Origin of the sequence: Chryseobacterium sp. FH2, from assembly GCF_001045455.1 — a bacterium.
In the GTDB taxonomy this organism is placed as follows: Bacteria; Bacteroidota; Bacteroidia; order Flavobacteriales; family Weeksellaceae; genus Chryseobacterium.
Window position 1 is genome coordinate 1 of the sequence record NZ_LFNE01000012.1, and the last position, 57671, is coordinate 57671.

At 32.5% G+C, this 57671-nt stretch carries 48 protein-coding genes and 3 pseudogenes (1 of these 51 running past the window's edge); 20 read left to right on the plus strand and 31 right to left on the minus strand.

Going from position 1 to position 57671, the window contains the following annotated elements; all coding sequences use genetic code 11:
- Positions 1-1325 (plus strand): type IIL restriction-modification enzyme MmeI (locus ACM39_RS16330; protein WP_228377131.1); only part of this gene is annotated, 1325 nt, incomplete at its 5' end.
- Here ACM39_RS16330 and ACM39_RS16335 read toward each other — a convergent pair.
- The 6 genes from ACM39_RS16335 to ACM39_RS16365 all read right to left on the minus strand — a co-directional run bounded on the left by ACM39_RS16335 (position 1322) and on the right by ACM39_RS16365 (position 15814).
- The gene (locus tag ACM39_RS16335) at positions 1322-5026 is read right to left on the minus strand and encodes an Eco57I restriction-modification methylase domain-containing protein (protein WP_228377132.1); all 3705 of its coding nucleotides are present in this window, start codon (positions 5024-5026) and stop codon (positions 1322-1324) included. The genes ACM39_RS16330 and ACM39_RS16335 overlap by 4 nt on opposite strands.
- 2 nt (positions 5027-5028) lie before the next feature.
- Positions 5029-7866: a helicase-related protein gene (locus ACM39_RS16340; RefSeq protein WP_048512121.1), complete on the minus strand. Its 2838-nt coding sequence runs from the start codon at positions 7864-7866 to the stop codon at positions 5029-5031.
- Between the two features lie 28 nt (positions 7867-7894).
- Positions 7895-13123, minus strand: a complete 5229-nt coding sequence (locus tag ACM39_RS16345) for a DEAD/DEAH box helicase (RefSeq protein ID WP_048512122.1) — start codon at positions 13121-13123, stop codon at positions 7895-7897.
- Between the two features lie 531 nt (positions 13124-13654).
- Positions 13655-14638 carry a DNA-processing protein DprA gene (locus tag ACM39_RS16355; RefSeq protein ID WP_048512124.1) on the minus strand — a complete coding sequence of 328 codons (984 nt, stop codon included), beginning with the start codon at positions 14636-14638 and terminating at the stop codon, positions 13655-13657.
- 11 nt (positions 14639-14649) lie between these two features.
- On the minus strand, positions 14650-15252 hold the full coding sequence (locus tag ACM39_RS16360; protein WP_048512125.1) for a hypothetical protein: 603 nt from the start codon (positions 15250-15252) through the stop codon (positions 14650-14652).
- 1 nt (position 15253) lies between these two features.
- Positions 15254-15814, minus strand: a complete 561-nt coding sequence (locus ACM39_RS16365; RefSeq protein ID WP_048512126.1) for an HAD family hydrolase — start codon at positions 15812-15814, stop codon at positions 15254-15256.
- A gap of 265 nt (positions 15815-16079) precedes the next feature.
- Between ACM39_RS16365 and ACM39_RS19650 the strand changes: the two are divergent.
- The 4 genes and pseudogenes from ACM39_RS19650 to ACM39_RS16385 all read left to right on the plus strand — a co-directional run.
- Positions 16080-16568: pseudogene (locus tag ACM39_RS19650) on the plus strand (site-specific integrase); the annotation flags it as partial.
- Positions 16569-16764: 196 nt separating this feature from the next.
- Positions 16765-18069, plus strand: coding sequence for a patatin-like phospholipase family protein (locus tag ACM39_RS16375; protein ID WP_048512127.1), 1305 nt, complete (start codon positions 16765-16767; stop codon positions 18067-18069).
- Positions 18059-19030, plus strand: coding sequence for a ComEC/Rec2 family competence protein (locus tag ACM39_RS16380; RefSeq protein WP_048512128.1), 972 nt, complete (start codon positions 18059-18061; stop codon positions 19028-19030). Before ACM39_RS16375 ends, ACM39_RS16380 begins: the two co-directional genes overlap by 11 nt.
- A complete protein-coding gene (locus tag ACM39_RS16385; RefSeq protein ID WP_048512129.1) occupies positions 19031-19849 on the plus strand; it encodes a DUF3800 domain-containing protein in 819 nt (272 codons plus the stop codon).
- A 4-nt stretch (positions 19850-19853) separates the two neighbouring features.
- Here ACM39_RS16385 and ACM39_RS16390 read toward each other — a convergent pair whose 3' ends face one another.
- The 7 genes and pseudogenes from ACM39_RS16390 to ACM39_RS19280 form a co-directional block, all read right to left on the minus strand.
- Positions 19854-20870 carry a hypothetical protein gene (locus tag ACM39_RS16390; protein WP_048512130.1) on the minus strand — a complete coding sequence of 339 codons (1017 nt, stop codon included), beginning with the start codon at positions 20868-20870 and terminating at the stop codon, positions 19854-19856.
- Positions 20871-21008: 138 nt separating this feature from the next.
- Positions 21009-22478, minus strand: coding sequence for a DNA polymerase (locus ACM39_RS16395; protein WP_048512131.1), 1470 nt, complete (start codon positions 22476-22478; stop codon positions 21009-21011).
- Positions 22475-24937: an RNA-directed DNA polymerase gene (locus ACM39_RS16400; protein ID WP_048512132.1), complete on the minus strand. Its 2463-nt coding sequence runs from the start codon at positions 24935-24937 to the stop codon at positions 22475-22477. The genes ACM39_RS16395 and ACM39_RS16400 overlap by 4 nt, the downstream gene beginning before the upstream one ends.
- Positions 24921-25928 (minus strand): ComEC/Rec2 family competence protein, encoded by a 1008-nt coding sequence (locus ACM39_RS16405; protein WP_048512133.1) that lies wholly within the window; start codon positions 25926-25928, stop codon positions 24921-24923. The genes ACM39_RS16400 and ACM39_RS16405 overlap by 17 nt, the downstream gene beginning before the upstream one ends.
- A gap of 418 nt (positions 25929-26346) precedes the next feature.
- Positions 26347-26433: pseudogene (locus ACM39_RS19655) on the minus strand (DUF3606 domain-containing protein); the annotation flags it as partial.
- Positions 26434-26728: 295 nt separating this feature from the next.
- The gene (locus tag ACM39_RS16410; RefSeq protein ID WP_048512134.1) at positions 26729-27103 is read right to left on the minus strand and encodes a hypothetical protein; all 375 of its coding nucleotides are present in this window, start codon (positions 27101-27103) and stop codon (positions 26729-26731) included.
- A 67-nt stretch (positions 27104-27170) separates the two neighbouring features.
- A complete protein-coding gene (locus tag ACM39_RS19280) occupies positions 27171-27311 on the minus strand; it encodes a hypothetical protein (RefSeq protein WP_165585125.1) in 141 nt (46 codons plus the stop codon).
- A gap of 229 nt (positions 27312-27540) precedes the next feature.
- Here ACM39_RS19280 and ACM39_RS16415 point away from each other — a divergent pair, with 229 nt between their 5' ends.
- From ACM39_RS16415 to ACM39_RS16430, 4 genes are all read left to right on the plus strand, one after another.
- A complete protein-coding gene (locus tag ACM39_RS16415) occupies positions 27541-28071 on the plus strand; it encodes a hypothetical protein (RefSeq protein ID WP_131701472.1) in 531 nt (176 codons plus the stop codon).
- Positions 28072-28216: 145 nt separating this feature from the next.
- Positions 28217-29518, plus strand: coding sequence for a TlpA family protein disulfide reductase (locus ACM39_RS16420; RefSeq protein ID WP_082140631.1), 1302 nt, complete (start codon positions 28217-28219; stop codon positions 29516-29518).
- 56 nt (positions 29519-29574) lie between these two features.
- Positions 29575-32754 (plus strand): SusC/RagA family TonB-linked outer membrane protein, encoded by a 3180-nt coding sequence (locus tag ACM39_RS16425; RefSeq protein ID WP_082140632.1) that lies wholly within the window; start codon positions 29575-29577, stop codon positions 32752-32754.
- 11 nt (positions 32755-32765) lie between these two features.
- A complete protein-coding gene (locus ACM39_RS16430) occupies positions 32766-34115 on the plus strand; it encodes a RagB/SusD family nutrient uptake outer membrane protein (RefSeq protein WP_165585126.1) in 1350 nt (449 codons plus the stop codon).
- Positions 34116-34167: 52 nt separating this feature from the next.
- On the opposite strand, the gene ACM39_RS16435 is transcribed toward ACM39_RS16430, so the two are convergent.
- Both ACM39_RS16435 and ACM39_RS16440 read right to left on the minus strand, forming a co-directional pair.
- Positions 34168-34398, minus strand: coding sequence for a hypothetical protein (locus tag ACM39_RS16435; RefSeq protein WP_131701473.1), 231 nt, complete (start codon positions 34396-34398; stop codon positions 34168-34170).
- A gap of 365 nt (positions 34399-34763) precedes the next feature.
- Complete coding sequence (locus tag ACM39_RS16440; protein ID WP_048512140.1) at positions 34764-35192, minus strand: MauE/DoxX family redox-associated membrane protein; 429 nt, start codon at positions 35190-35192, stop codon at positions 34764-34766.
- 397 nt (positions 35193-35589) lie between these two features.
- On the opposite strand from ACM39_RS16440, the gene ACM39_RS16445 reads away from it, so the two are divergent.
- The 4 genes from ACM39_RS16445 to ACM39_RS16460 all read left to right on the plus strand — a co-directional run bounded on the left by ACM39_RS16445 (position 35590) and on the right by ACM39_RS16460 (position 39078).
- Positions 35590-37254: a helix-turn-helix domain-containing protein gene (locus tag ACM39_RS16445; RefSeq protein ID WP_048512141.1), complete on the plus strand. Its 1665-nt coding sequence runs from the start codon at positions 35590-35592 to the stop codon at positions 37252-37254.
- A 175-nt stretch (positions 37255-37429) separates the two neighbouring features.
- Positions 37430-37969, plus strand: coding sequence for a Crp/Fnr family transcriptional regulator (locus ACM39_RS16450; RefSeq protein WP_048512142.1), 540 nt, complete (start codon positions 37430-37432; stop codon positions 37967-37969).
- A gap of 51 nt (positions 37970-38020) precedes the next feature.
- A complete protein-coding gene (locus ACM39_RS16455; RefSeq protein WP_048512143.1) occupies positions 38021-38374 on the plus strand; it encodes a bleomycin resistance protein in 354 nt (117 codons plus the stop codon).
- Between the two features lie 161 nt (positions 38375-38535).
- A complete protein-coding gene (locus ACM39_RS16460) occupies positions 38536-39078 on the plus strand; it encodes a DUF421 domain-containing protein (RefSeq protein WP_048512144.1) in 543 nt (180 codons plus the stop codon).
- Positions 39079-39134: 56 nt separating this feature from the next.
- Here the strand turns inward: ACM39_RS16460 and ACM39_RS16465 are convergent, their stop codons facing one another.
- Together ACM39_RS16465 and ACM39_RS16470 are read right to left on the minus strand one after the other, a co-directional pair.
- The gene (locus tag ACM39_RS16465; RefSeq protein ID WP_048512145.1) at positions 39135-39617 is read right to left on the minus strand and encodes a DUF6265 family protein; all 483 of its coding nucleotides are present in this window, start codon (positions 39615-39617) and stop codon (positions 39135-39137) included.
- Positions 39618-39697: 80 nt separating this feature from the next.
- Positions 39698-40513 carry a helix-turn-helix transcriptional regulator gene (locus ACM39_RS16470; protein WP_048512146.1) on the minus strand — a complete coding sequence of 272 codons (816 nt, stop codon included), beginning with the start codon at positions 40511-40513 and terminating at the stop codon, positions 39698-39700.
- A gap of 668 nt (positions 40514-41181) precedes the next feature.
- Between ACM39_RS16470 and ACM39_RS16475 the strand changes: the two genes are divergently transcribed.
- Together ACM39_RS16475 and ACM39_RS16480 are read left to right on the plus strand one after the other, a co-directional pair.
- Entirely contained in the window at positions 41182-41442 is a 261-nt protein-coding gene (locus ACM39_RS16475) for a helix-turn-helix domain-containing protein (RefSeq protein WP_048512147.1), read from the plus strand.
- Between the two features lie 25 nt (positions 41443-41467).
- The gene (locus ACM39_RS16480; RefSeq protein WP_228377133.1) at positions 41468-41788 is read left to right on the plus strand and encodes a hypothetical protein; all 321 of its coding nucleotides are present in this window, start codon (positions 41468-41470) and stop codon (positions 41786-41788) included.
- Positions 41789-41869: 81 nt separating this feature from the next.
- Here ACM39_RS16480 and ACM39_RS16485 read toward each other — a convergent pair whose 3' ends face one another.
- Positions 41870-44422 (minus strand): P-loop NTPase fold protein, encoded by a 2553-nt coding sequence (locus tag ACM39_RS16485; RefSeq protein ID WP_048512148.1) that lies wholly within the window; start codon positions 44420-44422, stop codon positions 41870-41872.
- A gap of 104 nt (positions 44423-44526) precedes the next feature.
- Between ACM39_RS16485 and ACM39_RS16490 the strand changes: the two genes are divergently transcribed.
- Positions 44527-45429 carry a hypothetical protein gene (locus tag ACM39_RS16490; protein WP_048512149.1) on the plus strand — a complete coding sequence of 301 codons (903 nt, stop codon included), beginning with the start codon at positions 44527-44529 and terminating at the stop codon, positions 45427-45429.
- Positions 45430-46299: 870 nt separating this feature from the next.
- Here the strand turns inward: ACM39_RS16490 and ACM39_RS16500 are convergent.
- A complete protein-coding gene (locus ACM39_RS16500) occupies positions 46300-46521 on the minus strand; it encodes a hypothetical protein (protein WP_048512151.1) in 222 nt (73 codons plus the stop codon).
- 559 nt (positions 46522-47080) lie between these two features.
- Positions 47081-47341: a hypothetical protein gene (locus ACM39_RS16505; RefSeq protein WP_048512152.1), complete on the minus strand. Its 261-nt coding sequence runs from the start codon at positions 47339-47341 to the stop codon at positions 47081-47083.
- 427 nt (positions 47342-47768) lie between these two features.
- On the opposite strand from ACM39_RS16505, the gene ACM39_RS16510 reads away from it, so the two are divergent.
- From ACM39_RS16510 to gwsS, 4 genes are all read left to right on the plus strand, one after another.
- Complete coding sequence (locus ACM39_RS16510; RefSeq protein WP_048512153.1) at positions 47769-48587, plus strand: GLPGLI family protein; 819 nt, start codon at positions 47769-47771, stop codon at positions 48585-48587.
- A 52-nt stretch (positions 48588-48639) separates the two neighbouring features.
- Entirely contained in the window at positions 48640-48861 is a 222-nt protein-coding gene (locus ACM39_RS16515; protein ID WP_048512154.1) for a hypothetical protein, read from the plus strand.
- 92 nt (positions 48862-48953) lie between these two features.
- On the plus strand, positions 48954-49892 hold the full coding sequence (gene gwsG / locus ACM39_RS16520) for a grasp-with-spasm system ATP-grasp peptide maturase (protein ID WP_048512155.1): 939 nt from the start codon (positions 48954-48956) through the stop codon (positions 49890-49892).
- Between the two features lie 162 nt (positions 49893-50054).
- Positions 50055-51152 (plus strand): grasp-with-spasm system SPASM domain peptide maturase, encoded by a 1098-nt coding sequence (gene gwsS / locus ACM39_RS16530; RefSeq protein WP_048512157.1) that lies wholly within the window; start codon positions 50055-50057, stop codon positions 51150-51152.
- A 200-nt stretch (positions 51153-51352) separates the two neighbouring features.
- Here the strand turns inward: gwsS and ACM39_RS19660 are convergent.
- The 11 genes and pseudogenes from ACM39_RS19660 to ACM39_RS16575 all read right to left on the minus strand — a co-directional run.
- Positions 51353-51514: pseudogene (locus ACM39_RS19660) on the minus strand (IS3 family transposase); the annotation flags it as partial.
- A gap of 41 nt (positions 51515-51555) precedes the next feature.
- Positions 51556-51876 (minus strand): DDE-type integrase/transposase/recombinase, encoded by a 321-nt coding sequence (locus tag ACM39_RS19285; protein WP_165585127.1) that lies wholly within the window; start codon positions 51874-51876, stop codon positions 51556-51558.
- Between the two features lie 38 nt (positions 51877-51914).
- Positions 51915-52151 carry an IS3 family transposase gene (locus tag ACM39_RS18940; RefSeq protein ID WP_165585128.1) on the minus strand — a complete coding sequence of 79 codons (237 nt, stop codon included), beginning with the start codon at positions 52149-52151 and terminating at the stop codon, positions 51915-51917.
- Positions 52152-52261: 110 nt separating this feature from the next.
- Positions 52262-52552, minus strand: coding sequence for a transposase (locus ACM39_RS16540; protein WP_048512158.1), 291 nt, complete (start codon positions 52550-52552; stop codon positions 52262-52264).
- A 134-nt stretch (positions 52553-52686) separates the two neighbouring features.
- The gene (locus ACM39_RS16545; RefSeq protein ID WP_048512159.1) at positions 52687-53607 is read right to left on the minus strand and encodes a helix-turn-helix domain-containing protein; all 921 of its coding nucleotides are present in this window, start codon (positions 53605-53607) and stop codon (positions 52687-52689) included.
- 14 nt (positions 53608-53621) lie between these two features.
- The gene (locus ACM39_RS16550; protein WP_048512160.1) at positions 53622-53975 is read right to left on the minus strand and encodes a DoxX family protein; all 354 of its coding nucleotides are present in this window, start codon (positions 53973-53975) and stop codon (positions 53622-53624) included.
- Positions 53972-54169, minus strand: coding sequence for a hypothetical protein (locus ACM39_RS16555; protein WP_048512161.1), 198 nt, complete (start codon positions 54167-54169; stop codon positions 53972-53974). The genes ACM39_RS16550 and ACM39_RS16555 overlap by 4 nt, the downstream gene beginning before the upstream one ends.
- Positions 54156-54947 carry an SDR family oxidoreductase gene (locus ACM39_RS16560; RefSeq protein ID WP_048512162.1) on the minus strand — a complete coding sequence of 264 codons (792 nt, stop codon included), beginning with the start codon at positions 54945-54947 and terminating at the stop codon, positions 54156-54158. The genes ACM39_RS16555 and ACM39_RS16560 overlap by 14 nt, the downstream gene beginning before the upstream one ends.
- 426 nt (positions 54948-55373) lie before the next feature.
- Positions 55374-56183, minus strand: a complete 810-nt coding sequence (locus ACM39_RS16565; RefSeq protein WP_048512163.1) for a helix-turn-helix domain-containing protein — start codon at positions 56181-56183, stop codon at positions 55374-55376.
- 272 nt (positions 56184-56455) lie between these two features.
- The gene (locus ACM39_RS16570) at positions 56456-57193 is read right to left on the minus strand and encodes an SDR family oxidoreductase (RefSeq protein ID WP_048512164.1); all 738 of its coding nucleotides are present in this window, start codon (positions 57191-57193) and stop codon (positions 56456-56458) included.
- 79 nt (positions 57194-57272) lie between these two features.
- Positions 57273-57671 carry the 3' portion of a Crp/Fnr family transcriptional regulator gene (locus tag ACM39_RS16575; RefSeq protein ID WP_048512165.1) on the minus strand. 168 nt of this gene lie beyond the right edge of the window, so 399 of the gene's 567 nt are visible here — the last part of the coding sequence; its start codon lies beyond the right edge, outside the window; the stop codon is at positions 57273-57275.

The following is a 57671-nucleotide window of genomic DNA, read 5'->3' on the forward strand; positions in this document are numbered from 1 at the left end:
TTAATCATGCGATTCGTTCTATGAAATGGCCAGGTCAAGCTGCCGTTGAGGTTTCTTTGATTACTATCCATAAAGGCGAATGGAAAAATCAATTTATTTTAGATAATAAATCGGTAGATAGAATTACATCTTATTTGGATGATTCCGAAGTTATGGGAAAACCTATGCCGTTGTTGTCTAATAAAGGAAAGAGCTTTCAAGGTAGTATAGTGTTGGGAAAGGGGTTTGTTCTATCCACTGAAAAAGCTAAAGAATTAATAAAAAAAGATCCAAGAAATAAGGATGTCCTTTTCCCATATTTAAACGGTGATGACCTAAATAATGATCCAGAACAAAAACCTTCAAGATGGGTTATAAATTTCTTTGACTGGGATGAAGAAAAAGCGAAAACCTATCCCGATTGTTATGAGATTATAGAAAAATTAGTTAAGCCTGAAAGACAACGCTGGAAAAAAGACAATGAAGATAATGAGATTGTTGGGACGTATGCCTTGAGAAAACCATTACCTCAAAAGTGGTGGATATATGGTGAAAAAAGACCTGCTCTGTATAATGCCATATCTGAGTTAGACCAGGTAATGGTTATTGCACAAGTTTCTAAAACTACCGCATTTGCTTTTACAAAACCAAATAAAGTTTTAGATGCTAAATTAAATGTATTCGCAAATAATTCGTTTACAATGTTTGCCTTTTTACAATCAAATTTTCACATATATTGGGCGTGGAAATATTCTAGCACAATGAAAGCTGATTTAAGTTATGCTCCAACACAGGTTTTTGAAACATTTCCTTTTCCAGAAGAAATTAAACAAGATATTAGAAATGAGATTGAAGATTTAGGAAGGAACTATTACAATGTTAGAAAGTCAATAATGCTTAAATATAAAATTGGCTTGACTCGATTTTATAATATGTATCACTCTAAAGGAATACAAAATGAGATAGATTTACAAGATAAGCACTTAAGTTTCCTAATAAAATATTTGTCAAGAGTACAAATTAATATTGAAACTAATGAAATTGTTAGTGACTTTAGTGAGTTTAGGAAAATTGCTATAAAACTGGATCAATTAATTATAAAATCATATAGATGGAGTGAGATAGATTTAAGCCATGATTTTTATGAGCTTGAATATCTGCCAGAAAATGATAGGATACGTTTTTCTGTTCATCCAGATGCCCGTAGGGAAGTATTAAAACGTTTATTGATGCTTAATCATCAACGTTACAAAGCCGAAACATCTGAAGGTCCAAAAAGTATTAAACCTATAAATAAAAAGACAGGTAATAAAATAAAAGAAAATAATTTCCCGAAGTTATTTTAATCTTCGGGAAACAAAGTATTTAAAGATTTTGAAACAATTTTTGATCTTTTGGTAACAATTTTATATAAAGTATCAGACTTTGATTGCGCTAGATTTAATAATAGCAATCGATTTAAGATTTCTTTTCTAGCAGTTGGATGTATTGTAAATCTTACGCGGTCATTTTCGGGCAGATAATCCATTTCATAAAAATCATGGTTAAGATTTAAATCATCCCAACCATAAACTTTTAAAATCTGGTTGTCTAACTTAATCATAGTAGAACGCAGTTTTACTATATCAATTTCAAATTCTGTTACTGAAATTGTACTTACTTCAGAGGTATTTTTATGCATAAAATTGTATAGTTTAGTTAAGCCTATCGCGTATTTTGTCATTACATTTTTTCTTTGAAAATTTAATTCTTTTCCTATGTTTTCGGTACTTTCAATTAATGAATTAAGAATGTTTTTTGGTAAAGGGAAAGTCTCAAAAACATCAGTGGGAGTATATCTCATATCCGCCTTCATCCTAGATGCATATTTCCAAGCCCATTCGTTATGAAAATTTGATGAAACAACAGAGAACAAAAAATGTGAAGTATCGGTAATCACTGCCAAAGCATTAGAAAAAACACTTTTTGAAGGGACAATTTGAAATGCAACGTATTTGCATGCTTGGTTAGGTATCACCATTACCTGGTCTAACTCAGATATGGTAGCATAGAGTTCTTTTCTTGGTCTTAAAAACTGCCACCATTTTTCTTTACCGCCCTTATCCTTTTGAATAAGACGCTCTGGTTTGACGAGCCGTTCCACTATATCAAAGCAGTCTGGATAGCTTCGAGCCTTCTCTTCTGACCAATCAAAAAAGTTAATTACCCAACGAGACGGTTCTTGAGTAGGACTGTTATTGAGATCATCTCCATTCAAATAAGGAAATAATATTTCTTTGTTTCTTGAATCCTTTTTAATTAAGGCTAAAGCTTCTGCCGGTGTCAAAATAAATCCTTTTCCAAGAACAATGCTACCCTGAAAACTTTTACCTGAATTACTTTTTAGCGGCATAGGTTTTCCCATAACTTCGGAATCATCCAAATAAGATGTAATTCTATCTACCGATTTATTATCTAAAATAAATTGATTTTTCCATTCGCCTTTATGGATAGTAATCAAAGAAACCTCAACGGCAGCTTGACCTGGCCATTTCATAGAACGAATCGCATGATTAATAACTCCATTGCTTGAAGATATCACATCTAACCCGCCTTCACGCGCAGAACCTTGAGCTATAGTGTTCGTAGAAATTAAAGACTGAAATCCATTTGTTTTGATTACATCAAAAATTCTTCTGAAAAAATAAGTAACTAAATCTACTGCTCCAATCGGTTTATAGGTATGTTTTAAATACTCAAGGAAGTTTGTTCCATAATTTCCAGTAAGCTTTTGTCCTCCTAAGAAAGGCGGATTACCTAAAATACAATCAAAACCACCTTGTTGGAAAACTTCTGGAAACTCTAGGAACCAATGAAAAAACTTTTTTTGCTCCGCTATTGCCATACTTGCTCCTCGATCTAAAATCTGAGTACCAGAATTCAAATAGGTTTTGTATTTACTATGTGTGGTGAGTTTTTCCTTATTTTCTGTTATTTTGGGAATAAAGAACTGTGCAACTTGTAAGTTAGCCAGTTGTTTAAGTCTAAACCATTTTTTGCCATTGGTTAAGTCTTCATAAGCTTTGGCTTTTTTTTCAATCTGCTCGGAAGTGGTTTCAGGCATTTGGTTAAACTGATTTATAGATTTTTGTACGTCTACAAAATCTTCATTAACAGTATTTAAATCAAAAAGTTCGCTCATCTGCGATTTACGCTCATCATCATTACGTTTTTTAAAAGCGGAAGCTATTGTTTTTTCATCATCTGGAAGAGCCTTAAAAGCTTCACTAGCAATACCACTTTGAAGTTCTTCATAATGCGCTAATCCTAAAATAGCATTACCATTTTTAATATGATGGTCTAAAAAATTCAAAGGCTCTCCTGGATCATGGGCTTCTAACCATAAAGCTACTTTACATAATTCTACCGCTAAAGGATTTAAGTCGACACCATAAATACAGTTTTTGATTACATCACGAATTGCTATACGTAAAACAGACGGCGTAGGTTGATCTTCATTGCTTCTTATCCTTGCCAGCTCAAATCCAATTCTCCTTGCAGCGGAAAGTAAGATGTGCCCACTTCCACAGGCTACATCACATACCGTAATACTCAATAGTGATTTTTCAGGATCAGCTTCTTTTAATTTCTCGGCAATAATGTAATCCAGAGAATGTGTGATTAATGGCTTTACTAATTCTTCAGGAGTATAGTGCGATCCTGATGAAGATCTTGCGTCACCTTGTTTAAATCGAAATACGTCATTTTCTACTACCGGCTCAAATTCTAAAAGTCCTTCATATACTGAACCAAATTCTTCTACATCTAAGTCAGCATAATTTACTCTAATTATCTGTCTGTTTTCATTTTCAAATGTGACTAGGGACTTAAAGACATTAAGAACATCCTTATTGTTTAAAGTAGTTGATTCGATACTCTTGATAGCATTTTGACTAAAGATCCCGGAACTTAGTGCATCAATTCCCAATTCTTTACCATAACTTCTATCTTCAAAAAGTCTGAATGTTGTCATTAGTGATTGCCATAAGTCCGTTTTCTTTGGATCAATATAAATGGCTTTATTAACTAAAAATGTAAGACGCTGAATGCTGTAATATTGATAATAGACATCTTTTAGCTTCTTTTCATCTTCGGTTAAGTTCTCTTTGTAGATCAGATTTCGCTCTTCAATAACTAATAGGAATAATATCCGATAAACAGATCTTAAAATGTGCAGATAATAATCTTTTGCTGAAAGTTTCCCTATTTCAAAAGCATTTCTTAATTCCGTGTTTTCTTGTTGTGAAAGTAAACCGTTAGCCAAAGTGACTATTGAATTTTCTACAGCCATACTTAGCCGCTCACGGATGCGTGAACCTGATGCTAAAGCCTCATTATGATAATATTCAAGCGTAGCATCTTTCCCATCTTCTTTTTTATCATTAATGCGCGAAGCGTGCAACAAACGGTAGAAAATAGCAAATTCAGCGTAATGCCCTTCCTCCATCATCTGTTCCAAATTGAACTCCAGATAACTTAATCTCGAAAGTCGAGTAGCATCACGCAATACACGAAAGTAATTTCCATTGGTTACAAAGCCATAAATGTATTCCGTAGAATTAATATATTCTTGTACCAATGAGTGAGGCGATAATCTCGGCCCATTCTCGGCTTTTTTATCCATTGACTGTTCACTGCCTACAATATGCATAGGAAAACCATCTTTATTGGAAGCTCTGTGAGATATAGCGTAGGATTTTCCATTGATAATTTCCGCATTGGAAAGTGCAACCTCATAGCCTAAAAGATTGAGAAGCGGAATAATCCAATATTTACGGGTTTCAGAAACTCCTTTATCTATTTCAGAAAATGAGCTTCTTTTTTGTTTAAAGATTTGCCAATGTGTATTGAGCAGGCTCCAAGCGTTATTTATTTCATCACGGACTAATTCACTGGGTTTTAATCCAAAATCTTGGGGTTTCTGAAAACTGATATCATCCTGACGAATTTTTTCAAGAATTTCGCTGGTGAAAATGTTCCCCTGTATATTTATGGTTGTTAATTTCATAGTTAAAAAAGAGATTTAGGTTTTGGCAAGAGGATATAGACGCCCATAACATCGGGTGGAAGTACCGGAGTAGATTTTTCGTAACTACGTCCGCCAATCAAAGTTTTAAATCTTCCGTGCGCTTCTACCAATCTATCTGCACGTTGCGTGGCAATTTCTATAAATGCATCTTTCTTATTTTCAAAAGAATTTAGCTCTAATGTTAAAATTTGCTGTTGTTGTTCAATAGACATATTACTTAAAGGAATGGATTCATTCAGCAACTTGTTAGATGTTTCAAAATCAATATCCTGTAAAATATTCCCATTTTCTCTGTATCCCCAAAGATACATTTCTTCTGCTACGGATTCATTTTTGGAACGGACTTCTTTGACTACATTTCTAACCCTAAACATAACTAAAGTCGTTTTACTTTGGACGCTTTCGGTTTGTATCACACTAGTTCTTGCTAAACCATAAGAATTACCTTTTTCCTCAAATGCGTTACTTACTATATAATGACAGAGTTGCTCGACAAAACGATGATTTCGTCCAATATATTGATAGCCTTTTGGAGTGGGAGAATTAAAAGCAATCTTAACTTCTGTTTTTCCTTTTAATTTTTCTGTTTTAGAAAGTAACGAAATTTGAAGATGCTTTGGAAGGTTTGTTGTCTGTACCTTATACCCATCAAAATCCGATATCACAGATGCTCCTAATGATTGTAAGGCAAATACAGTAAAATTTTCCACAACTTTTGGATCACCAATAGCTTCATCTACTTCTTGCAGGTCTTTTTTTATTGCTTCAGCATCTACAGATTCCTGAGCAAAAATAGAGCGTAAGTTTTCTCCTTTTTTACGGGCCATCTCCAACTCGTTATCAATTCTTATTTTATCTTCAGCAAAAAGGATCAACTGTTCTGTTTCTGAAGCAGTCTTCAAAATTTTCTGTGTCAGTTCTGTCATCAGCGACTTATTGTTTTCACCAATAGGAATGGTAACTCCAATACTTTTTTGAATTTCGCGCACTTTACGAATTAATACTTCCAGAATAAACTTATCCATTGGATTATTTTCTCCATAAAGCATATAGGTTTTAATATCCTTGGAAGCTTGTCCAAAACGATCAACTCTACCTTCCCGCTGTTCAATTCGATTGGGGTTCCAGGGAAGGTCATAGTGCAATACTGCATTGAAATGGTCTTGCAAATTGATCCCTTCACTTAAACAATCTGTAGCTACAAGCACTCTTTTTTCCTGTTCTCCCATTCTTCCAATTTCTTCTTTACGCTGCTCATCCGCTAGTTCAGAAGTAATCGCCTGTACTAATACATTTTTAGGAAGAACTTCTTTTAGTTTCTCTTCCACATATTTTGCTGTTGCAATATAATGACAGAAAATAATTGGCTGGAAGCCTTCCTTTAGCCATTTTCTTATCAGATCAATAGTATGTTTTATTTTAAAATCTGTTTCTGTATTTTCATTTAGAAACTCTGCTTGTTTTAATAATTTAGTCAGACCTTCCAATTCAGCTGTCCTATAATCAACCGCATTTAATAAATCTGATCTTGAAAAATCTACTCCAAAATCATTTTCTTCAAATAAAGTATTTTCAACAGCATCTGTACTAATTTCAGTAAGTTCTTCCTCTAAAGTCAGTTTTGCATGGCGATTTGCCAACATTTCTTGAGCCATAGCTGGACTTGACATAGCTCCTTTAATTAAAGCAATTGCCGCCCAAGAACGCAAAAGTCTTGTATTTTCATTATCTGTTTTTACATCTGAAATCCCTCTTGCAAATGCAACAAGTTGATTATAAAAAGCTTTAGTATCTTCTGATAACGTGAAAGCGACTTCTTTAGAATCTCTTTCAGGAAACAACGTATCTTCATTCAGCCATCTACGAATATTTTCACGCTTACGCTGTATAAAATATTGTGCAATTTTCCGTCTGTCAGCTTGCTCCAATTGTTCAAAATTCAGTTGTCGGAAAGATGGATTTAATAAGCCTAAAAGAGAAAGAAATTCTTCATCCTTACCACTATGAGGTGTAGCTGTGAGTAATACTAAATGTCGATTTTTATTTGCAGCAATATCATGAATTAGGTTATATCGTTGTTGTTGATTTTTTGACGACGCTCCTTTAGGTAAGGCACAGGTATGCGCTTCGTCCACAACAACCAATTCAGGGCAGTCATTTAAAAAGATTCCTCTGCGTTTATCTGTTTTTATATAATCAACCGAAATTACCTGATATGGGACATGGTAAAAGACCGATCGATCATCAGGCACCATACGATCTAAGCGGGATGCTGTACTGGAACGGATAATTTCTGCATCAATATCCAACTTATCCTTCAATTCTTGCTGCCATTGTTCACATAAATGAGGCGGGCAAATCACTGCAAATTTTTTGATTTCACCTCTTTCAATTAGTTCTTTGATAATGAGTAAAGCCTCAATAGTCTTTCCAATACCTACATCATCAGCAATCAACAATCGGGTAACATCCTGTTTTAATGCCATTACTAAAGGAACGACCTGATATGACCTAGGCCTGAAGGATAGTTTGCCCATACTCCTAAATGGACCTGCGGCATTTCTTAAAGAAAGTCGGGATGCATTATACAGAAGTTTTGCCGTTTCAAAATTCCCGATTTGATTTGGTGTAGGTTCTTTAAAAGAGGCTTTTTCTACTGTCTCGATATCTTTTGCTAATGGCATAAAAATACCTGTTGTTTCCTCATCGGAACCTCCAAGTGGTTTAACTAACAGAATATTATCTTCATTAGAAGGGAGTACCATCCAGTCACGATTTCTATATCGTACTAAATTGCCCGGACTATATTTATTATTCATTCTATATCTATGTTCTAAACCTAAAAGGTTATTGTACTTTTCTAAAAATATCTTTACGTCTTTTGATCAAATCTTCCAAAGATTCCGTGTAGTGCCATCGTACAACATCGTGTGATCCCTCTTTTAGTATCTGATCAATCATTTGATCACGTTTTTTAACTTCTTCAAGGTCATGTACAGAACCATCACAGAATATTAATGTAAATCCAGAACTGGTCTTGTACACAAAATCTGCATTTATATAATAACTATCCAGATTTACCTGTGCCCGATCGGGAAGTGAATATCCATTTTCATATAGATGCCTTATGAGCTTCAGCTCTGTACTGCTATTCTTATCATATGCTTCTAGTAAATAACGATATTGTTCTTCCCGATCATTTTTACCTCCCTGAACAATTTCAATATCACAATCCATTAAATATTCTAAAACTTCTTTGATAATATGTCGGTTCAGTTGTTGATGATAAATTTGATTATAATAGCTTAATAAATCTTGATAAGTTGCGTGAGGCAGTTTTTTACCTTGTTCGGTTTCCTCTCTGGTTTCTAAGTCAAAATGAAGGACCTCATAGCTAATTTTAAACCATTCTTTCATTTTGGGAGGATCCATTAATTGTGAAAGAATACCAAGGGAGCCTTCCGATGCTTCGTGGATAAGAATATTAGGTCTTTCTTTATCTCCCATTACACTAACAGCCATTTCGCTTTCTTCTACAAGAAATAATTTTTCTATCCCTCTTTTTAAAGCATAGCTAAGAGACACAACCTGATCAGGTGTTGTTCCAATATTACCGAGGGGCTGAATATATAGAACATCAGCAGTATCTTTGGTAAAAAGCATTATTTCCTTGGTATTATCAATTAGCTCTTGATTATTGTTTAGATTTCTCTCTTGTATCCAAACACCATTTCTTTGATCGATCTTGAAGCCTGATTGTTGTGATCTTCTTGCTTTTTTATTAAGCTTAATAAGACTCGCCGTTTTACTAAAATATAATTGTAGTAGCTTCTCACCACCTTTTTTTAAAACAACTGATTCTGTATTTTCAATTCCATGAGGGAAATTAAAATATGATGTAACTTCATAACCTGAACGACTTCTTTCTTCTTCAATACAAGAGATTTTCTGTAAAGGAATACCTTCGCATTCTGATAACTCTATGACTTTTGTATATAACTCCATAGCATCTCCTACAAGGGACTTTCTATTAATTGGATCAATATTAGCCAAATCAATTTCTTCATTCATAAAAGCGTAACCAGTCTTGCTAGAAACCTTTATTTTTTGTAAGTTATGCTCTATGTCTGAAATCATCATTCTATTAAGCCTAAATTTATTACCAGAATGATAAACTGTGTTTAATGGGCCGAATTCGGATAAAGCCAAAGCGCGAGGTCTTGAAATAACTTCTACATCATCTTGATAGCTTTTCCCTAGTACAGCTCGAACTGGAAGACGAGTGAAATTATAACCAGGTAAAAAACCTTCTGCAGCCAAATAACGAAATACATAAAACTCAGAATTGCTTGAACTCTGCTGCTCTTCATTTTTTAGTAAAGCTATCTGTTTTCTGGCAAATCTTTCTTGTTTAGCTGCTTCTTTTCGCTCTGTGCTATCTGATTTATAAGTATGATTATCCAAAATTGATTGCGCTTTATTTCTGAGCATACAAGCATTTTGAAACATTTTGATCCAGCGCTTGAATGAAGAGTCAAAATGGGCTGGGAATTTCTCAATTTTGTCTAAAATCCATAATTGTGTAAACCAGACGGTTTTATCAAGCTCTGGCAGTAAAGAATATGCTATCTTTTCAAATTCCAGCAATAATTCTTTTTTCATAATAGAAACAAGATGTTCTATTCTTTCCAATATATCATGCTTTAAGAATACATTTCTTTCATCAGATAAATCTAATACGTCCGCTGCTGAAGTTTTTAGTTCTTTAATCTCAAGTTTCATTAGAAGAAAAGCATTGAGGTGTGAGACGATTAATTCCTCATTAATCAAATCAATCCTAGGCGGTTGTACAATGCCAGCGACCATTTCTGAGGAATTATTAAAATAATTGACATCGTGAGGAGACATCGTGGAACAGTACGTAAAAACCAATGCAGTCTGTCCGCCTCTTCCCGCACGTCCACTTCTTTGAGCATAGTTTGCAGCGTTTGGAGGTACATTTCGCATATGTACAATGTTTAAATTGGCAATGTCAATTCCTAATTCCATAGTAGGAGAGCAGTATAAAGTGGATATTTCTCCTTTTCTAAAAGCATCCTCACGATTAATTCTTTCCTGTGCACCAATTTGACCAGTGTGTTCTTTAGCAATCAACTCTTTTTTGAATTGACTAAAGTCAAATTGATACAACTTTTTAAAATATGGATTTGGTTGAATTTCGAGTAATTCGTTTTGATAATTAAGCCTTGTTTTATCAATTTCTACTATACCATCCGCGTTGTGTTTCCAAGTAATATTATCGACAATCAATTTATAAAGATCTTGATTTGGCAAACGTTTATCATTTGTCTTTCTTATAAAATTTGTTTCGCATAATACTTTCAGAATATCATTGATCCACAACTCATATTCGTCTTTCTTTAATTTTGCTAGACCGGATTCGATTCGTTCACGATTCAAATATTTTCCTAAACTTGAACGAACACCAATAGATGCATCAAAAATTCCTTTTACTTTAGGTTTGATAGAACCGACAACCATTACTCGAGGTTTATCTAATTTTTCTTCTATACCCAGTGACCATGGTTTATCTACATCTAATAAATCCTTTATCAATGTTTCAATATTAGCGACATTATCAAAAAAGCGATGATCTAGAGCAAAGTTTGTTCTAAAATAGTCAAGTATATTTTTTAAAATCTCATACCTTTTTGCAGCTGTTAATTCTTCAAGAAATTCTATGTCTTTAAATTTCTCCTGAACATTAGCTAATTTTTCAAGTTTTTTATATTCAATTTTAATCAATCCCACTTGTTCTAGATTGGGTAAAATATAACGCCATCCTCTTTTAAGGTCTTGAAATGCACGGTATAACAAAAGGTATTTAATAGCATCTTTATTCCTGTCATTACCAAAATCTTCATCTTCTGAAGGATTTCTAGCATAATCTACTTCTCTTAAATTCAACGCCTTAAGTAACTCTTCTGCCAATTCATGTACTTCTATTGACCCGTCTTTATACTTTATTGATTTAAGTAAACCAGCTCTAAAACGAACCGTATTATAAAAATCATTAAAATGGCCAGCCTGTAATGATGCATCTTGTCTGTTGTCTGTAAAACTTAATAATTTCTGATCCACTAATTTTTCATCTGATAAACTTCTTATTACGGACATAGAAAGAATTGAAGTAGCTGTGCTACGTCCCTCAGAACCTAGTCTGGCTAGTTTTGTAGAGTCTTTTAAACGACTATCTTCATAAACGATTGAGCATGTAGGATCTAATATTAATGGACTAGGAATAAAATATCCTTTAATCGGAAATTTAGCTTCAAAAGAAAACTGTCCTTCACTATTAAAATATAACGTATGAGGCAATAACATTTGATAGTATGGCAGTAAAGCTGTTTCTGCCTTATTCCACCATTCACGAGGAACTAAATATTTAAAGTCTTCTTTCCAAAATTCTTCACCTTCATCCAATATAATGTACCCATATCTGAAATCTCTTATATCCGGACTCTTTTGATTAACATCGTCTTTCTTTTTATTTTTAAAATCTTTAATAGAAGTGATAGGTAAAATTTCTGCATTATCAATGTCTAACTCAACAGTTAAAAACTCGTAACCAGAATATCTGGAAAATAATAATGGATATAGCTTTCTCTCTTTATTTTCAATCTTAACGAATGGTTCATCTGATGAAGTTATATAACGTGTATTTCTTGGTTCTAGCGTTACCGATATAGATCCGGTCTGAGAAATAAATTGATGAAAACGGAAAGGAAGAAATGATTTGCGAGTTCCCTTTTGTCTATTATCTTCATTAATCCGCTCTGCCCATTTTAATAGATCAATAACTATGTTTCGAATCTCATCTCGTGACAACGAAGTAACTGTTTCAGCAATTTGATTAGTGATTTGATCTATACGCAGTGGTTTTCCTCTTTCTATTATATCTTGGTTGTACCGAAGCGCAACATTTATTTCCAACCAATTAGCTAAATCATTATTTATGAATTCTTCTTCTGAATCTTCTATACTGATTCCTTTTCTCACAGCATCGGTTAGTTGAGAAGGATTTACTTGTTTAGCAAGTGTACATGGCTCAAGGTATTCATTAATAACGCATTCATATGAAATTTCTTTACCAAATATTTGTGTGGCAACTTCTGCCACTTTTTTCTTTTTTTCTTCAGGAGACCCGTGGGAAGCCATTGTGGCTGATGTACCAATGAAAATTAAATTATTCATTACAAGAGCCTGAATTCTCCTATTCAGAAAGCTAACATCAGCACCTTGTCTGCCTCTATATGTATGAAGCTCATCATAGACAAGATATTTAAGATGTTTAGTCATTGAATCCCTTAACCAGTTTTCAGACTGCCTAGTCATTATTAATTCCAACATCATATAATTGGTCAGAAGAATATCGGGTTCATCATTTTTTACCCGATCTCTATCAACACTTGATTCCTGTCCTGTATATTTTGCAAATGATATGGGAAATCTTTCGGAAGTTAGGCCTTCCAGATGATCAATAATTTCGTCCAGAGTTTTATTAGATCTGTCAATGTCCGAAAGACTTACATATTTTTCTAAATAATTGATCTTATATTTTTTGATTTCCTCTTCTTGCGAATTTATTAAGGCATTCATTGGATAAACCAATATAGCTTTTACGCCTTTTTCCTTTCCATTACCCCTTTTAAAAAGATCATTGAAAATAGTAGCTAGGAATGTTAGAGATTTACCTGAACCTGTTCCGGAAGTTACTACAAACCCTTGATCTTGAACACCTATTTGAATGGCTTCAGACTGATGCCTGTATAGCCTATATGAACCCAGCGCTTTTGACAAATTTGGATGTATTATATTTTCCTGAATTAATTCATCGAAAGATTGACCTCTTTCAAAAGAGGGGTTGAATTGTATAAGCGGTTCAGGGAGAATATTTTCAACTAAAGTCGAATTATTGACAAAATCTGAAATTCTTTGATCTTTAATATTAATAAAAGATTGTAAATATGATTTATAATCAGATATTACTTTCTCATGAGTTTTAAAGGCGTCCATTCTTAATAGCTTTTAGTAAAAGTAGTCATTAGTATAAATAAAAGAATTTTCTATAAATAGAAAGAATACATAAAGTATAGTTACGCTGATAGGAAATACTTAAGAAAAAATAATAGTAATAGATACTATATTTTAATTTACCTTTTAAATTCGAGTTAATAACTGGTTTTTAGCTCTAAGATAAATTCGGCCTATTGGTTTTTTGCAAACCTTGACGTCCTCAGCAATAAATTTTGTACCTAAAGGAAATTTAGTTATATCTCTATACTCTCTCAAACACTCAATTACCAAATCATCTGGTATCCCCTGATTTTTTGTTGGTCTAATTCTAATGCGATTTGTTTCTGTGTCCAAAAAACTTTCGCATTCTAAATTCTTAATGTAATTTCCAATAATTAACATGATTAGTCTTCAATGGTTATCATCTAAAATTATAATTATTTTTCGAAATAAAATCATCCTATGTATAAAATCTTACATTCAACGGAAATGTAATAGTAATTTCTAAAATATATTTTTTGAACAGATTCTTTATTCAAACAATAGAGCTTGCTGATTAATATTATTTTTTGAAATTCTAATTTTAGATATTAATTCTTGCAGATTTTTTTGTTTCAATAATATAGTTTTTTTACTATCATTTAATAGTTTTCGATTTAAATCGAACATAGGGTCATTAAAATCTATATTTTCATCATACATTACTGCTGTATAGATATTGTATTCTCTTGCAAATTCCATGGCCAGCCTTGCCCCACTATCAAATTTCCCTATTAGATTCCAAATTTTCCCAGAATCAGGCGAGTAACTTGCTGCCAGTACTACAGCATCGCTAAATAGAGCTTGTAATCTGTCTCGATCTTTATATCTGCTACTTAATTCTCTGGCAGAATTAAAATCATTATAATATTCAGTAATTAATAAACCATCTTTTTTTAAAATGTCTTCGGATAAACTTTTGTTGGATGAAGGAGTTATTTTTCCTAAATGATTTGGTAGTATTGCAATTGTTTTTCCATTTTGTAGAGATTCTTTATGTGCAACTGTATCACAGCCCAAAGCGAGACCGCTCACTATCGTACAATTATTATTAATGATTTCCCTGACAAGTTTTTTTTCTCTTTCTATTATACTATCAGTTGGATTTAATAAACCAATTACAGCAATATTTATATTCGTGAAATTTAACAAATTTAAATTACCTTTATAAAACAAAAATATTGGATAATCTCCATCCTTTACATTGCCTCTAATAGTTGGAAAGTCATCGTCGCCAATTGCTGTCAATCCATCGCAATTATTTGTAAGTAATGAAATTTCTTTTAAAATTTCACTTTTTTTATAATTGAAAAAATCCTCAGTTATAATTTCTTCTTGTTTGGAATATTCATTTATTAAAAATATAATTCTACTTATATTTTCATCTCCTTTAATGTATTTTTTTATCCAAGATCTACCAATACCTTTAAATGATTTGGTAGTTAAAATATTTAATGCATTTTCAGTAAATTTCATTTTTCCTTTAATTATATAGTTTTACCAACTGTATACAAAATTACAGATTTTGCTCCATTGTCAAATAATGCCTGAATTGCATCTTCAATGATATTGACTGATTCAGTATAAATATCATCAATCAAAATGATATCTTTTCCATTCACTTCATCAGATATATTACAAGTTTCTTTTGTTAAACCAACTGTAACAGAGCTATAATCTCTTGTTAAATGTGTAACAGGTGTTTCAATAACTCTCTGAATGTAGTTTGTTCCATCATAAAATTCTGTATGCTCATTTACAAATTCTTTTATTGCTTCACTAAATTTTAATTGATTATCATTGTACATAGTTAATGGCTTGGATCTTGGGACTATACAAATGGTTAATTTCGAATCATAATTTTTTTTTATTTCTATTAGATCTTTAGTCAGTATTTCCTTTACTTTATTTTTAGCTTCATCCAGAGTAAATCCAAATTCTCTTTTAGCATTTGTAAATGTTCCATCATCATTCTTTAAAGTGTTTAAAAAGCCAACTTCCGTACTTCTCCAATTTTCATGAGTTCCAAAATAATATGCTTTAATCTCGTAATCCAGATAAGAATTGGTGTTAATAGTAAAATTTTTCATATTAGGTTTTAATTATTTGGGTTTGCTTTATTCCTATTTTTATAGCTTTCTCAATTTCTACAATTTCATTTTCATATATTAATATATCCTTCTTGTTTAAATCTAATTGTCTAATAGCTGTTTCAAATTTATTTATATATTTACTTTCTGTATTTTCATCTCTGAATATAAAATCTGTAAAATAATTTCTAATGTTGTGATAATCTAGAAGTTGTAATGCCCTATTTTTTCTGCAATTTGTTACTAAATAAATTTTATTTGTATTAGAATGTTTTAAAAGCAGCTTATAATTTTCAGCTATCAATTTTGTATAGCTTAGGTATTCTGAATATATCTTTTCCTTAGCTAGTACTATTTCTGAAAGTAATTCATCAGAAGTGCCTATTAATATTTCTTTTATCAGCGTTCTATTTATTCTTTCTTTGTAGATATCTTCAATTTTTATATTAGTGATATTGAAAATTGCTGATTTGTAGGCCAAAAAATTTGCTTTATCAGTATCTATAAGAGTTCCGTCCAAATCAAAAAGTAATATTGTCTTAGAATTAATTATAAAATTCATTCTCAACTCAAATAAATTTAGATTTATCATTATAAATATTAGTCGATCTCCTATAATTTGAATAGACTATTTGGTATTTTTGATAGCTCATAAGATTATATTTTTTGACAAAAATATTAAGACATAGTAAACCTTGATTACGGATTCCCGTAAACACCAAAAATAAAAAGTCAACCAAAACTTCCACTCAGTGTTTCTACTGAATTTTCCGTAGGGCAAATATATACACCTTACACTAGGAAAATAAAAATCACAACTCTCGAGTCAAGTACGTGATATTTTCCTTTTCAGTTGTTATACTGAATTAGCTTATGTCGATGTAGTAAAATTATCTAAATCTCACATTAATATTAGAATAGATGGTGACAAATGGATATTAACTCGTCAGAAAACTGGTACAGCACCCAGAGTTCCGCTACTGCCATTAGCTCAAGAGATTATTTTGAAATATGAAGATCATCCGGAATGTGTTAATTTAAATGTTCTGTTTCCTGTTCTCAGTAATCAGGAAATGAACTCTTACCTCAAAGAGATTGCTAACGTTTGTGGAATTAACAAAGAATTGACATTTCATATCGCGAGACACACGTTTGCAACTACAGTTACATTATCCAATGGTGTTCCGATTGAAAGTTTAAGTAAAATGCTTGGTCATAAGAATCTAAAAACAACTCAACATTATGCAAAAATTTTGGATAGGAAAGTGAGTGATGATATGGCGGTTTTGAGGAATGTATTTGATTTTAAAAGATAACCTTAGCAATAATGTGCAGTAGTTTTACGTATTCACGATGAGCGACTATCTGATAGTTGATAGCTAACAAATGTTGAATTATAATTTTTTTTTAGTATGGTCGAATAAATAAAAGAATATAGTTCCATCGAAATATACTTTATAGACACAGATTCTAAATTTTATTATATTTACATTTTAAGATATTCAAATACTAATGACCTCTACTAAAAAAATCGGAGTTGCCTTATCAGGAGGTGGCTATCGTGCTGCTGTCTACCATCTCGGCACATTAAAAAAACTTCATTCTTTAGGAGTTCTTAATAACGTTGAGAAACTTTCAACCATATCCGGAGGTTCAATCACTGGTGCAGCTTTTTGTCTTCATGAAGGCGATTTTAAAAGTTTTGAAGAAAAAATGTTTAATGCCTTAACAAACAAGAGTGTTATCGGCTATGTACTACGTTCCTGGAAGTTTATAAGACTTGTAATATTAGTGCTTGCTTTTGCGGGCTTTGCGCTGTTTCTTCAATTCACTCATTTCGCCATCTTGTCTGTACCTATCATAATTTTGTTTTTTTATCTGTTGGTCAAATTTCAGTTTAAACTTTTTCCGGTCAGTGAAATTATAGAAAAAGCTTATGACGAATTTTTTTACTCGGGGAAAGTACTTTCGCAACTGTGTGAAAAGCCGGAATTGGCAATAGGTTCTACAAACTTGCAGACCCAAAGACCGTTTACATTTTCAAAAAGAAAAATGGAAGACAGCCTGTATGCACACCAGAATAACCCAATACTCTTTGATGGAAGAAATTTTCCAATTTCCAGAGCTGTGATTGCATCCTCATGCGTTCCGTTTGCATTCACTCCAATAAGCATAGACAGGAAATTCTATCAAAATCCCGAGCAATATGGAACGGTAGATCCAAAATTGGTTGATGGTGGGGTTTATGATAACCAAGGTGCACATAAGCTAACTCAGAAAAACAGTTCTTACAAATGTGATGTGGTAATAATAAGTGATGCTGGAAATAAGTTGCCATTTGCAAAGTTGTATAACAACACATTTACCCTTTTGCTTAGAACGGTTGATCTGTTCATGGTTAGGATTAAACATTTCCAAATGGTTCAGAATTTATATACAGGAAGTGATATAGCTGTGAGCTTCCAATCGATTGGGTGGGATTTACATGCCTGTATTCCTGGTTTTTATAATAATATGGTTGCAGGTAATATCCCAAAGACCTTGTGCCAGTATCATGAAATGGATGAAGATTGGATTAAGAATCCAAAAGATCATAAAAATAAGATTATGGAACATCTTGAAACCAGGTGCAGCTATAAAACTATTAAAGATAGTAGCATTTCGCCAGAAAGGCTAAATAATATCAGAACTGTAGGAACAAATCTCACTCCCATTAACAAAGAACTTGCGAGCGACCTAATGTCGTACGCTGAGAGTATAACCGAGGTGCAAGTAAGATTATATTGCCCTGAAATAATAGAGAATCATGCCATTTGAAATTGATATGTTGAATGTTGGTAATGCCGACGCTATAATCTTAAGATATCTGGATGCAGATGATCGAGAATATATTATTGTGATTGATGCTGGTAAGACAGAAGAGCATGGTAAAATGGTCGTAGATCATATCAACAAGCACACTAATAAAAAATCAATTGATTTGGCAATCAGTACTCATCCTGACAAAGATCATATAAGAGGTTTTTTTTATATTATTGAACATATGACAATCCAAGAATTTTGGATACATGATCCAAAATTGCATAAGATAGATGAATCAGAAATAAAATCATTTTTTGATACCGACTATTTCGAAAAAGGATTAAAGTATGTAGTAGAAAGCTTGAACTTTTCCAAGGATCTAATTGCTATAATAGATGAAAAGCAAATTGACAGAAAGCAACCTTTAGAGAGTAGAAGCCATCCTAAGATTCCGATTAAAGTTTTGGGACCTTCATCAGAGTATTACAAGGAAAAACTTAATTCATTTCGTGATATTCATTTATTATATGAAAGCATTGTGATTGAAAAGGCTGTATCAGATAATTTAAATCTTGAAGATAGGGCAAATGAGTTTGATAGACTAATTGATCGTTCCAATGAGAATAATAGTAGCACAATTTTGCTTTTTAGTGGGGATAACAAAAAAGTACTTTTTACATCAGATGCAGGGCCAGAAGCAATTTTACCGGTTATAGAAAAGTATGATCTGAAGAATTTAGACTTTTTAGATGTGCCACATCATGGAAGTAAAAATAATTTGAATACTGCAATCATGAGTAGGTTAAATCCAGGGACAGCTTATATATCCTGTGGTGGAAGTAACCCTGATCAATATATAGTAGACTATTTAAAACTAAAGGGTACAAGAGTATTCGCTACTAATTTTAACGGTAGATTAAGACATAGCTTTAATATGCCTGGCAGAAAAGGTTGGTACCCAGTAATACCATTATAGATGAGAGATTTATTTGTAATCGACGATACCGGTTCGCCTGGAAATGTCAGTGAATCTTTGATGCTAAAAAGCGACCGTTGCACCTATTTGGCAGTATTAATTGAAAAGGATATTCGTGAAGAGCTTAGCAACAAAATTATAAAACTCCTTAAAAAATATGAAGATTTAGGTATTAAGGAGTTTCATTTTACAGATCTTTTAAATCGGCGTAAAGAATACGACAAACTTGAAACGAATCAAGTAAAGGATATTTTTGAAAATTTTGCAGCAATATTAAATAGCTTTATACTTACATTGTTTGTACAGACAATGACCAGCAGGACTTTTGAAGAAAATGGGTTGATTGATGATGGCAGTATGTCGGTGGAAGAAAAAGCTTTACATTTTGTCATCAACAGAATTTTTATTCATGTAAAAGACGTTGATCCTATTAGGAACTTCGAAATTTTCTGCGACGAAGGAATTGAGAAAGCCGGAACGAGAAAATACTATGAGAAACTAAATGCTTTTACAGATAGACCATTCGTTACCTTTATGTCCTCGCATTCAGATGTCTTATTGCAGGTTGCTGATTTTTATGCTTTTTGCTTAAATAGACATCAATTGCTAGCTATAAAGAAGAACAGAACTGATTTTGACCATTGGTTCATAAAAATGACTAACACTGCTTTTGCTAATTGTCAATCTTCAGGATTTCGGGCAGGATTAATGAAAGAAAAGACAGGAGCCCAGGAATATGATCAAATGATATTACAGAGGTATAAGGAAACAGGATCATATCCTTTTTGGAAAAAATTTAATTCCAAAAAGGATAAGTGATTAATTATCGAAGACCATATAAGAAGTATGCTTCATTCTTTTGGCTGTAAGTTGTTGCGGACCAACGTCGTTTGGGATTACTTCTGAAAACATTTGCAAACTCTTCATTTTTAACAAAAATATCCAGTCTTTCTAGGCTAATATCTAAAACAATATATCCAGCCTGGTTATTTGTAATCCTAATTTCTGGATACTTGTCATAGGCAAGATGTGTAGAACTGGCATTTCCCATAAGTGTCAATCTAGGCTTTAGAACGTCTAAAAAGCTAAAGTCTCTATCACTTCCTCTTCCATGATGAGGTGCTAGAAGTACATCAATGTTAGATACTAAGTTTCGATGATTTTCAATAATATGTGCCCAAGTTTTGTCACATCCATCGCCTGCGAAAAGAATCTTCCAAAAACTACCATTTTGCTTGGGTGGTGTATAAAGAATAGCATAGGATAGTTCATTAAAGTCATTATTGGTATTAGCTTCTGCAACCAATTGAGGTGTTGGTGAAAGAATTTGAAGATGATCACTATTATAGAAATCATTAGAATAACCTGAATATAAGGCTAACCTCTTTGTATCAGGATATCTGCTATCTCTCAGATTCCTGTAAAATTCCCAATCTTCACTATTATATTTTCCACCTTTTCCGCCGTCAAGTTGCTTATTATTATTTGTATCCCAAGTATTAATGACATTAAAATCTTGATACAAATCCCTTATGCCATCTAAATGGTCCATATCTGGATGCGAAATAATAAACCTGAAAATATCTGTTATACCATATTTTTTCAAGTAATCTATTGGATTATCAGGCGAATGTTTTTGACGGAAATTCCTTTTTCCATCGGGAACGAAGTTTCTAGCTTGCATATCCCGACGTTCCACAGAATTCCTGACCTGTTGTTCTTGAAGAGTCCATTGATCATTTGCAGCATTGGAAACATCCATGACAGTTACATGTCCATTATCATGTTGAATAATATTACAGTCTCCTTCTAAAACGTTTAAAAAGTGTATTCGTGGCATAGTTTAATATTAAAAACTAAATATAATAAAAGCTATTTTATTTAGCAAAAACTAGCATAATAAATAAAATAGAAAATATTAAGGTTTATAAATTATAAAGTCTAAGAATTCTTTTACTTTAAGTCCTAAATTATTTGTTTAATTCTCAGAATAAAAATTTTTGATTTCTGCTTTAGCATTTAGACTTTTACAAACTAATTGAAAGTTGTTGGTAAAACATTTATTTATTTCATCTCGGATTATTTGATCTTGATTTTTATCAATTTCATATAATGCTCCATCATGAAGGGGAATTAGTAGTTTAGCCCCTTTAACTTTTTCATATACATCTACTAATGCCTTCTTAAAAATATAAGATGCAGTAGATTGGATATAGTGACTTAGTATCCAAATATTCTCATTTTTATCAATTAGTTTTCTATGGTTGCCTTGAACAAAAGATGTTACAACACCCTCCTTTTTACTTTTTGTAATAAGTTCATTTTTAAATTTTGTCAGAGATGTAAACTGTTCAAAATACTTAACTGTTTTTTTTCCTATTCCTGTTATATCGCCACTAAAATCATCTCCATAAAGATATCTATAAAACAATATTTTTGCTTCTTTTCTATTTTTATAATCTTTGGTGTCTTTATTCATAACTTTTAATACAATATCAGAATAAATATCATCCGTATTATAGAGTGATATAAGCTTTTGATCATTAGATACATGAGCTAAAATTCCTGCTTCAAACTGTGAATAATCTATATATAATAGCGCTTTATCTATTTCTGGGACTATAATATCTCGATTTTTCTTTCTTAAATTTTGTAAGGATGGTTCTTTTAAAATAATTCTAGAGGTTATACTTCCAAATCCAATGAAATATGGATGAACGTAATCTCTTCCTCCAAATTGGGAAATCATAAAAATTAAACTCTTAAGATCTTTCTTTGTTCTGATCAATTCATAAAATAAATCACACACTTCATCATCTTTTCTACGTAAACTTATGGTATTACTAATAGAATTCAGTATTTTATAATTTTTACTTTTTATGTAATTAAATTGAGTTTCTTTTTCTTCAGGAGTGAAAATATTATGTTCAAATTGAAAAGTATTTTTTAATTTATACATATATCTATTAAGCTCTTCACATCTTTCTTCAACTAATTGGAAATTTATCTTTACGCCACGTAATTCGGTCTCGTAGATAATCTTATTTACTTTTTTTTCTAGTTCATTAAATCTCTCGAGTTCATCATTAGAATGTGAAATGATTTGTTCATATAGAATATGAAGTTTTAGCATAAAATCTTCAATGCTTTCTATCTTATAATTTTCATTAATTACTTCATATCTACGTAATGTTTTTAATATATGCCATTTACTTTCTCCTAAAATGTCTTTGCCTGTTTGAGAAAATTGTTTATCCAAAGACTCAAAATCAATAATCTCAGGAATTGATGTTCTCTTTTTTGATTTAAGGAGTCTAATAAAATCAGAGACTTGGAATGTTATGTATTTGTTTTGAGGGCTGACAAAAGTATCTTCTGTAAAACTCCCATCTTCAAGATTCAAAAAATACCATTTATTACCACTATAACAAACTATATATTGCTTCATATTGAGAATAATTGTTCAGTTAAATCTGAATTATTTTCAGAAATTTCTAGATCATGATAGTGTACTAAATCCTTGTATCCAAATTTATTAGTAAAAATGAATGATTCCGTCAGACTTTCATGTATTGACTCCAAAGGAGGTTCAATTAGATTAAATGACCTCAAGCCTATCAAAGCAGCTCTATTTTGAAAATAACCATCGGTAAATTTTTCTTTTAGTTTTCTTAATAATATTCTTTTAAAATTCTTATCAACAGTACTTAAATATAATATCATGGCAGCAGTAGTTGCCTTTTGTGTCTTATCATTTATTTCAATTTTTTGACTTGCTAGTTGAATTAGATCACTATCAATTATTTTTTGTTTAGCTAACAATAACCAAATTTGGAACTGTTGATATGAATATAAATTAAACTTATCATTCATTATAACTACTTTTAGCTCCTGTAGAAAGTTTATTTTAAATTCGTTTTCATCTACTAAAGATAAAATTTTACAAACTTGATGGGTTATCCAAGGCTTATCTTTTAATGATTTAACTGCTTTTTTTAAAACTAGATGAAAATCTGATTTAGTTGTTAAAGCGTGAGATTCTAATTTTCCTAAAGTTTGTACATTACCGTCATTCTCTAATTCATTAGTTAAAAAATGTATTTTAGATTTTCCAAGATCTTCTATTATTGTTAAGGCAAACCTTAGATTTTTAGCTTGTTCGTCATTTTCATTTCCATCAATATTAATATTTTCATTTAATAGATTTACAGCGGAATGGAATGCAAGATTTCTATTTTGATAATTATATGATTTTGAGAAAGTTTTAATTTTTCCTAGTTTAAGATTAAATATTTTGTGGTGATTTTCTCTAATATTTTCTTCTGGAATATCAGTTTTTATTTCAGTTTGGTGCTCAACTATTTCAATTATTTTAGTTTTTTGAGAATTGACCGATAAATGACACCTTTTCAATTCTTGTTCTAAAATTGTCAAATACTTTCGAGCCTCATATTTATCTCTGCATAAGATTTTTATATCATCTACGAATCTAAAATACCCTAGAGTATGATTCTGCATAAAAGTATCAACTTGATTTAAATAAAAGGTAGCTAATAATGCAGAAGCATCATTGTTTTGAGGAATACCATTACTTTTTTCTGAGTATTGAAAAAGGAATTTATTTAGTAGTTCTATACAATTAATTTGATTTTCATTAATGGCCACTCTTTTAAGCTTTTCAATCAAGAGCTTTTTGTCAATATTATCAAAGTAATTTAAGATATCTACATGTAATATACAGTTGTATTTATATTCAGAATTAATTTTAATTTTTAATTCTTCAGATAATTTATACTTCAATTTAATCCATTGCTCAACTCCATTTATTAATAATTTATTAGTGTCATGCTTATTATATCTTGATGCATAAACATTAGGTATTAATGAATCGTCTATGACCTCTGCTAATTCACCAACAATGCTCATATATACAATTCTATCAATTAGGGGCAATATATAAGCTTCTCTAAGTGTAAAATTGCTCTTAGGAACATAAAACTTTTCTGCTTCACAAGCTTTGTAATTATTGTTGTAGAAATATCTACCGAATTGCGCAAATAGATAGTTTGGAGTTAAAAGATCTATGTATTGTAAAGAATCGTAAAACCAGTCATCTATTATATCTGATTTTATTCTTTTCAAAGCAAGATTTAAATCTAAATAAGAATTGTTAATTGGGGCTTGATATATTTCTACAATTCTACCCTCTATTTCTCTTTTAAGGAAGCTGGCTTCATTATCTAAAGTGACAAGATTAAGATTTTTGAGCTTGATGTTTATTTTTTCAAAAGATATATTAGAGCATTCTATTGTAGAATTTTCAAAGTTCTCATTAGGATATTTTGATATAATTCCAAATAGGATATTTTTATTGTGTATAAATATTCCACTCCCTGAGAAACCGTGTAAAAAATCTTTAGTAACAGGGCTTGCTAATTCAACTCTTCTATTCTCTGGATCAGAACGTCTAAAACTAAAAGGGTTAAGAGTGTCTTCATTTGCTTTAAAAATGGACCAACTAGAAAAGTCTAGCTCATCATCTTTTAAAACATCTGCAACAAGAATTGAAGGAAAGCTTAATCCCTTAATTTTTTCAATCTTAATGATTATCAGGTCTTCTTTTTCGAAAATAATTAAATTTTCGTTTAATTTTAATGCTTTACCTTTATGATATGTTAGTTGTTTGAAAACTTTTTCATAATATTCAACTTTAATATCTTTTACTTTTGAGAGGTCAAAATCTGTATTAGAATCTTCAGAAAGGATATGTTTTGCTGTAAAAATGTAATTGTAATTATAATCACTTGGAGTTTGATAAATTATACCCGAACCAATTGACGGTACACCAGCAATAGTAGCAGTAAGTTTAACCGCACATTTTTTTAAATTCTCAGATGGTAATGCCATAACCCCAACGATCTGTATTTGGTTTTAACTTAATTTTATACTCTGTCATTTCTTTATCTGTCATTTTTAGCTTATGAATAGCTTCCTCATAATTAAATAAAAATTCTATAGGCTCAGCTAATTTAAGACTTTGTACAATCTTTATAAAAGCTCTTTTGTTAGGAAGATAATGCTTAGAACTATTTGTTGAAACAACATAATTCTTACAATTTATTTTCTCCAAAGTTTTAGAGTTTAAGCTTCTATAACTTCCGTGATGAGGTAATTTTATCAAATCAAAATCTGCTTTATCCTTATCTTCTCTGATACTATCTATTATTTTGTCCAACCTTTCGGGCGTTACATCTGCTGTTAAAAGTATTTTTTTGTTTTTTATGGTTAGATAAACCACAATGCTTGTTTTATTACTTGGAGACGTATCTTGACTTTTATCATCAATATACTTTACCAATTCTTTTATAGGAGTATTCCAATCACATCTATAATCGCTATTCAAATAAGCACCTTTATTCGAAGCATAGGTAAGAAGTACTTCTTTACTGGGAGAAAATATTTTTAAGCTCATTTCTCCAAAGGTGTCTTTAAATAGTTCATTTACATTACCATCTAACGTAGTAATCCAATTAATTTCTCTGTTTTTAAATAAGACATTTTCGAGGTCATGTGCTTGCTTGTATGATAATAAGTTTGATGAAATTTCTTCTTTTAACAAATTATTTATTTTTTTTGGGGAATTAAATATTATTGTTTCAATTTCAGGACTTTCATTTTTTGCTTCAATATGCTTAAATAGATCTAGAATCCCTTTTATATGGTCATCATCATGATGCGTAACAATTAATAAATTAATTTTTTCCTCTCTTTTAATTACGTTATAATATTCATCAATTAAAAATGTACTGTCATTGCCTCCGTCTATCAAGATATTTTTCCCTTCATTATGAATGAGTATACTGTCTCCTGACCCGGCTTTTAAAAATTTAATTTCCATATAATTATTGTAAAATGAATATATAAATCATATTGTCATTATGATTTATCTGCTTTTTAAAATATAAAATATTAATTGTAATTTATTTAAGAATATAAAATCGCATGTTATTTGATTTAGAAATGTCTTCATTTATTAGTTTTTATAAAAATATAAAAAATTAGATTATGTATGAATTATCATTATCCTTTTTTATTAAGAATCTGTGTTATCATATTTAATCCATTAGTTGTAATCACTGAACTAATTATCAATTTAAATTACAAGAGACTTAATAGTTTTATGAAATTGTTACTTACTTATCCATCAAACTATACATCTATTTAATTATTAAGACCTTGATAAATAATTATAAATTCTTCGTACAAAACAAATCCCAACTCTCGTCAGGATTCATTGATTAAATTAAAAACTCACATTATTTCTCAAGATACTTTTGAACTGCTGCGGCAGAAGTACCAGCAGCTTTAACTGCTTCTTTTAACTTCTCTTTAGTAACACCAAACTTTTTTGACCACTATTCTAGTTCCCAAGTTTCGTTCACGTTTACTTTAGTTGCATCTTGAGGTCTTCTTTTACTTAAATCATCACTCATAATAAATAATTAGTTTGTTGATGAAAGTAAAGATAAGTAGCTTACATCTTATATAATTACGGATTTCCGTAAATAACAAAAATAGAAACAATAATGAAATCATCATTCAGTATTTACACTGATTTATAGTGATTACAAATTCAGTATTTGCCATAAATAAACAAATCCCAACTCTCGTCAGGATTATATTTATCATTTATGAATACTATTTCAAATATTCTCTAATATCCTTATCTGTTATGGAATCATAAGCCTCACCAAAATCAGCCATTGTAAAACCTAATGCCCCAACAATACTAATTAATGTTATTGCTGTCGGGGATGTATTTCCATTTAATGTATCATTCACTGTGGCTTTTCTAATTAAAGCATTGGTAGATATTGTATGATAGCTGTATATGATTTTGTTATCAATAACATTTTTTTGCAAATTCTTTCCTCTCTCTAAAAGTTTTCTTAGAGAGATAATAATTTTAATCTTATTAATGTCATCTTCTGTTTTCACTAATGCAATTAACAATTTAATGAATAAAATATCGGTACGCTTTGCCGTACCAATATTTTGTTGTATATTTGGCATTATTATTAAAAAATAAATTATTATTTGTTAATTTTGCGATACTTCAAAGAATATTAGAAGCTATTGCTTAGAATCTCGCCATTGGAAACTGGTAATTTTTAGGAACGAGAGGATAAGTAAGCGGCTCACGACCTAGGCGTGAGTCTCTATCTCTTATCTGTTCCACGGTATACCAGTACCTCAATGGCTGATAATGTAGAGTACTCACGCCGTTTTATTTTCCTATGCAGTCAGCTATCTCTACAATTCTCTAAGCTGCTTTTCAAATAAGTATCAGATTAGGACAGATACAATGGCAGCGCAACCATTGTGGCTTTACAGCTTTCACGGGACACAATTTCATTCATATTAATTTTTGGCTTGTATAGGCAAGGAGCTTTGTATAAAAGACTTCCAAAGCTTCCTCCTATGCGGTCTCATTAAACCAAACAAAACGATTGAAAAATAAAAGGATAGACTTTGAAGCCCGATTTTGGTCCGGTAGCAGGAAACATTCCGGGATAAAGCTTATTGAATCATTCTTCCATTTTAACGATTTGGTTACTGCCAAAGCGATGCTCAACAAAATTATGATCTATGCCGGGAAAAAGAAAACAGCGATCAATGAAGACTCTTCTGCGATCTTTCATTTTCATCAGGCCTTGCGGTCTTTTGTACGGGCGTGCTATGTAATCAGGCTAAAGGAAGAGAAATGGTCGATTCCCGTACCTCCTGAGAATCGTTCATCATTAATACAGGCTTCCCTTTCGGATGAGGAATATGTGAATCCAAACCTGGTATTTCAAAACGCTTTTGCAGAGTACTGTATCAAGGATTTTGATTATTACATCGCAGTGGCAGTCTATTTCTCAATGGGTATTTATGCTCACGCAGCTGAGAGCAAAATTTTCGCTCCCTACATCCATCTTACCAAAATGTTGGATGCGGCGCATCTTATCCTCGAAAGAAGAATCCAACAAAATCAATAACCATTAAAAGTAAAAATCAGAGAATGGAAAACAGTACATAGAACTTACACCATTATAATAAAAAAGCCCTTTCCGTAAGAGTTTGGCGACCAAACGGAAAGAGCATAATCAGTTATTAATAATTATTAAAAACCTATTCAAAAGTATGAAAAATATCTTTTGCAGGGGAACCCTGTCCCTTGTTTTTACCCTTGTGGCAGCGACCACATCCTTTGCCCAGAACAAGTCTCTTAAAATCGGAGATTCCCTTCCAGAAAGTTTTTGGACGACACCACTGCATGTTGTCAACCATCCTCAGAAAACAATTGATCTTTCAGAGGACAAGAACAAATTAATTCTGATCGATTTTTGGAGTACGTGGTGCAGTGCATGCCTGATGAGTCTCCCAAAAATTGAAGCTTTACAACAAAAGTTTGGAAACAAGGTGAAAATCCTTCCTGTAAGCAGTCAGGATAAATCTGCTTTGGATAAATTCTTCTCTTCTTCAAATGGAAAGAAGTATAAAAGTATGATGTCCACCTACGAAGACAAAAAGCTTCACGAACTATTCCCACACGCAGGCGTTCCATTTATTATATGGATAAAAGACGGAAAACTATTCAATTCCACCGATGCAGGACAGCTCACTGAACAGACCATCAATGAAGTTTTGAATGGAGACAAATCATCTTTGCAGACCATTATTCAAATGGACAGGGCAAGACCATTGATGCTTTCCGAAGATTATGACCGTCAAAGAAATGTTCAGCTTCTCAATTATTCATTCTTTGTCAAAGGGCAGATTCCTGATATTGGTGCAGGAGGAACGTATCGAAAGACAGCATCAGGCAAAATCCACGGCAGACAGTTTACCAACCTGCCATTATGGGATATGTATTACGCTATAGGATATGAACTTTTCAGACAACAGGATAAAACATCTTTCACGGAAAAAAGGATGATTATCGAGGTAAAAGAACCAAAACAATTAATGCCCATAGAAAAAGCAGACGGCTCAAATGATGGAGCAAACCTCTATAGCTACGAGTTCATTATTCCCGAACATAAATCTGATTCTTTATACAATTATATGCTGGAAGATCTCAATCGTTACTCCGGTTATACCGTCACCTTTGAGAAAAGACCTGTAAAATGTTTTGTGTTAGTCAGAACAAGTGTGAAAGACAAACTGGCAACCAAAGGAGGTGAAAAACGTTCCACCTTCCCACAAACCCCATCCATCCTTAAAAATGTACCGCTTAAAAATATGGTCAATATGCTGAATGGTGAGATTCCCATCAAGGAATTATTTATCGATGAGACAGGATACACAGGGAATGTAGACCTTGAAGTTTCGGGAGTCAAAGATATTTCCACATTAAAAAAAGAGCTTCAGAAATACGACCTTGACCTGATACCCCAAGAACGTCAGGTTTTGATGATGGTCATCAAAGACCAGCGGAATTAATATTTCACCGCTTGAATAATCATTGAATTTATATTAACGCAAAACTATATCAGACTATGAAGAAATTATTAGTGCTTCCCGTCCTATGCTACTGTGTGCCTGTAATGGCACAGCAGATGTTTACGGGAAGTGTTATCGACGAAACAACCCACTTACCTGTACTCGGTGCAACTATCGCCATACAGAACTCAAAAACCGTGACTACTACGGACAGATATGGAAATTTCAGCCTTACTACCAATGAGAAGAAAATCAATCTTGTCGTTCTTGGAAAAGGTTATGAAGAACAGGTCATTGTTTTGGAGCTTCCTTTGAAAGAACCGCTAAAAATTAATTTATCCGAAAAGGTAGCCCAAATTGATGAGGTGGTACTCACGACAGGTTATCAGAAAATCCCTAAAGAACGTTCCACAGGTTCTTTCTCATCGGTGAGTAATTCAGCCCTGAATACACAGGTTTCTACCAATATCCTTGACCGTTTAGCTGCTACCGCCAATGGAATTGTCATCAATAAAGGAACATCCCAAGGAGGCTCACAGATTATGGTCAGAGGTCTGAGTACTATTCAAGGTCCCAAGTCACCTTTGATTGTCGTAGACAATTTTCCTTATGATGGAGACATCAGCAATATCGACCCCAACATTATTGAGAGCATTACCGTTCTCAAAGATGCCGCCGCATCTAGCATCTGGGGAGCAAGAGCCGCCAATGGAGTGATTGTCATTACCACCAAAACGGCAAAATACAATCAGCCTGTGACGGTCAATTTTAATACTTATCTAATGACGAGTCCAAAGCCTGATTTTAATTATCTTAAAACGATGTCCAGCGCAGACTTCATTGATGTGGAACAGGAACTATTCAAGAAGAATTTCTACAATACAGATATCAATTCTACAAGTCATCCCATATTATCACCTGTGGTTGACCTTTTGAATAAAGAAAAGAAAGGACTGCTTTCATCCGATTATGTACGAAATGAGATAGAACGTTTAAAGACCATTGATTCCCGAGACCAATTCCGAAAGTATATGTACCAGCCTTTGGAGAACAGACAATACTCTTTGAGTATGGCTGGCGGAGCGCCTCAGTTTTCTTGGACATCATCACTTGGATATGATGACAATACCGGAAATCTAGGAGAAAAATACGAACGTGTGAACCTCCGCTTCCAAAATACTTGGCAGCCTTTGAAGAACCTGACATTGAACACAGGAATCCTTTTCACTCATTCAGCGACCCAAAGCGGTCGCAGTGCTTTTGGAAGCATTATTATGAAAACCAATTCCGTTCCCTATATGGAAATGGCGGACGCACTCGGAAATCCGTTAGCAGTTTCAAAATCATATGAACAAGGCTATAAATCGGCATTAGGAAACGGAAAATTACTGGACTGGAATTATTATCCGCTTACCGATTGGGAGCACAATACAACTAAAAGCAAAAGTTCGGAGATCATTCTCAACGCAGGATTGAATTACAAACTGTTGAAAGGATTGGATGTTGATTTAAAATATCAGTATCAGCGAACTACAGGACTTTCCAATATGCTGTATGATGAGGGAAGTTACTTTGTGAGGGATTATGTAAATAGGTTCACGGTCATTAATTCCAATGGCAGTCTGACTTATAATGTTCCCAAAGGAGCTATAATAGATAAGACCAACTCACAATTGCTCATTAACAATTTTAGAGGTCAGTTGAATTTCAACAGAAGCTTTGGCAAACATCAGGTTTCAGCTATTTTGGGAAGCGAAGTAAGGGATTCCAATTCACAGTCGAGCAATAACCGATATTATGGCTATGACCCTAACAACCTTTCCTTTGGGATGGTAGACCTCAACAAGAGATTTCCAATCATTGCCGGAGGTACAGCTTTTATCGATAATATGAATGCTTTGAGAGAAACGAACAATCGTTTTGTATCGGTCTATGCGAATGCAGCTTACACCTATGATAACCGATATACTATATCGGGAAGTGCCCGCCGTGATGCCAGTAATCTCTTCGGGTTAAAAACCAATGACCAATGGAATCCCTTCTGGTCAGCAGGTCTCTCTTGGAATGTAGTCAATGAAAAATTCTATTCTGTGAACTGGCTTCCGAATCTTAAATTAAGAGGTTCATACGGTTTCAACGGAAATATCAATCCTGCAATGGTTGCCATAACAACGATGGCATTACTTGGTGTTTCAACATACACGCAGGAGCAGATGGCAAGATTTGACAATTACTACAATCCCCAGCTTCGTTGGGAAACGGTCAGAATGATCAATGCGGGATTGGATTTTGCAACCAAAAACAACAGAATCTCAGGTTCATTAGAGTATTTCCAGAAAAAAGGCGAAAATCTTTTCGGACAAGTTCCACTGGATTACACCATTGGACTAAGCAGTCTTATATGGAATGTTGCGGGAATTGAAGGAAAAGGTGTTGATGTTGAACTCAAGACCATCAATGTCAACAAATCTTTCAGATGGCTCACCACCATTAACTTCAGTACCTACAAAGATAAAGTGACGAAATATTATCCGAGCAGTACTATGGCAAGGAACTTCGTACTTGCTTCCGTTCCCATATCAGGAATTGAGGGCTTACCTGTGTATTCGATGTTCGGCTACAAATGGGCAGGACTTGATCCTCAGACAGGTGACCCAAGAGGCTATCTGAACGGAGAGGTCAGTAAGGATTACGCCAATATAATGGGAGGTGATGTGAAAGACCTCCAATATTTCGGTTCTGCTGTACCTACTGTATATGGTTCTTTCACGAATACATTTGCTTATAAACAACTAAGCCTTGATGTAGGAATTACGTACAAGATGGGCTATTATTTCAGAAAACCATCCATTAACTACACCAGTTTATTCAGAGAATGGAACGGTCACAGCGATTACGAGCAAAGATGGCAGAAACCGGGTGATGAAGCTTTTACCAATGTTCCTTCCAACCAATACGAAACTAACTCCAACAGAGACGCATTCTATGCAGGTTCGGCTGCTCTCATTGAAAAAGGCGACCATATCCGTCTGCAGTACATCAATCTTGCATATGAGATCAGTAAAAGACAATGGTATAGTTTACCACTTAAAAGTTTACAGCTGTATGCCAATGTGAGCAATCTCGGAATACTTTGGCAAGAGAGCAAAAGCGGGATTGACCCTGATTTCAATTTGGGAAACAATACCTTAAAACCTCCTATGACCTTTACCTTAGGATTAAAAGCTAAATTTTAAAAATGATAGAAATGAGAAAAACTAAAATACTTTTAATATCATTATCATTAATTCTGACCTCATTTGGATGCAGTGATTTTTTAGACGAGAAGTCTGACCTGAAGCTGGCAACTCCCGATAGATTGGAAGACAACCAGATGCTTCTCAATAATTATGGTTTCCTTAATGTGGATTTTGCTTCGAGTGGAGAAACAAGTTCGGATGACTACTATCTTACGGATGCTGATTACAATGGCTTAAGCTTCGAGGCGACCAAACGTCTTTATACGTGGATGCCTGATAATGTTGCACCTCCTATTTCATCAGGAAATGATTGGTCTACTTGCTACAGGAGCATTTATATCTGCAATGCCGTTTTATTCAATATGCAGGACAAGAACTTTACAGGAGAACAGGCAGATAATATCAGAGGACAGGCGCTGGCACTTCGTGCTTTCCGCTATCTGGATGCAGCGCAGATCTGGTGTCCTGCTTATAATCCTCAGACCGCAGGGACAAATCTAGGACTTCCACTAAGACTTGACCCTGATATGAATATCCCATCAGTACGCTCAACGGTCAAACAAACCTATGATCAGATCATCAGTGACCTGCAAACTGCAATACCGCTACTTTTGCCTAAGCAGATTTCTGGTATGCGTATATCGAGAGCGGCAGCTTACGGTCTATTGGCTCGTACCTATCTATTTATGGGGGATTATAACAATGCACTTAACAATACTCAGCAGGCACTCAGCATTAATAATGAACTGATGGATTTTAACACCCTTAATCCCAATATCGAATATCCAATCGAAGAAATGAGTAAGGAAATTCTTTTGTGGGCAGCTATGAAATACGAGTATCATCTAATTCCTACAAAGATTCCTGACCATATTTACCAGATGTATGATAACAATGACTTACGCAAAACCGTATTTTTTAATAAGAATACTGCTAATGAAGTTTTATTCAAAGGCTATTACAACAATGTCAATGGACCGATAGTAAGTGTTGCAACAGATGAACTTTACCTTATGGCTGCAGAATGCAATGTAAGGCTGAATAAAATTCAGGAAGGTATGGGGTATCTCAATGACCTACTTGTCAAAAGATGGAAAACTGGAACTTATGTTCCGATAACAGCTGATTCACAAACAGATGCTTTAAATATTATTTTGAAAGAAAGAAGGAAAGAGCTTTTGATTCGTGGACTAAGGTGGTCTGATCTGAAAAGGTACAATCGTGATGGTGCTAATATTGCACTTACCAGAACTGTTAACGGGAAAACCTATATATTGGCACCCAATGACCTGCGATATGCCATAGCCATTCCCGAAGATATTATTACGCTTACAGGAATGCCTCAGAATCCAAGATGAAAATAATAGGGTTGGCTAAATATTGCCAACCCTACTTTTTAAAAGAAAATTATTATGGTCTTCTTTCTGTCGGATGAATAGCAAGAACTTGATCGTTGGTCAAACCACTAATTACATCCCCCAAATCACTTCCATCTGGAACAGTCATCGAACAAGGTCTGTTACCTGATATCAGACAAGATGGACTTGTTCCTTCCACCCAATTGCTTACATTTTGGAAAGCACCTTCTGCAGTACTTGTGCTATTGTAGTAGAATTGTTTGTCAGCCACCTTTTTTTCCATCACTTTAAAGGACATCACAGCCCCTGAGAATATCACGGCTGCAATCGCTACCGCATTAACTTTCAAAATTTGATTAAGTTTCATAATTCCGGTCTTTTTATAGATCAAAAAAGATTACCTTAAAAACTTTAGAAATCTGTCTGAGAAGTAGAATTGAGTAAGTTAAGTCATTTAATTATACCCATAGATTAACGAATCTTGTCGTACCAAAATCCTATTCTTCATATTCTCAAACAAATTGTTGTTAATAAAATCATTTTAGAGTTTCGGATTGTTAAACAGCTTTCGGCTGTCTAATTTTAAGGTTGAACATTAATAGCAAATTCAGTCACGATCGATCACCCGTAAATAATACGGTAACATACTTATTCAGCAGGCCTGCTGTATTTTAGATTTATACCTAAAGCGATAACAGAAAGGATTACACAGCCAATATTGAAATACAAATGCTGATGCCAGCTCATTTTCTCCAATAGTCCACCGCACGAACAAGGTAGATTTTTACTTGTCCTTAGTAGTAAATCGATATATACCGTGAAAATGAGCATCAAAACAAAGCTTCCTATAAGTCCTAGATTTCTGGTTTTTAAGTAGCATAACAATCCTGCAATAAGAAATTCAACAATGATTATCGTGTAAGGCAGGAATTGCGAGAATCCATTCAACAATGGTGATGCTGAAATCTGAACCTGGAAATTCTCAAAATCCAATACCTTACTGATAGCTGCATAGCAAAAGAGAATAACAAAGAAAATGCTTACCGCAAATGGTATTATTTTTTTTAAATATTTCATGACATTAGTTTATTGTTGACAGTATTTCTGTGTGAAGTATATGTCTATTTTTCTTACCATTACTGACCAAATGTAAAACAGAAATTCAACAAAAAAAACGATTTAAGATGCCTGTTTCCTATGTCTGATGCCAGTTTATAAACTGATTCTCTATATCAAAATCCCAGAACGACATAACTGTAGGCTATAGTTTTTCATAAAAGTGATTATAAGTTGGATTTAGATATTGTGCTTAAAAAGACAAATGATGCTTATTCATCACATCAAATGTTATTTTGTGTGAATAAGAACCGTGATCGATAGCATTTTGGTTATGTAGTTTACAAAACACTTGGATATTCCATAAAAAATAACGTAATTTTATAAAACGTTTTAATAAAATGAAGGTAACGTGCAGATGTTCAGGTTGTTTATATTGCTTTTGGTTTCCACTGCGGAATTATGGGTTGCGCAGAGCAAAGACAATGTGGCCTATCATCAGATCAGAAAAAAGTATGATCACCACAAGGTTAATGATATTACAGCACTTTCTTACGTTGACCTTTTAATTGCCCTCGCGAAAAAAGAAAAAAATTATTCTGAATTAACATATGCATACCAAGATGCCCTGAATTTTGAGCCATCAGGATACCGCAAAATGATGTATGCAGACAGTGCAATAACTTCTGCTCAGCATAGTTGTAATAACGATCTTATTGCCTCTGCTTATCTTGGAAGAGGAATTGTGTCTTACTTTAATTTTAAAAACTACCAACCTGCATTGGATGATTATATCGAAGCATTATCCTACGCCAGATATAGCACTAGCCAATATGTAAAGTATAACATATTATATCATCTGGGTGTAATGCAGAGTTATCTGGGATATTATGATGAGGCGGTCAGTCAATTTGAGGACTGTTCTGCTTTCTTTAGACAGGAGATTTTGAAAAATAATTCCCCAGATACCCTGTACAATATGTGCAAAGGCTATTATAACAGTTTACATCAGCTTATCTATTGCTACCAGCAAATGGGAGATGATGATAGTGCCGACCACTTAATTGAAATAGGCAAGAGGGAAATACCCAAAGATTTAGATTTCGCCCAGTTAAGAGCTGTTTTTTTCAAATCTAAGGGTATTTCTGAATTCCGTAAGGGAAATTATGAGCAAAGTATTGCCGATCTCAATCGTGCACTTCCGGAATTGGTCAGGGTAAATGACTTTGCCTGGGTATCGGTGATCTACTTTTATCTGGGAAAGAATAAATTGGCTCAGCACCATCAACAAGAATCCTTTACTTTTTTTAGAAAAGTAGATTCTATTTATCAGAAACATTATTTTTTCTTTCCTGAGCTTACGGAAAACTATAAGATTTTACTGGAGAATGCCCGTAAAAAATCAAATATAGATGAGACTTTATCTTTTGCTGATACCCTCCACGAAATTGAAAAAATGAACATAGAAGACAGACATTACCTTTCTACGAGGTTTGAATTGGAAGAGATAAAGATTGAATATTCCAGTATTGCCCAACGTTACAGGAGCATCTTCGCTGGCGTTGTAGCTGTCTCTATGCTCTTATTTGCGTTCACGGTCAACACTTATCTGGAAAAAAAGCCTGAGAAAAAGTACGGTATGGTCTTAGCAGGTGTGGATATTAATGAACTGGAACCCGATGTCTCACCACCAAAATGGACATTGAGTGCAGAGATTCAAAACAGAATTCGGAAGAATCTACAGAAATTTGAAGATGAAAAAGAGTTTTTGGAACCGAAACTGAGTTTGAAAAAAATTGCAATAAGAGTAGGGACAAACCCTAATTATCTATCTGCCTACATTAACACAGAGAAAGGAATGCACTTTAACCGTTACCTAAGTGAGTTGCGCATCAAGTATATTGCCGAATTACTCGCAGAAGATCCTATAGCAGCTCATCAGAAAACGGAAGTTCTTGCCAAGTTATGCGGAATTGCGTCCAGCTCAAACTTTCTAAAACTGTTTTCAGAGATTTATGGAATGCCACTGCAAGAGTATCAGCATCAGTGCAGAGCGAAGTTTACTTCGAATGACAGATTTTAATTAAATCGTGTTGGATGGATGTACAACACTTCTCAAATCGTAAAGTTTTCAGGTATCTACATTTTAGACATTACCTAAATCAATTTCATAGATTTTCTCTGATTCAAGAGATTGAATGAATTGAAACGAAGCGATTATTGTGTAAATTTGATAGCTAATCGCTAATTATTGGTATATGCTAAGAAGTTTAGGAGTTTTTTCGGATTTTGAACTGCAATTATTTAATCAAAATATTGAAACTAAAATCTTTGAAAAAAATGAAGTTCTACTTTCTGAAGGTGAAATTTCAAAATCGATTTTTTTTATCAAGACCGGAGCTCTTTTTCAATTCCAAAAGATAGATGATGAAGAAAAAATTATTGATCTGAATATTCAGAATGATTGGGTTTTCAATTTTGATAGTTTGACGAATCAAATTCCTTCCAATACCATTATAAAGGCATTTGCTAAATCTGAAGTTTTAGAGCTAAAACTGGAAAGCTTACATAAACTGATTTCGATCTCTCAAAACTTTTTGCAACTCAACAAGATCTTCAATTCGTTGTCTGCTAAAATTCATATTTATGACAGCAATCTGAATCCGACTGAAAAATATAATTACCTTCTTAAAAACAAATCTCAAATCATTAAAATTTTTCCTTTAAATATGATTGCTTCTTATTTGAAAATGCGCCAGGAAACTTTGAGCCGGGTAAGAGCTAATGTGATTTTTTGATTTCAATCAAGTGTTGCTTCGAGATTAATTATAGAAATTTGAAAGAAAAAAATGTTTACTGATATTATTGCAAAATTGCCAATGAGGCAAAAAGAATTGACTTCAGCTTTTTATAAAAAATTAGGCTTCACCGTTTTCGGAAATGAATTTGATCATTATTTAATGCTACAGAAAGATAATCTGCAATTGCATTTTTTTGAATTTAAAAATCTTGTTCCGGACGAAAATTATGGACAGATCTATATCCGGACAACATCCATTGAAAATTTGTACAATACTTTTATTGAAAATAAAGTTCCAATACATCCAAATGGAAATTTAGCGGAAAAACCTTGGGGACAAAAAGAATTTTCGATTCTTGACCCCGATAATAATTTGATAACTTTTGGAGAAACATTAAATTAAAAGTTCTACAATATTAATTATGCGAATAGCTTTTACAGGTTTCATAGAGCCGGAAAAACAACTTTGACGAAGAGATTACACTGTAAAAATTGTGTGAAGATCATTTTCATTCCAGGTCATTTTTGGCATTATTTTATCAACATTAATGATAAAAATAGTAAATGAAAGATTTGTTATTTCAAAATTGGGAAAAACTTGGACAGGTCGCATTGATGACTATTGCCTCTTTTGTCATTCTATTCCTTTTCATCAGGATCTCAGGAAAAAGAACTTTGGCTAAGTTCAACGCTTTTGATTTTGTGGTCACTGTTGCTCTGGGTTCCACATTGGCCTATATGATGCTTGCGATGGTTCCTTTAGCAGAAGGTGTAATGGTCTTATTTCTGATAATAGCATTACAATACCTGTTCGCGAAATTGGCCAGTACATCCGATAAGATGGAACACCTGATCAATTCCTCTCCACGTTTACTGTTCTATAAAGGCAAGTACCTCAAAGACAATATGAACGCCGAGGCCATAACGATTGACGAGATCAACGCTGTAGTACGTCAGGAAGGAATTGAAAGGTTAGACGATGTTTTGGCAGTCGTCATCGAGCTCAATGGTGAGATTAGTGTCATCAAAAAATCGGATACTCCAGGCGGTAAAAGTTCTTTAGAAGATCTTGATATCCCTGACGGTCAGCGAGTAGGTGATCTGTAGAATTTTTGCAGTTATATATTTGAATTTATCGAATTAACCTGAGCTTATCTACATTTTTACCTTTTCACTCTTTTCATTGGAAAGGTCTGGTTGCGTTTCTGTCCGTTTTTTGTTCCTGAAATTTCGGCTATCAATGAATCGGAAGTAATTTTTGTGTAAGCAATGATCTGCGGAAAGTCATGCTGTGGGTTTTCAAAGACCAATTGATTTTCTGAAATTGCTTTGGCGACAAAACGAACAGGCAGACCTTCATTTTGATTTCTAACAGTTGGAATGTAAAACAGGCGGTTCTTTTCCTGCACTATCCGGATATTTTCAAAAACAATCGTGTCTTTGTCTTTGACACTATAACTTTTCCCCGAAAATTTTTTATCTCCTAATTTGGTCCAGGTTTCATAGATACTGCCTTTCTGGGTTTTATTTTCCCAGATACCGATCAGCCATTCAGCTTTTTGAATGTCTTTTTTCTGCTTTATTGTCCAGGCATTAAAAATAATCAAACCGACTACTGTAATAAAAAATTTTGCTCCTGTTCTCATAATTTTACCTAGTTAAATGAATTGTCATTTAGCAAAGTTGCGATGTTTTTGAAAACTAAAATTGTAAAAATGGGACAAGTCTAATCCGTGCCGTAAAAAAGTGAGGACATCTTAAGGTGACTACCGTAAAATTCTTTGGGCGTAGATCCTGTAAATTCTTTAAAATCTTTGATAAAGTGCGCTTGGTCGTAATACTCGTTTTCGTAAGCCAGTTCTGCAAGGTTGGAGAACTGATCGTTCAGCAACATTTTGAGTGCAGCCTGCAATCGAAACGTCCTGGATAGTTGCTTAGGACTGAGGCCAATGGCTGAAGAAAATTTGCGTAACAATTGTCTTCGATTGATTTTAGAGTCTCTGGACAGTTCATCGACCGAGAGTTGTCCATTGGCTGTTACAATAGTTTCAACAGTTGATTTTACAATGCGGTCAATGGTTTCGATGTCGGTCAGTCGATTAAGTAAAAATATTTCAATAAGCTTTCTTCTCTCTGAAGTAGAATTGGCATTTAAAACCTGTTGCTCAATTTCCTGTCCTTCCTTTCCAAATAGCTTTTCCAATGAAACAGATGTATTTTCCATCTCTTTTATGGGAATGGTGGTAAAAGGCAAAAATCCTTCGGGATGAAAGCGAACGGAGAAAATTCCTGTCTCGCCGGTTGGCTGAATCTCAAGCGGCCGTGTCAGTTGTCCTATGACAAAACACCTGGGCTGGATAATGCTATTCCCATTATTTAAGTATTGTTTGTATGGATCTCCATAATGAAAGATCATCTCCATACATCCGTCAGGAACGATGATTTGCTTTTCAGGCGTTTCTTCTTTCGGGCTTTCTAACGTCCAATAACATTTGATAAATGCTATCAATTCCTGATTCGGTTCAAATGTCTGGTAATTCATCTGGCTTCTTTTGACAGAATTATTCTACTTAAAACTTCAAAGTAAATCAAATATAATCAATCTTTGTATAAACCTGCGTAATGTAAATACAGGTCAATCGGAATAACACACGTTGTGCTTGTTTTACGCACATTTCACGGGTAGATGCGTAAAATAGATACAAGTTATACGCCGACCTGTGTAAAAAGGATACAGGTAAATCCAAAACCTGCGTAAAAAAGATACATATGGACTACCTGATAAAAATGGCAATTTTCCTTTTTCTCATTTTAGAGCTCTGAAAAATAAGTTTACAAAAAACAAATATTGATTTTCAATCAACTACGATTTTAATGTAATTTCTTTTTCCGATTTTTAGAACTCTGAAAAACAACATCCATTTTAACAGCAAGATGTGTCTTTGTATATACAAACTTTTCAAGTTTTATATCCAAAGACTCTCTTGCCTTTTTTGCAAAAAGGGGAAAAACTGCGGAACTTGTTTTTTTATTTTCCTTGAAATCAGGTTTAAGATTCCAAATTAATCCAATTTATTCTTTTTTAATCTCCAAAGATTCCAGAATCATCCAGACTCATCTTATTTAGCCCGGCTACGATTAAAACTATTGTTTTCAAAGTTTTCATGTTTCAACTTTGTAGAAGAAAATTTAGTCAAAAATGAAATAGCTATGGTCGTAAACCTAATCACCAAAGAAGACCTTCAGGAATTTAAAACCGAATTGCTGGAAGACATACAAAATTTATTTCAAATAAAGATTTCCCAGCAGAAATTATGGCTGCGTTCGTCAGAGGTCAAAGCAATTCTGAAAATTTCTTCCGGAACATTGCAAAATTTACGTATCAACGGAACCTTATCTTACACCCGTGTCGGCGGAACACTATATTACAATTACAAAGACATTGAAAAAATGTTGAAGAAAGAGCAATGATACTTCACAATACCGAAACCAAATTATGAATTATATCAAACACCTTACAGTTTTCTATGAAAAGGTGGCTCAGGATCATACACTTAATCCATCACACATCAGCCTCTATTTAGCCTTATTCCAGTTCTGGAATTTCAGCCGTTTCCGAAATCCGGTCAGTATTTCCCGCGATGAGGTGATGCGCATTAGTAAAATCCGTTCAAAAGCCACCTATCATAAATGCCTGAAGAATCTCCATTCTTCGGGCTATATTGGTTATCATCCATCCTATAATCCTTTTTTAGGAAGTCAAGTGGTGATGTTAGATTTTGCTGGGGAATTGAGGCCTGCATTAAAAAACAAATGAAAATTTATTTTTTTCAATTTAGTACTAAAGCATTTTTTTACTACTTATACATTAATCAACAAAAAAATATTTTTAATTATTTCACTGATAAACAAAAGGTATATTTTGAAATTTATGATTTATGCCTAACCAATTATTCTCTTTAATTTTGTAATAGATATCTTTAAATTCTTTCGTTAAATCAGTTACGTCCACCTTATCAAGATAAAGTTCAAAATTTTCGATTGTTCCAAATAATTTTTCAATAAATTCTTTTCTGATTATAATTAGTTTTTCAAAAGGTATTTGCTCTATAAAAACTAATGTAAATTCCTTGCGATTAAATTCATTTGTAATATAGTCACGTAAAGTAGTCTGATATTTTTCAGTTGAATTAAGGTGTTTTGTACTGTGATAAAATCCCCAAAAATCCCAGTCCATTGGTCGTTTGTTTTCAATATGTTCATAAAACCATTGTTCTAATCTCTTTTGCATTTCTTCTTTATTGAGTGGGAATTCCATTCCATATTTGGGATCATAAGGGCCATTTAAAGCAGAAATCAATAACTCTCTTTCCAGTCGATGAGGTGGTAATGAAGAATTTAGTAGTTGATTAATAAAATCCTTGTACTCATTAGGAGTACTGTAAAATCTTAGCTGAGTATCTTCAGGTTGTCCGTTAATTTCTATTTTATCCCTTAGATTCCTTGTATCAAAACCGATAAGAAAATCACCTTTATTAGATTTTGATTGAGCAAATACTAAAATTGATTTCAGAGTATTTTCAAATTCTTCTCTGTTACTAAAATTTTTCAAAGTTTCCAATCGATATTTAAGATCATCTTCTTTTCCTTCTGTAATCCATTTCTTGATAGTCGCGTCTCTTTCTTGATCCTCCGAAGTTTGAATAAACGTTTTGAAATCACTTTCAGAAATATTGATTTCAAAAATAACATTAGCAAAGTATCTTTCAAATTTATTAGCCTGATCTACAGAAAGTAATTTATCTGGGTCACTTGAATATCCAGAGTCAAAAACACTTCTTGTTAATTCAGAATAATCAAATAAGTAATTTACAATTGCAATTGCCATTTGCTTATCTTCCTGTCCAATTTTTTCTTTAAGAAATATATTTTCAATTAATTCCTCAACAATTTTAATTTCTTTTTCTTTTCCGTCCTTATCTTTTTCTTTTCTAGTTTTTAAAAATAAATATCCTTTGTTTTCGGCTAGAATTTTTTCTTTTTGTGTATAGATTAGCCTATATATTGAGGGATATTTTAATTTTAGAATTTCAAGATAAATCATATCACTGAAATTAATATCAGAAAAAATATTTTTATAGTTAATAACAATTGAATTGACTAATTTCTTTACTTCTCTTAAGTTACTTATAACCTGTGTGAAATTACTTTGCGCTTTTCTAAATCGAAAAAGATCATCAATGTCTATAAATCCGTTATTTATAGCGTAAGATACCTTATCAATATATTCTGGCCCAATTTTCTCAATTAATAAATTTTTAAATGTATTTTTAAGTAATACTGGATCAAAATATGGAAGCGAAAGTTCTATGTTTATAATTTTGTCAAGATAATTTCTTTCGTGAAAATGATTAACATTATCAATACTGTTGTTAACATAAGACCTATCATAGGCAACAATGAAAAATATATTTGTGAAATTGGCGGAATTTCTGATTAATTTTAATATTTCAAATATCTCTTTATTATCTAATCTGTCAACATCATCAATAATAATGATGATTTTTTGATTAAGCAATTCTAATTTTTTATTTATTAATTTAAATAGATTTTCTAAAGATGGCGTTTTCTCATTAAAAAAGGGAATATAGGATATAAAATCTTTTAATAGAGAATTTTGAGTGCTAAGTAATCGGTTGGAGTATTCGTCTAAATCCTGATTTAGACCATCCTGTTCGATATGTTCCGATAGAGTATTAAAAAAATCTTCAATAAGAACTTTTTTGTCAAAACCCATCCAAGGATTGTATTCTATGATGATATGTTTTGTTTTTTCAAGTCCTCTTTTTAGTAAATTGAGGGTAGATGTTTTTCCTGTTCCCCATTCGCTGTTTATACCTATTGTAAAAGCCTTTTGAAAATTATTGTGATCAACTATACTGTTTAATTTGTCTACTAAAGGTTTTAAAGAATTACCTAACAGATCTTGATCAAAATCTTCAATCGCATTATCTTCAAGTAAAGTTTTACTCTTTAACTTAGAGTTATTAGGAAAAAAAATTTTTATATAATTTCCTAGATTTAAAAATAATATCAAATAAATTATGTCTGCATAAAATAGATCATAACCAAAATATTTTGCCAATTCCAACGGGAGTAATTGAAAATCTGAAAAAAATCTTAAATGACTATAATATAATGTTATTAGAAATAAGATAAATGTTTTTTTCTGATTGGGATAGGATGTTTTACAACTATTTACTTGCGAACAAGAATAAACAATAAGTATGATTGAGAAAATAAAATCAAGAATATAGCTTGATTTTATTTTTGAAAGATAATTAATAAATTTTATTTCAATTATATAATCAAATATTCCAAAAGATAATATTGCTATAAATGTGAGAACAAAAAATTTAATTACTTTATCTATTTTTATTTCGTCTTTCATTTTATGAGTATGGTAATGAATATTTATTTAAATTTAAATAAATTAAATTGTTTTTATACATTCTTTGCTAATGATTTCAAACTCCAAAAAAACATAAATCTATTATGGGAACAAAAATTTCTTATTCCAATCTTACGAAACAGCCAAAAGAAGAATTGAAATCAGTACGTAAAACATTAAGAGAACAGGAAGTTTATAAAGCAAAATCTGAAAAAGATGTTAAAAGAGCTTTGAAAGATCCACTTAACCATTACATGATGATAACAAATAATGGTGTTTTTGCAATAAATAAAATGAAATACAAAGGTGAAACTTTCACATTGTTAGAAGGAAATCCTGTAACATATTATTTTTCTATAGCCTATGATATTTTACCCCAAATTGATGAAGCCAGAATGTTTCTTATGGATAGTTTAAAGGGTAAACAAAGTGAATATAGATGGAAAAGTTCAACAGCTTTTAGTTATATTTTCAAAGTAGGCTCGATAGGTGTTATTTTTTCTTTCTTAGCTCTCGAATCTTTTATAAATCAGTGTTTGCCCGATTTTGCAAAAGTAGAATTTGAAGGTAAAAAAGTTGATAAGAATACTATTCAGCGGAGACTTTCATTTGAGGATAAGTTTAAGACAATAATTCCTGCCGTTACTTCTAAAAATTTTATTGAAGATCATCCAAGGAAAGCGCAAGTAATTATTAATATTAAAAAATTACGTGATGACTTAATCCATTTGAAAGAAAATAGAATTATGGGATTTGTTGCTTATGAAGAAATTAATAATAAAATACTGAATCTTGATTTAAAAAAAATTGTAAATACAGTGAAATTTTACATCAATTATCATACGCCTAAAACAATTCAAAATTATAAGGAAATTAGAAAAACGGGCAAAGCCAGAATTATAAGGCAGGAATTTGGTGAAGATGAAAATGGCAAGTTCGTCAAACAATATTTTGAAGAAGTAATAAAGGAATTTATGGCAACAAAATTTAATAATGATATAAAATAATATTTTTAGCTATTTCCTTTTAGTCAAAAGCAAAATTAAAAATGTTTTTATACTTGTTATGAAATATTCTTACATATTCTAATTTTAAAAAATGTAGTCATCAAAATAAAAAACAGAAACCAAAGATACTTCGCTTCCCAGTCCAACAGCTAAATTATGTCAAGGTCAAGTCCTCCGGATTTTCAGAAAAAGTTTTTGCGTATAAAAATCTACGCAAAAACTTTTTCCAAAAAAACCTTGACAGAATGCCACGCTCATTTTCAAATGGCTTTCTTTTTTTCTTTTTTTCGGTTTTTTCTTCGTTTTCTTTTAGAAATATTTCAACTGAGAAATTTAAGGGCGCGAAGAGAAGGACTAAATTCTTGGTTTAAACTTAAAAAAACTTGTTCAAATTTTGGTCTTTTTACTTGCAGATTTGAGCAGAAATTTTTAGCTTTACTACGTAAAATTTAAATTAGGATTTTACCACTTTTTTGCCAATGTCCTATTTAGGGCCATTCACAGAGATGCTACAACAAACGCTTATCAATAAAGCGGTGAGGAATGGGTACAAAATCCCTCACTCTCCGCAAATGCTAAATGAAACCTACTGATAATCAGTTGGTTTTTGTTTTTATTAGATTATTTTGTCCCACATCTTCCCCACATTTGTTATTCTACAAAGTTAATTATTTTTAGATTCTTTACTATATTTAGCAAATATTTGATAGGTAAATCTACAGCTATACATCTTGAAAAATTCAGAAATAAAAAATATTTCATTTTTCTTTAAAATAAATAAAAATTTTGATTTAAAAAAGAGAGGGTACACCAAAATCAAAACAACGGGAGGGGGATATTAAATATATGGGTAAACACAAAACATAAATCTTATATATCTAATAAATCCATTGTTCCCTGTTGTTCAGTTATAACAGAATTTTCAAAGTTTTTAATTCTATTGCTAATCTCGTTGTAAATGTTTGAAAAGTCTTCAATGACTCTATTGTTTTTGAAGAAAGTTAATACAATAAGTTCCTTAAAATCTTGAAGGCTTATATCAACCTCTTTATCTATCATTTCTTCATCTTTATTTTTAAGGTATTTCTTCACTTAATTCTTTTACCTTTCTAAAAATAGGTTCTGTTGATTAGTGATAAGCCAATAGATAAATTCATGTTTTTATAATTGAGGTTTTATTTAATAAATTATTAAGTATATTTAAATTCGTGTCACCTTTTAATTTATATCAGGTTCCTTTAAAGCCTTAATAAACTTATGTATCTTGCTGTAATTGTTAGAATCCATACTTATTTTCAATGCTTCATCAGCAATAGTAGCTTTCTCAAGCATTGGAATGATATACGATAAATAATGCTGAAAATATGAGCTAATATCCTGTTCATTAACAGCTATTTGTATCCACTTTTAGCAGCCTTAGAGATTATTAAAATACCTTTATATCTTAAATCTCTTATACTAATTCTAATATTTTCTAAGCTCACTTCAAGATTCAAAACCCTTTTTATTTCATCTTTTAACTCATAAGTTTCTGTTAATCGAGTTGGGAATATTCTTGATATGTACTCTAAATGATTTACTATAATACTTTTAATCTCGTCAATATTTTCCTCTTTAAACCTTTCTATAGTTTCTAAAACGCTACTATATATTAGTTTCGAGACCTTAAAATTATCTTCATCTTCTTCCTGATTAAGATTTGAATTCTCTTTGAAAAGTTCTTACTTATTGCTCTATTGCTAGCTTTAATTATATTTCCATTTAGAAATTGCTGACTAATGTAAGTTCTAACTTCTCTAGCCTTTTGTAAATCTGATTCTTTAATAAGAACACAAGCATAAATGAAATGATTTATACCATCATTTTTTGAAGGTGTTCCAGATTCATCACCAAATAAATAATATTTCTCCATCTCTTAGGTTTTCGTGTGGTTATTAATCAAAGATACAAGAAAAACAATATTTAATGTTTTCAATTACCATTCTTTGATAAAAGATTCATAAAATTAAACTCTAAAAACTTATAATATTAATTATTATTTTATGACATGATGTAAATCAAAAGGATTATTAATTCGAAATTTATTTAAATTTTGTTTTAGATTTAATTTTTAGCATATTTAAAGCTTGTAAAAGCTTTTATATATAATAAACTAATATATTTAATAGTCTTATTTGTTAAAATATTTAACAATTATGATAAGTATTTAGTGAAAATTCAATCAACATTAATAATATTATAAATTTTTCACAAAACTTTGATTTTTTTATTTTTTCACATTGTGGTGTATTAAAAAAAATAATATATTTGAAACCTAAATGTAAAATACTCAGTAATCAATGTATAAAGCAGTCTTTCTTTTTTTATGTATTTCATTAATGTCCGAAGCTCAAAATAAACGTTTTGTATATGAGTATAATTTTGCACAAGATTCAACCCACATTGAAATCAAGACAAAAGAATTGTTGAATCTGGATATTGGAAAAGAAGGTTCAAAGTTTTATGCTTCTGAGATTTTAGAACAAGATTCTTTAGTAAGAATCAAAGAAAAGCCAATGGGGAAATATCCTTATCAAGGAATAAAGTTTTTAGATGTAGTTATAAAAAAAGACCCAAGTTCTGAGATGAACTTTTACACTAATTGCTTAATTTATTATAATGTAAACCTAAATAAAAAACTTGAATGGAAAATTTTTCCAGAAAAAGAGAAAATTTTAGGATACTCTGCTCAGAAAGCAATCACCACATTATACAAAAGAAAATGGACAGTATGGTTTACCACTGATATTCCAATACAAGACGGACCATACTTATTTCAAGGTTTACCTGGTTTAATAATAAAAGCAGAAGATGAGAAAAAAAGTATCTCATTTAATCTGATTGGAATAAAATCATTAAATCATTTTGATATAAATGTAGTTCCTTATTTCTTTAGATTTAAAACAGTGCAGATTAATGAAAATGAGTTTAAAAAGGTCATAAAAAATTATTTCGATAAACCTTCACGACAGTTGAGTGATGCGGGTAATGATAATCAAGTTTTTTATCTTGAGGGAAAAGAAGTTTCAAGTTCAGAGTTTTATAGAGCAATGGAACAAAACAATAAAAATGCTTTAAAGAAAACCAATAATTTATTGAGATTCGATATTATAAGATAGGAGAAACCCGAAAATCCTTTTTAGAGTAGGGAAAACAAAATAAAATAATTTTATGAAAACAATTAAAGATTTCAAAAAAGACAATGAAAAAATGTGTCTTGACCTAAAAAAAGCATCAGCTACTACAGGAGCTGGTCCAAAACGTATTGAAACATACACTACGAATTTGGCAGATTATGGTGGTAGTGATTCTGAAACATGGGTATATGATGGAGGAACACCAATTTCTGGTACAATTACAGATAGTCAAGGTAACAACCATACAGTTCTTTAGTTAAAACTAAGTTAAGTATAAATTTCAGGCTTTAATCTACAAATATTGAATTTATTGATTAAAGCCTTTTCTGTTTAATTTATAGTTGTAAAATGATATTGATTTCATCTGATAAATACGATTACACAACAAATGATGTTATAGATTGGTTAATATTTTTTGATAAGCAATTTATTAGGCTAAATAAATTTGATGATTATCAAATTAGTTTTAATAATTTAAAATTAGAACTAGTATTTAAAGGTAAGATTTTAAATTTCAGTAAGTTAGATGGGTATTATTACAGAAAAGGGAAAATTCAGTATAAAAAAGATAATAATTCTATTGAGCATCTAAATGATGTAAATAGTGAACATTCTAAAATAATAGATGAATACATCAACTTTATTCTTGAAAATAAAGTTTCTATAGGTAAATATACTAGTGCTACTATTAATAAGTTAATTGTATTAGAAGTTGCAAAAAAAATAGGATTTAAAGTACCTAATTTTTATGTTCTTGAAAAAAAATCAGATATACCATCTTTATATGTTTGTAATAGGGAACTTATTACAAAAAATCATTCTAATAATTCTTTTTTTGAATGTAGTGATGGGCTTTTAATTTCCTATACTGCAATAATTAATAATATTAATCATAAAAAAATTCCTGAATCATTTTCCCCGTCACTTTTTCAAGAAAAAATAAATAAAAAGTATGAAATAAGAACCTTTTATCTGAAAGGAAAAATGTGGAGTATGGCAATTTTTTCTCAAAGTAATAATATGACCGAGGAAGACTATAGAAAAACCTCAAATGATATAACTAGAAATGTTCCTTATGCTTTGCCAACAGATATTGAAGAAAAAATTAAAAACTTAATGGATAAATTAAATTTAGACACAGGTTCAATAGATTTAATAGTAAGTAAAGAAAATGAATATATATTTTTAGAAATAAATCCTATTGGTCAGTTTGGTTGGGTATCATTTAATTGTAACTATAACATAGAAAAAGAAATAGCAAAATTTTTAGCCAATGAGCACTTATAAATTAATCAAAGAAATGAAGCTAAATAAGGAAAAGCTTCCTGCAACATTTTCTTTAATTGAAAGAGTTGATTACATAAATACTACAGTTTTAAAAATATATAGCCCATATTACAATGGTTATTTTAATATGAAAGTTTTTCATAAAAAGATTCACAGATTATTATGAATCATATAAAATTATTTGCTAATTGTTTAATCGTAATAGGAGTTAAGAATGCACTTTTATGTGATTTACAAAAAAATGAATCTGAACTTATACCAGTTGAAATAGCCAAGGTTTTACAATTACTAAATTCAAAGATTCCATTACAAGAAATTTTATATAATTATAATAGCGAAGAAGAAGCTATTATAAACGAATATATCGATTATGTAATCGAAAAAGGATATGCATTTTATTGTGATATGGAAGATTTTGACCGTTTTCCGAATTTAGATTATAAGTATGAAGTTGCTCATAGAATTACAAATTCTATTATTGAAAGAAATAATGAAAATATATTTGAAATTGGAAAAATTATTGATGAGTTAGAAAATTTAGGTTGTCAACATATTTCAATAGTTTTTTATACTGCCTTAACTAAAAATGATTTTATTAATATAGTTGGTCAATTTAATGATAGAAAACTAAAATCGTTTGATATTGTATCAAAGTGGAGTAATGAAATTAATAAGGAATTATTTAGAGTTTTCCCTATAAATATTCAATTATCACATTTAAGTTTTTTTGGAACACCCAATCATTTTGTTGATACTATCGTTTCTGGATATAATTTTAGTGTTTTTTTCTCTAATGAAGATGTTAGAAATTTTTCTAATTGTGGAAAAGTCAATATAAAGTCTTTTAATACAAACTTACCAAAAGTTCTTGAAGCAGTTAATTTTAATTCATGCTTGTACAAAAAAATATCAATAGATGTTAATGGGAATATTAAAAATTGTCCTTCTATGTCTCAAAGTTTTGGAAATATAGAGGATACAACATTGAAAAATGTCCTAAATCATTCTGAATTCAAGAAATATTGGAACCTTACCAAGGATTGTATAGAAGTCTGTAAAGATTGTGAGTTCCGATATATCTGTACAGATTGCAGAGCATATACTGAACAAACAAGTACAAATAAAGAAGGGTTGGACATTTCCAAGCCTCTAAAATGCGGTTATAATCCATATACTGGAGAGTGGCAAGAATGGAGTACAAACCCATTGAAACAAAAAGCAATTGAGTATTATAGAATGCAAGATTTTATCAAATCATAGGGCAATTAACTGCTAACTTAAAGATAATGATATGTATTTATTGGTGTTGAAGTAATTTATAATTTTATACAGAGTGATAAATATTGAAATTTTAAAAATAGTAATAACTCCTATTACACTTGCTTTAATAAGTGCAGAATGAACTTGTAACTATTTTTGAGACAAAATTTATATACTCTTTATGCTACATTTTTAAATGATTAGACATTAAATTTTGATACTCTTTTATGGTTAAATTTCCTAAAGCCGAATGCCTTCTCTGTGTGTTTGTAAAATGTTTCTATATATTCAAATACAGAGCTTTTGGCATGATCTCTAGTTTCATATTTATTTTGATAGACAAGTTCAGTTTTCAGAGTTTTGAAGAAACTCTCCGCTACAGAATTGTCATAGCAATTTCCTTTTACTCATCAATTTTTATTTCATTTAAGGTATTCGTGATGTGCTTCGCAATTCCGCTCATACTTCGAGTAATGTTTTTTCCGACTATTGATATAAATTCTGTGCATGCATACTGTATCCCTCTGTCTGAATGGAAAATTAAATTGTCATGATCCTGTAAAGGACGGTACAGTCGTGCCATTTTCAAGGCAGCAATACTGGTGTCTTGAGCCTTCATCGTCTCACTCAATGACCAACCTATAACTTTTCTGTCATATAAATCAATAACCGTCGTGAGATACAACCAGCCCTGACCTGTTCGGATATAAGTAATATCAGACACCCACACCTCTTTACTGCTTTTAACCTGAAAATTCTGATTTAAATAATTGTCAACAACAGGGTATCGATGGGATGAGTTGGTAGTCTTCTTAAACTTTTTTTTACAATACTTCTCAAACCTCTTTCTCTCATCAGCTTTGCAACAAAAGGGCGAGAAGCTTTTATTCCTTTTGATTCAAGTTCCCTGACAATTCGAGGGCTCCCATATCTGCCACGGCTCCAATGATAAATACTGAAGAGCTCCGCAGATAAAATAGTTCTTCTTTCTGATCGCATAGTAGGCTTTCTTTTCTTCCAATGATAGAAACTGCTCCTGCTTACCTTTAATACCTCACACATCTTCCCGACAGGAAACACTTTAGCGTGTTCTTTGGTAAATTTATATCTTACCCATCTCTCTTGGAGAAGATCCCTACCGCCTTTTTTAAGATGTCACGTTCTAGCTTTGTTTCTTCAAGTTCCTTTCGAAGCCTCAGTAATTCTTCTCTTATAGGATCGGAGGAAATTTGTTTTTCCTTTGTAAGTTTACCTTCTTTGTGAAGTTTTCTCCAATTGACTAGACTTTCTTTGCAGATACCCAATTCTTGAGCTACCGAAGAGATATTACCTCGTTGCTCACTTAAAGATACTGTCCCAATCTTAAACTCTAAACTGTAATTTTTTCTGATCTTTTTCATACTCTTAAAGTTAAAGAGTATAACAATCGTGTCCTAACAAAGGTAGCACCTCCAAGGATAGCATGTCAGCCCGCCTGACGCAAAACCGATGTTAACGGCAAGTGGCTTTTTGTCGTTCGTTGTTTGTCGTCTTTTTAGTTAAACGACTGCCGAAATTCCAAAGGCGATTGTTTTGTCTTTGTCTTAAACAACTTGCTGAACGATTGTAAATGTTCAAAGCCCAATTCGTAGGCAATTTCGCTTACGGATAAATCTGTTGTGGATAATTTTTCTTTCGCTTTTTCTATCAACTTGTCGTGTATGTGTTGTTGAGTGCTTTGTCCTGTCAATGTTTTGAGCAAGCTACGCAAATAAGTTGGCGAAACATTTAAGTTGTCTGAAATGTATTGAACTGTCGGCAGACCTTTTGTTATCAAATCATCGCTGTTAAAATAGTCTGAAAGTAGATTTTCCAAGCGGTCAAGAATTTGATGATTGGTAATTTTTCGGGTAATGAATTGTCGTTGATAAAAACGTTCCGCATAGTTCAAAAGCGTTTCTAAATGCGAAATAATAATGTCTTGGCTAAACTTGTCGATGTTTGCGTGATATTCGTTTTTGATGTTTTCTACAATTCCATTGACAACAACTTTTTCTTTATCGGAAAGAAACAATGCTTCATTTACATAATAGTCAAAGAATTCGTATTTCTTTATTTTTTGAGCTAATGATGTTCCCCATAAAAGGTCAGGGTGGATAAGTAAAATCCAACCCGAAAGGTCGTCTTCGGGACTTGCACCTGCGCCACGCAAAATTTGGTTGGGTGCAATGAAATACAACATTCCTTCGTCAAAATCATAGGTTTGCTGTCCGTAAAACAGTTTATTCTTGAAACCTTTTTTAAGTGAAATATAATAGAAATCAAACATTATACTTATTTCGGGAGAGTCTGTGCCGGGCAATTGAAGTGCAGCATAATTCAATACGCTTATGAGTGGGTGTTCGGGTTTTGGCAAGCCAAAAATCCGATGTGCTTCGGTAATTGTATTTATTTTTCTTGGTTTCGTGTTTGCCATAATGCAAAGTTAGTTTAATTTTTAAACGGATATTTGAGCCATATCATAATCAAAGGCAATGCTAAAAACGGAATTTCCATCAAAGTGATTTTGTAATTTCCTGCCCGTAATGCTAACGACATTATCAAAACGATTGATATTGCGTTCAGCAAATTGCCTAAGAAAAATATTTTTGGTATAAATAATAAAATTCCAACCGCAATGGTCAAAATACCAAGAATTGGAATGAATGATTCGCTAATTCCCAATTCATTCATCATTTTTAATGATTCGGGATTTTTCCTGTAGTTAAATGTGTCCCAACCGTGTTTGAAACTTAGCGATACTGACACTATCAGTAGCACTAATGAGATTATATTCTTTGTCATTTTATGATGTAGTTGTTAAAAACGCAACTTAATACCAATGCAATCGGAACACCTATTACAGCACTTGTTAAAGCCTTTTTGGCTTTATTCGGAAATTGGTTTCTGTGTTTGAAATACAAGAAAAATCCGATTGGCGGAATGGCATTGGAAAGTATAAACCAAAACCTTGACAAACTATCATTATCGTTTTTCATTTGTTGTTGTTTGATTTTTAAATTCTTTAAATGTTTTGTGTGCTGAACGTGCAGCAAATTCAGGTGCAATTCTGCTCATTATTTTAGCGACTTTGGCCAATCCTGCCTTGATTTCAAATTGGTCTTTCAAAATTCCTTTAACCGCAACATTTACCAATTTATCCACTTTCATAAACTGATTTTTGTTGTGTCGGTATGTCCAATCTTTTTCAAGCGGTGTATCTACGCCCGGTGGTATCAGTTCAAACACTTTTACATTCGTGTCTTCCAATTGCAAACGCAATGCTTGTGTATAAGCCCGAACTCCTGCTTTTGAAGCACTATAAATGGGGGAAATGGAATAAGGCATAAATGCAATACCCGATGAAACATTAACAATTGCCGATGATTTTTGCTTGAGCAAATGCGGTAAAAACTGATGCACCATTTGGATAGTTCCCGAAAGATTGGTTACAATTTCACGATTGATATTTTCCAAATCCAAAGTTGTGTTTTGCAAATCTATTTCTCTCATAATTCCCGCATTGTTGATGACAATGTTTAGTTGTGGAAACTGTTGCGTAACATCTTTGTAAAGCTGTTCAATGTCTTTCGGTTTGCTCACATCACTTTGAAATGTGTGAACTTTCGGAAACTTCTTTTTCGTTTCGTTCAATGCGTCAAGGTTACGCCCTGTAACAATGATGTTCGCCCCTTGTTCGGTTAGTTGTTTTACAAGCTCTAAACCAATTCCACTTGTCCCGCCTGTGATTAGGATTGTGCTGTTTTTTAATTCCATTTTCTGTCTTTTTTATTGATGCAAAGTTGCAACGATGTCAAAAAACAGATTTAGCCGAAACGACTTTTGTCTTAGTCAAAAGTGATTTGTCACTGAAAACAGTCAAATTGTTTGGGGTGGTGGGTGGGCTTTGGTCTTTTAAATTTTTTCTGTATCGTCTAGTCAGGTGTCTGTTTGTCGTTGTGGTGTCGTCCTTTACACTTGCTGCCAACGGTTCGGGGCTTGGCGAAGTGCTGGACTTTCAGCATAACACTTGATACGAAGCACACAGCTCAAATTTAGCACAAATTTTCATACGAAGAACGTCCGCCCCCATTACGCCAAGCCGATGTTAGCAGCAAGTGGTTTTTATCGCCCGTTCGTTGTCCTGTCTGTCCGGTAGTGTGCTTGCAGAAAAATTAAAAATAGGGGAAAGGAAAAATTTTGCTATCTCGTCTTTGTCAGTTCTGTTGGTGCATAGCCAAACTGCTTTTTGAACGCAAAAGAAAAGTGCGAAAGGTTTTCAAAACCTAAGTCTAAATAGAAATCCGACACGGATTTGCCTTTTTGTGTTATCAGGTAATGGGCTTCCTGTAATCTTCTTTCCTGTAACCACTGCCGTGGTGGCTTACCGAATACTTTTTGAAAATCTCTTTTGAATGCTGCAAGGCTTCTTCCTGTTAGATAAGCGAAGCGTTCTACTTTCACGTTGAAATGAAAGTTTTTGTTCATAAAGGTTTCCAAGTCCATTTTGTACGGTTCGGAAAAATCGAATAAAACATCTTTCAGCGTTGGGTCGTATTTCAGCAACAAAAGCAATGCTTCTTTTTGTTTTAATCTGATAAGTTTCGTGTCGCCTTTGTTGTTCAATATGTCTTCATAGTCCAATAGCGACTGCATAAATGCCCGTAATGTTTTATTCTTCGGTTTGATATACGCTAAAGAAATTTCCCCTTTATCTGCCTTATAGCCATATTCTTTACCGAACTCGTGTAAAATATCATCGTCAAAATAAATAGTAAGGGTTTTTATCTCTCCATTTTTAGGTGGATGTTTCACAAATTTCAGCAAGTGGTTTTTTCTCGAAGAATAGAGTTCTCCTTTTTTGAATACAGTCTTTTTTTGACCATCGTTCAATTCCATTTGCCCCGAAATGACCAATCCTAAACTATGGGTCTGGGCAAACTGCTCTCCGTCCCTGAACTCCGCAAAGTGACAGGAATAGTTGATAGGCAAAAATGGTTTTATTTCACTCATCGCTCTGATATTAATTGTTCAATTTTCATTTCCTGTTTCAAACGTATAACGTCCCACGCATTGGCGAAGTGGCGGAAAATCGAAGACGAAAGTTTCGATTTAGACGACACGTAGCCAATGCTTTTTTGTCAATGCCTAAATTAAGAAAAAAGCCAATGCAAAAAGCATTGGCGGCATACGAAGACGAAACCTCAAACTTAGCCGTAACCCCGCCATTTTGCCAATGCGATGTTACAGGCAGTGTTTTTTGTCAATCTGTTATCAGTCCTTTGTTACCAAGGAATTTCGCCCGTTGTTGGGTTGGTTTCTTCGCTGATAAATTTTCCTGTTACTCCGTCTTTGTCTAACAAGGCATATTTTACAATGCGTTTTCCTGCCTCTTCAACTTCGCCACCGTTGTAACCTGTAAAGTCTGTCTTTGTATAACCCGGACAAACAGCATTTACTTTGAATGGCGTGTCTCGAAGTTCGTAAGCCAAATGAACGGTAAACATATTCAAAGCCGACTTTGATGCACCATAAACTGCGTATTTCGCAAAATTGTAAGCCAACCAATTAGGGTCGCTTTGTAGTGTAAGTGAACCCACACTTGTGCTTACATTCACAATTCTTGGTTCGGGTGCTTTTTTAAGCAAGTCAAAAAACGCTTGTGTAACTCTTGCTACGCCAAATACATTGGTGTTAAACGCTGACAAAAATTGCTTTGAACTTGCTTCCAATGCGGTGTATGGTGCACCGCCATTTATTCCTGCGTTGTTAATCAAAACGTCCAAAACGTCTGTTTTCTTTCCGATTTCAATTCGGGCGTTTTTTACCGAATTATCATCGGTTACGTCAAGCCGAATGGCTTCAACGTTTGTCAAATTTTCTGTTTTCAGTTTTTCAACGGCTTGTAAACCGTTTTCTAAATTTCGGCTGCCTATGTAAACGTAAAACCCTTTCTGTAATAGTTGCTTTGCTGTTTCAAAACCAATGCCTTTGTTTGCCCCTGTGATAAATGCTGATTTCATTTTTTCTTTATTTTAATATTTACGTGCAAAGATTGCCCGATAAAAAATGAAGTCATTTACCATTTGGTAAAAAGTGATTTTAGCGAATGTTTTTTCTAATTCTGCTCAATGATTGTTGCGTGACACCCAGGTAAGAAGCAATATGAGAAAGCGAAACACGATTGGTTAGCGTTGGATAATTTTCAAGCAATTCCAAGTAACGTGTAGTTGCATCTTGTGAAATTACAGGACTTTTTCTGGATTTTTGATAAAGGCACTTTTGCACCATTTTGTTTTTAATGTTGTCCCAACCTACGATTGTATAGGAAAGTTCTTCCCAATCTTGTTTTGAAAACACAATCAGTTTACAATTTGTGCTGGCTTGTAAGTATTCCGCAGAAGCCGCATTTGCTTCAAAATTTATATAATCAACTGCCATATTATTTTCGGGAATAAAGCAACGGGTAATTTCTTCGCCTTTGTTGTTGTAGTAACAACC

What these genes read in the sequence shown, in the direction of transcription:
- ACM39_RS16400 (WP_048512132.1), bottom strand. Translation starts at nt 24,937, where the DNA reads ATGGCATTACCATCTGAGAATTTAAAAAAATGTGCGGTTAAACTTACT.
- ACM39_RS16365 (WP_048512126.1), bottom strand. Translation starts at nt 15,814, where the DNA reads ATGAATTTTATAATTAATTCTAAGACAATATTACTTTTTGATTTGGAC.
- ACM39_RS16480 (WP_228377133.1), top strand. Translation starts at nt 41,468, where the DNA reads ATGAATTATATCAAACACCTTACAGTTTTCTATGAAAAGGTGGCTCAG.
- ACM39_RS16385 (WP_048512129.1), top strand. Translation starts at nt 19,031, where the DNA reads ATGAGAGATTTATTTGTAATCGACGATACCGGTTCGCCTGGAAATGTC.
- ACM39_RS16355 (WP_048512124.1), bottom strand. Translation starts at nt 14,638, where the DNA reads ATGAAATTTACTGAAAATGCATTAAATATTTTAACTACCAAATCATTT.
- ACM39_RS16465 (WP_048512145.1), bottom strand. Translation starts at nt 39,617, where the DNA reads ATGAGAACAGGAGCAAAATTTTTTATTACAGTAGTCGGTTTGATTATT.
- ACM39_RS16360 (WP_048512125.1), bottom strand. Translation starts at nt 15,252, where the DNA reads ATGAAAAATTTTACTATTAACACCAATTCTTATCTGGATTACGAGATT.
- ACM39_RS16395 (WP_048512131.1), bottom strand. Translation starts at nt 22,478, where the DNA reads ATGAAGCAATATATAGTTTGTTATAGTGGTAATAAATGGTATTTTTTG.
- gwsS (WP_048512157.1), top strand. Translation starts at nt 50,055, where the DNA reads ATGAATCATATAAAATTATTTGCTAATTGTTTAATCGTAATAGGAGTT.
- ACM39_RS16505 (WP_048512152.1), bottom strand. Translation starts at nt 47,341, where the DNA reads ATGGAGAAATATTATTTATTTGGTGATGAATCTGGAACACCTTCAAAA.
- ACM39_RS16405 (WP_048512133.1), bottom strand. Translation starts at nt 25,928, where the DNA reads ATGGAAATTAAATTTTTAAAAGCCGGGTCAGGAGACAGTATACTCATT.
- ACM39_RS16565 (WP_048512163.1), bottom strand. Translation starts at nt 56,183, where the DNA reads ATGAGTGAAATAAAACCATTTTTGCCTATCAACTATTCCTGTCACTTT.
- ACM39_RS16515 (WP_048512154.1), top strand. Translation starts at nt 48,640, where the DNA reads ATGAAAACAATTAAAGATTTCAAAAAAGACAATGAAAAAATGTGTCTT.
- ACM39_RS16430 (WP_165585126.1), top strand. Translation starts at nt 32,766, where the DNA reads ATGAGAAAAACTAAAATACTTTTAATATCATTATCATTAATTCTGACC.
- ACM39_RS16440 (WP_048512140.1), bottom strand. Translation starts at nt 35,192, where the DNA reads ATGAAATATTTAAAAAAAATAATACCATTTGCGGTAAGCATTTTCTTT.
- ACM39_RS16560 (WP_048512162.1), bottom strand. Translation starts at nt 54,947, where the DNA reads ATGGAATTAAAAAACAGCACAATCCTAATCACAGGCGGGACAAGTGGA.
- ACM39_RS16390 (WP_048512130.1), bottom strand. Translation starts at nt 20,870, where the DNA reads ATGCCACGAATACACTTTTTAAACGTTTTAGAAGGAGACTGTAATATT.
- ACM39_RS16345 (WP_048512122.1), bottom strand. Translation starts at nt 13,123, where the DNA reads ATGGACGCCTTTAAAACTCATGAGAAAGTAATATCTGATTATAAATCA.
- ACM39_RS16550 (WP_048512160.1), bottom strand. Translation starts at nt 53,975, where the DNA reads ATGACAAAGAATATAATCTCATTAGTGCTACTGATAGTGTCAGTATCG.
- ACM39_RS16410 (WP_048512134.1), bottom strand. Translation starts at nt 27,103, where the DNA reads ATGCCAAATATACAACAAAATATTGGTACGGCAAAGCGTACCGATATT.
- ACM39_RS16470 (WP_048512146.1), bottom strand. Translation starts at nt 40,513, where the DNA reads ATGAATTACCAGACATTTGAACCGAATCAGGAATTGATAGCATTTATC.
- ACM39_RS16380 (WP_048512128.1), top strand. Translation starts at nt 18,059, where the DNA reads ATGCCATTTGAAATTGATATGTTGAATGTTGGTAATGCCGACGCTATA.
- ACM39_RS16555 (WP_048512161.1), bottom strand. Translation starts at nt 54,169, where the DNA reads ATGAAAAACGATAATGATAGTTTGTCAAGGTTTTGGTTTATACTTTCC.
- ACM39_RS16540 (WP_048512158.1), bottom strand. Translation starts at nt 52,552, where the DNA reads ATGAAAAAGATCAGAAAAAATTACAGTTTAGAGTTTAAGATTGGGACA.
- ACM39_RS16450 (WP_048512142.1), top strand. Translation starts at nt 37,430, where the DNA reads ATGCTAAGAAGTTTAGGAGTTTTTTCGGATTTTGAACTGCAATTATTT.
- ACM39_RS16445 (WP_048512141.1), top strand. Translation starts at nt 35,590, where the DNA reads ATGTTCAGGTTGTTTATATTGCTTTTGGTTTCCACTGCGGAATTATGG.
- ACM39_RS16490 (WP_048512149.1), top strand. Translation starts at nt 44,527, where the DNA reads ATGGGAACAAAAATTTCTTATTCCAATCTTACGAAACAGCCAAAAGAA.
- ACM39_RS16510 (WP_048512153.1), top strand. Translation starts at nt 47,769, where the DNA reads ATGTATAAAGCAGTCTTTCTTTTTTTATGTATTTCATTAATGTCCGAA.
- ACM39_RS16340 (WP_048512121.1), bottom strand. Translation starts at nt 7,866, where the DNA reads ATGAATAATAAATATAGTCCGGGCAATTTAGTACGATATAGAAATCGT.
- ACM39_RS16460 (WP_048512144.1), top strand. Translation starts at nt 38,536, where the DNA reads ATGAAAGATTTGTTATTTCAAAATTGGGAAAAACTTGGACAGGTCGCA.
- ACM39_RS16335 (WP_228377132.1), bottom strand. Translation starts at nt 5,026, where the DNA reads ATGAAATTAACAACCATAAATATACAGGGGAACATTTTCACCAGCGAA.
- ACM39_RS16435 (WP_131701473.1), bottom strand. Translation starts at nt 34,398, where the DNA reads ATGGAAAAAAAGGTGGCTGACAAACAATTCTACTACAATAGCACAAGT.
- ACM39_RS18940 (WP_165585128.1), bottom strand. Translation starts at nt 52,151, where the DNA reads ATGCGATCAGAAAGAAGAACTATTTTATCTGCGGAGCTCTTCAGTATT.
- ACM39_RS16420 (WP_082140631.1), top strand. Translation starts at nt 28,217, where the DNA reads ATGAAAAATATCTTTTGCAGGGGAACCCTGTCCCTTGTTTTTACCCTT.
- ACM39_RS16475 (WP_048512147.1), top strand. Translation starts at nt 41,182, where the DNA reads ATGGTCGTAAACCTAATCACCAAAGAAGACCTTCAGGAATTTAAAACC.
- ACM39_RS16455 (WP_048512143.1), top strand. Translation starts at nt 38,021, where the DNA reads ATGTTTACTGATATTATTGCAAAATTGCCAATGAGGCAAAAAGAATTG.
- ACM39_RS16425 (WP_082140632.1), top strand. Translation starts at nt 29,575, where the DNA reads ATGAAGAAATTATTAGTGCTTCCCGTCCTATGCTACTGTGTGCCTGTA.
- ACM39_RS16570 (WP_048512164.1), bottom strand. Translation starts at nt 57,193, where the DNA reads ATGAAATCAGCATTTATCACAGGGGCAAACAAAGGCATTGGTTTTGAA.
- ACM39_RS16545 (WP_048512159.1), bottom strand. Translation starts at nt 53,607, where the DNA reads ATGGCAAACACGAAACCAAGAAAAATAAATACAATTACCGAAGCACAT.
- ACM39_RS16375 (WP_048512127.1), top strand. Translation starts at nt 16,765, where the DNA reads ATGACCTCTACTAAAAAAATCGGAGTTGCCTTATCAGGAGGTGGCTAT.
- gwsG (WP_048512155.1), top strand. Translation starts at nt 48,954, where the DNA reads ATGATATTGATTTCATCTGATAAATACGATTACACAACAAATGATGTT.
- ACM39_RS16485 (WP_048512148.1), bottom strand. Translation starts at nt 44,422, where the DNA reads ATGAAAGACGAAATAAAAATAGATAAAGTAATTAAATTTTTTGTTCTC.